The following is a 41,335-nucleotide window of genomic DNA, read 5'->3' on the forward strand; positions in this document are numbered from 1 at the left end:
ACGCCCGGTTACATTCCGAACCCGGAAGCTAAGCCTTTCAGCGCCGATGGTACTGCAGGGGGGACCCTGTGGGAGAGTAGGACGCCGCCGAACAACCCGCCCTTTTAGCTCAGTCGGTAGAGCGTCTCCATGGTAAGGAGAAGGTCAACGGTTCGATTCCGTTAAAGGGCTCCAAAAGAAAAGGCCCCCGCCTCATGGCGGGGGCCTTTTTGCGTTTCCGGTGTGGCGGGAGGAAGAGAGCCGGCCCGGGCAGCTGCCCGGGCCGGAGGGGGTGAAGTGAGGCGAGGGGGCGGTTACGCGCCCTCGCGGGGGTGGGGGACGCGGAAGGCCAGGATCGCCATGTCGTCCGAGGCGGGCTCCGCCGCGAAGCGTTCGACCGCGCGCAGGACGCGCGCGGCGACGGCGCCGGCCGTGAGGCCCGTACAGGTGGTCAGGACGTCGGCCAGGCCGTCGTCGCCGAGCATGCGGGTGCCCTCACGGCGCTCCGTCACACCGTCCGTGACGCAGAGGAGGACGTCACCCGGGTCCAGGGACAGCGTCTGTTCGTAGAGTTCCAGGTCGTCCATCACGCCGAGCAGGGGCTGCGGTTCCGCCGCCGCGCTGACCCGGCCGTCCGGGCGCAGGCGCAGCGGGAGGGGATGGCCGGCGCAGACCACCTTCATCAGGGCGCCGCCGTCCGGCTGCGGATGGAGCTCCCCGTAGAGCAGGGTCAGGAAGCGGCTGCGGGCGCCCTCGTCGAGGATGGCCGCGTTCAGCCGCTCCAGGACCGCCGGGCCGCCCAGTCCCTCGCGGGCGAGCAGGCGTAGCGCGTGCCGGGCCAGACCGGTGACCGCGGCCGCCTCCGGGCCCGTACCGCAGACGTCGCCGATGGCGAAGCCGTACGCGCCGTCGCGGATCGGGAAGACGTCGTAGAAGTCGCCGCCCACCTCGTTGCCCTCGCCGGCCGCACGGTAGATGACCTCGACCTCCATGCCGGGGATCGCGGGGGAGCCGGGCGGCAGCAGGCTGCGCTGGAGGGAGCGGCTGATGGCCGTGCGCTCCGAGTAGAGGCGGGCGTTGTCCAGGGCCAGGGCGGCCCGGCGCGACAGGTCGTCGGCCAGTTCGAGGATCTCCCGGCGGAAGTGCTCCTCGCTGGGCTTGCCCAGGGTGAGCATGCCGATCACCCGGTTGCGGGCCAGGAGGGGCAGGACGACCGTCTCCCCGCCGACCGCGGCGGCCGTCGCCGGCCAGGGGCGGGCGCCGGCCTCGCGGACCGGCTCGGGCGGGGCGACCCGCGACAGCAGCTCCTTGAGGCCGTCGATGCGCTCCTCGTCCTCGTGCAGGACGTAGGCGAGGTAGGGGTCGGAGGTCTGGTCCGCGATGGTGTAGACGGCGCACCACGTGGCCAGCGTCGGGACCGTCATCTGGGCCATCAGGGCCAGGGTCTGGTCCCGGTCGAGGGTGCCGGCCAACAGGTCGGAGGCCTCGACGAGGAAGGACAGGGAGCCGCGGCGCAGCCGTTCCAGCTCGCCGAGGCGGGCGGACTCCACGGCCAGGGCGATGCGGTCCGCGGCGAACTGGAGGCGCAGCGCCTCCTCGTTCGAGTAGCGGCCGGGGATCTCGGCGGCGACGCCCAGCGAGCCGGTGAGCCGGCCCTCCACCTTGAGGGGGACGGTGACGACGGAGCGCATGCCGGTGGACTCCAGGAGCGGTACGGCCCCGGGGACGGCGGAGAGGTCGTCGTGGACGGCGGGCAGGCGGGCGGACCCGTAGCGGCTGGTGCCGGCCTCGACGGGGACGCGGGCGAAGCGCTGCCGGGTGGAGGGCAGGCCCGTGGTGGCGCGGACCTCCAGCTCGGTCTCGTCGTCGGTGGCCAGCAGCAGGAACGCGGCGTCGGCGTCGAGCATGTCGCGGGCCCGCTCGACGGTGCGCTGGAGCAGACCGTCCAGGTCGTCGGGGGCGGGGGAGCCGATGAACACCTCGAACGGGTCCGCGGGGCGGGGCTCGGAGAGCTGGCCGTCGGACGCGGTGGCCCGTACCGGGGTCTGGAGGAGGGCGCGCTCGTCGTCGTGGACGAGGAGGCAGACGATGGACGGTTCGCCGTGGGCGTCGCGCACGCGCAGGTGGGAGGCGTAGACGGGGATGACGCGGCCGTCGGCGCCGCGGATGCCGTAGCTGCCCTCCCAGCGGGACAGGCGCAGGGCCTCGGCGATGCCGGTGCCGGTGCCGGGGGTCTGGGGCCAGGCGGCGAGCTCGGCGAGGGGGCGGCCGAGGACCTTCTCGGCGGCGTAGCCGAAGACGTGCTCGGCGTCCTCGTTCCAAGCGGAGATCGAGTCGGCGGCGTCGATCTGGATGACGGCGACGCGGACCCGGCTGTCGGTCAGGGGCAGGAACTGGTCCGGGACGACCGGGCCCGCCGAGCGGGTACCGACCGGACGGTCCGGGAGGTCGAGGCGGAACCAGACGTGCTTGTGGGTGGTGGTGTACTCGACGCCCCAGCGGGTGGCGAGGGCGGCGCAGAGCATCAGGCCGCGGCCGTTCTCGCGGTCCGGGTCCGCGTACGGGCGCTCGTCGGGATGGCGCAGGGGGAGCTCGCGCTCGGGGTAGCGGTCGGCGATCTCGACGCGTACGCCGCCCTCGGCGCGCAGGCACAGGACCTCGGCCTGGGTTCCGGCGTGGACGACGGCGTTGGTGACGAGCTCGCTGGTCAGCACCACCGCGTCGTCGACGATGTCCGCGAAGCCCCAGCCTTGGAGGGTGTCGCGGACGAACGCGCGGGCAGCGGCGACCGACCGCCCTTGCGGGGTGAAACTGGCAGCCGCCCGTGCCGTGATCACGAGACTCCTTCGACGCGGTGGGACATCGGATGCCAGGTTACTTACCTTCGCGGTCGGCGTGAGGCGGTCGTCCGGGATTCCCTCCGCAGGGTGTGGAGGGTGTGCGAAGGTGCCGAAGTGTTATGGCCGGGTTCGGCCGGGGTGAAACACTGGGCAGGCTTGGAGAGCCGGCTCTTGGACGGTCGGGGATCCGGTGGAACAGAGGTCGACCCTTTCGGGAGGGACACGGTGGAGTCTGGCGCAGCGGTGCGGCGTACGGGAACGCGCCCCAAGGGGGGCAGGTCCCGGCGGAGCGGGACGACGGAAGTCGACACCGCCGCACTGAACCGGCTGCTCACGGCCCTGGTGTCGATGCGGGACGGGAATTTCCGCAAGCGGCTGACGGTGTCCGGCGAGGGCGTGATGGCGGAGATCGCCGCCGTCTACAACGAGGTCGCCGACCGCAACCTGCACCTGACCGGGGAGCTGTCGCGGGTCCGGCGCATGGTGGGCCGCGAGGGCAAGCTGAGCGAGCGGCTGGAGACGGGCGCCTGCGAGGGCTCCTGGGCGGCGGCCATCGACGCCTCCAACCAGCTGGTGGACGATCTGGCCCGGCCGGTGTCCGAGGTGGGCCGGGTGCTGTCGGCGGTGGCCGAGGGCGACCTGGACCAGCGGATGGACCTGCGGACGCAGGCCCCGGACGGGAGCGGGCACCCGCTGCGCGGGGAGTTCCTGAAGGTCGGGCGGACGGTCAACAACCTGGTCGACCAGCTGTCGGCGTTCACCGACGAGGTGACGCGGGTGGCGCTGGAGGTCGGTACCGAGGGCAAGCTGGGCGGTCAGGCCCAGGTGCGCGGGATGTCGGGTTCCTGGAAGGACCTGACCGACTCGGTCAACACCATGGCCTACCGGCTCACCGCCCAGGTGCGGGACATCGCGCTCGTCACGACGGCGGTGGCCAAGGGCGACCTGTCGCGCAAGGTCACGGTGCACGTGGCCGGCGAGATGCTCCAGCTGAAGAACACCGTGAACACCATGGTGGACCAGCTGTCCTCCTTCTCCTCGGAGGTGACCCGGGTTGCCCGCGAGGTGGGTACCGAGGGCGAGCTGGGCGGTCAGGCGAAGGTGCCCGGGGTCGCGGGCGTCTGGAAGGACCTGACCGACTCCGTCAACACGATGGCGGGCAACCTGACGGCCCAGGTGCGCGGGATCGCGCAGGTCACGACGGCCGTGGCGAACGGCGACCTGTCGCAGAAGGTACGGGTCAGCGCGCGCGGCGAGGTGGCGCAGCTGGCCGAAACGATCAACCAGATGACGGAGACCCTGCGGACCTTCGCCGACGAGGTCACGCGCGTGGCCAGCGAGGTCGGCGCCAAGGGCCTGCTGGGCGGCCAGGCCCAGGTGCCGGGCGCGGCGGGCACTTGGAAGGACCTCACCGACTCGGTGAACACGGTCTTCCGGAACCTGACCACGCAGGTGCGGGACATCGCGCAGGTGACCACCGCGGTGGCCAACGGCGACCTGTCGCAGAAGGTCACCGTGGACGTGGCCGGCGAGATGCTGGAGCTGAAGAACACCGTCAACACGATGGTGGACCAGCTCCAGTCCTTCGGTTCGGAAGTGACGCGGGTGGCCCGTGAGGTCGGCGTCGAGGGCGAGCTGGGCGGTCAGGCGCAGGTGCCGGGCGCGGCCGGTACGTGGAAGGACCTCACCGACTCGGTGAACACCGCCTTCCGCAACCTCACCGGGCAGGTGCGCAACATCGCGCAGGTGACGACGGCGGTGGCCAACGGCGACCTGTCGCAGAAGGTCACCGTGGACGTCTCGGGCGAGATGCTCCAGCTGAAGAACACCGTGAACACGATGGTGGACCAGCTGTCGTCCTTCGCCGACCAGGTCACGCGGATGGCGCGGGACGTGGGCACGGAGGGCCGGCTCGGCGGCCAGGCCCGGGTCGAGGGGGTGTCCGGGACCTGGAAGGAGCTGACCGACTCCGTCAACTTCATGGCCGGGAACCTGACCTCCCAGGTGCGCCAGATCGCCCAGGTGACGACGGCGGTGGCGCGCGGTGACCTGTCGCAGAAGATCGACGTGGACGCGCGGGGCGAGATCCTGGAGCTGAAGAACACCATCAACACGATGGTCGACCAGCTCTCGGCTTTCGCGGAGCAGGTGACCCGGGTGGCCCGGGACGTGGGTACGGAGGGCCGGCTCGGCGGTCAGGCGCAGGTGCCCGGCGTGGCCGGCGTGTGGCGCGACCTGACGGACTCGGTGAACGGCATGGCCGGGAACCTGACCTCGCAGGTCCGCAACATCGCCCAGGTCGCGACGGCGGTGGCGCGCGGTGACCTGTCGCAGAAGATCGACGTGGACGCGCGCGGGGAGATCCTGGAGCTGAAGAACACCATCAACACGATGGTCGACCAGCTCTCGAACTTCGCGGAGCAGGTGACCCGGGTGGCCCGTGAGGTGGGCACCGAGGGCATCCTGGGCGGCCAGGCGGAGGTGAAGGGGGTCTCCGGCACCTGGAAGGACCTCACCCAGTCCGTCAACTTCATGGCGAACAACCTGACCTCCCAGGTCCGCAACATCGCCGAGGTGACCACGGCGGTCGCCATGGGCGACCTCTCCAAGAAGATCACCGTCGACGCCAAGGGGGAGATCCTCGAACTGGTCACCACGGTGAACACCATGGTCGACCAGCTGTCCTCCTTCGCCGAGCAGGTGACGCGGGTGGCCCGCGAGGTGGGCACCGAGGGCATCCTCGGCGGCCAGGCCCGGGTGCGCGGGGTGACGGGCATCTGGAAGGACCTGTCGGACAACGTCAACACGATGGCCGGGAACCTGACGGCCCAGGTGCGCGGGATCGCCCAGGTGTCCGCGGCCGTCGCCAACGGCGACCTGACGAAGAAGGTCACCGTCGAGGCGCGCGGCGAGGTCGCGCAGCTCGCCGACACGGTGAACACGATGGTCAAGACCCTGTCCTCGTTCGCGGACGAGGTCACGCGCGTGGCCCGCGAGGTGGGTACGGAGGGCCGCCTGGGCGGCCAGGCGCACGTCCCGGGGGTCTCGGGCACGTGGAAGGACCTCACCGACTCGGTGAACTTCATGGCCTCCAACCTCACCGGCCAGGTGCGGCAGATCGCCATGGTCACGACCGCCATCGCCAAGGGCGACATGACCAAGAAGATCGACATCGACGCGCGCGGGGAGATCCTGGAGCTGAAGACGACCATCAACACGATGGTCGACCAGCTGTCCTCCTTCGCCGACCAGGTGACCCGGGTGGCCCGTGAGGTGGGCACCGAGGGCATCCTGGGCGGCCAGGCCCGGGTGCGCGACGTGGACGGCACCTGGCGGGACCTGACCGAGTCCGTGAACGAGATGGCCGGCAACCTCACCCGGCAGGTCCGGGCCATCGCGGCCGTGGCCACCGCGGTGACCCGCGGGGACCTGAGCCTGAAGGTCGACGTGGACGCGGCGGGCGAGATCCAGGCCCTCCAGGACAACATCAACACGATGATCGCCAACCTGCGCGACACCACCCTGGCCAACAAGGAGCAGGACTGGCTCAAGGGCAACCTCGCCCGGATCTCGGCCCTGATGCAGGGCCGCCGGGACCTGGACGACGTGGCCGGGCTGATCATGAGCGAGCTGACGCCGGTGGTCGCCGCCCAGCACGGCGCGTTCTTCCTGGCGGTGCCCACCGGCGGAAGTCCCGAGATCGGGACGGACGGCGGCGCGGAGGGCTCGTACGAGCTGCGGATGCGCGGCAGCTACGCGTACGCGGGCGGGCAGATGCCGATCTCCTTCCGGCCCGGGGAGGGGCTGATCGGGACGGTCGCGGAGGAGAAGCGGACCATCCTGGTGGAGAACACCCCGCCGGGCTACCTGAAGATCTCCTCCGGGCTCGGTGAGGCGCCGCCGGCGCACGTGATCGTGCTGCCGGTGCTGTTCGAGGGCAAGGTGCTCGGCGTCATCGAGCTGGCCGGCTTCCAGCCGTTCACGCAGATCCAGAAGGACTTCCTGAGCCAGATCGCCGAGATGATCGGGACGAGCGTCAACACCATCTCCGTGAACTCCAAGACGGAGATGCTGCTCAAGCAGTCCCAGGAGATGACCGAGCAGCTGCGCGAGCGCTCCGACGAGCTGGAGAACCGGCAGAAGGCGCTCCAGGCCGCGAACGCGGAGCTGGAGGAGAAGGCGGAGCTGCTGGCCCAGCAGAACCGGGACATCGAGGTGAAGAACACCGAGATCGAGGAGGCCCGGCAGGTCCTGGAGGAGCGCGCCGAGCAGCTCGCGGTCTCGATGCGCTACAAGAGCGAGTTCCTCGCGAACATGTCGCACGAGCTGCGCACCCCGCTGAACTCGCTGCTGATCCTGGCGAAGCTGCTCGCGGACAACGCGGACGAGAACCTCTCGCCGAAGCAGGTGGAGTTCGCGGAGACCATCCACGGCGCGGGTTCCGACCTGCTCCAGCTGATCAACGACATCCTCGACCTGTCGAAGGTCGAGGCCGGGAAGATGGACGTCTCGCCGACCCGGATCGCGCTGGTCCAGCTCGTGGACTACGTGGAGGCCACCTTCCGGCCGCTGACCGCGGAGAAGGGCCTGGACTTCTCGGTCCGGGTCTCCCCGGAGCTGCCCGCGACGCTGCACACCGACGAGCAGCGCCTGCTCCAGGTGCTGCGCAACCTGCTGTCGAACGCGGTGAAGTTCACCGACACCGGGGCGGTGGAGCTGGTGATCCGGCCGGCCGGTTCGGACGTGCCGACGGCGATCCGGGAGCAGTTGCTGGAGGCCGGTTCACTGCGGGAGGCGGACGCGGACCTGATCGCGTTCTCGGTGACGGACACCGGCATCGGGATCGCGGCGAGCAAGATGCTGGTGATCTTCGAGGCGTTCAAGCAGGCGGACGGGACGACGAGCCGCAAGTACGGCGGTACGGGGCTCGGCCTGTCCATCAGCCGGGAGATCGCCCGGCTGCTGGGCGGGGAGATCCACGCGGCCAGCGAGCCCGGGCGCGGGTCGACGTTCACGCTGTACCTGCCGCTGCACCCGAGCGAGCTGCCCCCGCAGGGGTACGCGCCGCCCACGCCGGGCGGGGCGCGGGGCGAGTACCGCAGGGCGGTGGAGGAGGCGCTGCCGGTGCCGCAGCCGGCCCCGGCGGCCGCGCTTCCCCCGGCCCCGAAGCAAGCGGTCCCGGTGCGGCAGGCGTTGCCGGTGGCGGAGCCTGCCGGGCAGGGTTCCTCCGCGCTGTTCCGGCGCCGGCGCAAGCCGCTGGCCGGTCCGCCGCCGCGCACCGAGGTGCCGGGGCAGCCGGACGGGGTGGCGTGGGAGGAGCCGGAGGCGCTGCCGGCGCCGCCGCGCACGTACGACTTCCACGGCGAGCGGGTGCTCATCGTCGACGACGACGTGCGCAACGTCTTCGCCCTGACGAGCGTGCTGGAGCAGCACGGGCTGGCGGTGCTCTACGCCGAGAACGGCAGGGAGGGCATCGAGGTCCTGGAGCAGCACGACGACGTGGCGGTGGTGCTGATGGACATCATGATGCCGGAGATGGACGGGTACGCGACGACGTCGGCGATCCGGCGGATGCCGCAGTTCGAAGGGCTGCCGATCATCGCGCTGACGGCGAAGGCGATGAAGGGGGACCGGGAGAAGGCCATCGATTCCGGGGCTTCCGACTACGTCACCAAGCCGGTCGAACCCGACTACCTCCTGTCGGTCATGGAGCAGCACATGCGCGGGGACTGACCCGGCGGCCGGGGCGTGACGGGAGGCCGCGGGGGGAACCTTCCGGCCTCCCGCCACGTTTCCGCTTCGTGCGCAGTGACATCTTGGTGACAGGGTGTGGCGATCTCAGGACTGGGGCTACGATGACCGGCACAAGGACGGACGGCTCGAAGACGCCGTCCTCTGGGGCGGGCCCCGGCACACGGGCCGGTGTCCGGAGCCGGGGAGGCCCCATGCCGGGGCGAGGAGGACAGGGCATGGTGCAGAAGGCCAAGATCCTCCTGGTCGACGACAGGCCGGAGAATCTGCTGGCGCTGGAGGCCATCCTCTCCGCGCTCGATCAGACACTGGTCCGGGCGTCGTCGGGGGAGGAAGCGCTCAAAGCGCTGCTGACGGACGATTTCGCGGTCATCCTGCTGGATGTCCAGATGCCGGGCATGGACGGGTTCGAAACCGCCGCGCACATCAAGCGCCGCGAACGGACCCGGGACATCCCGATCATCTTCCTCACCGCGATCAACCACGGTCCGCACCACACCTTCCGCGGCTACGCGGCGGGCGCGGTGGACTACATCTCGAAGCCGTTCGATCCCTGGGTGCTGCGCGCCAAGGTCTCGGTCTTCGTCGAGCTGTACACCAAGAACTGCCAGCTGCGGGAGCAGGCGGCCCTGCTGCGCCTCCAGCTGGAGGGCGGCGGGTCCAACGGCGACGGCAGCAAGGAGGCGGCCGGTCTGCTGGCCGAGCTGTCCGCGCGGCTCGCGGCGGTCGAGGAGCAGGCCGAGGCGCTGACCAAGCAGCTCGGCGAGGACTCCGCCGACGCCGCCGTGGTGGCCACGGCGGCGCACCTGGAGCGCAAGCTGACGGGACTGCGCCGGGCCCTGGACGCACTGGAGCCGGGGGCCGGCGGCACCGCTCCGGTCCTGCCCGCCCAGGGCTGACGGCCCCGCCGACGGGCCGTCAGGTCTGTCGGGGCGTCAAGAGGCGTACGGACGGCGCGACACGAACGGGTGAAGGGGTGGGCACGCGCGTCCACCGGCGCGCGCACCGGTAACCTCGGGCCCATGGCCTCACGTACGTCCGGCAAGGGTTCCCAGAGCACCGCGGGCGCCGCGAAGGGCCGCCCCGGCCGTACGACGGCGCCGGCCGGGAAGGCGGCCCCGGCGCGCAAGCCTCCCGCGAAGAAGGCCGCGGCGGCCCGGCGCGCCCCGGTGAAGAAGACCGCCGCCAAAGCGGCGCCGTCGCCGACCGGGGGCGTGGTGTGGCTCGTCCGCGGCTGCTGGCTCGGGCTCGCGCACCTCGTCGGCAAGGCCTTCCGGGGCATCGGCCGGGGCGCGAAGAACCTCGACCCCGCCCATCGCAAGGACGGCCTCGCGCTGCTGCTGCTCGCCTTGGCGCTGATCGTCGCCGCCGGGACCTGGTCCAACCTGAGCGGGCCCGTCGGGGACCTGGTCACCATGCTGGTCACCGGGGCCTTCGGGCGCCTGGACCTGCTCGTGCCGATCCTGCTCGGGATCATGGCGGTACGTTTCATCCGCCACCCCGAGCAGAGCGACGCCAACGGGCGCATCGGCATCGGCCTGTCCGCCCTGGTCATCGGCGTCCTCGGGCTGGTGCACATCGCCTGCGGGGCCCCCGGCCGCGACGAGGGCACCACCGCCATGCAGAACGCGGGCGGACTCGTCGGCTGGGCGGCCTCCAAGCCGCTGATCTTCACCATGGGCGCCCCGCTGGCCGTGCCCATGCTGGTGCTGCTCACCGTCTTCGGCCTGCTGGTCGTCACCGCGACCCCGGTCAACGCGATCCCGCAGCGGCTGCGCCGGCTGGGGATCCGGCTGGGGATCATCGCCCCGAACGCGTACGACGAGGGGTACGGCGAGGCCGGCGCCGGCCTCCCCGACCGGCACGACGCCGAGCAGTGGCGGGCCCGGGAGGAGGCCGCGGCGGGGCCGGGCGGTCCCGCCGACGCCGCCGAGGAGGCGGCCCTGGCCAAGCGGCGCCGCCCGCGGCGGGCCGCGTCGCGGCCGGGGGAGCGGGAGATGGACGCCGTCGACGTGGCCGCGGCGGCCGCCGCCGCGCTGGACGGGGCGGTCTACGGAGGGCTGCCGCCGAACCCGCTGGTCGCCGACCTCACCCAGGGGATCACCCCGCAGCGGGACGGCGTGGAGATCACCACTCCGGTGCCGCCCGCCCGCGAGGAGCGGCCCGCCGCCCCGGCGGCGCCCGCCGCGCCGGCGGCCCGGCCGGATGCCGCCGGCTCCCCGCACGAGCGCACCGCCGCGGCTTCGGGGACCCTGTCGGTGCCGGACCTGACGAAGGCCCCGCCCGAGCCCCAGCCGCTGCCGCCCCGCGCCGAGCAGCTCCAGCTGCGCGGCGACATCACGTACTCCCTGCCCTCGCTGGACCTGCTGGAGAAGGGCGGCCCCGGCAAGACCCGCAGCGCGGCCAACGACTCGGTGGTGGCGTCGCTGACCAACGTGTTCACCGAGTTCAAGGTGGACGCGCAGGTCACCGGCTTCACCCGGGGCCCGACGGTCACCCGCTACGAGGTGACGCTCGGCGCCGCGGTGAAGGTCGAGCGGATCACGGCGCTGGCGAAGAACATCGCCTACGCCGTGGCCTCCCCGGACGTGCGGATCATCAGCCCGATCCCGGGCAAGTCGGCCGTCGGCATCGAGATCCCGAACACCGACCGGGAGATGGTCAACCTGGGCGACGTCCTGCGGCTCGCGGACGCCGCCGAGGACGACCACCCGATGCTGGTCGCGCTCGGCAAGGACGTCGAGGGCGGCTACGTCATGGCCAACCTGGCGAAGATGCCGCACGTGCTGGTCGCCGGAGCCACCGGTTCCGGCAAGTCCTCCTGCATCAACTGCCTGATCACCTCGATCATGGTCCGGGCCACCCCGGAGGACGTGCGCATGGTGCTCGTCGACCCCAAGCGGGTCGAGCTGACCGCCTACGAGGGCATCCCGCACCTGATCACGCCGATCATCACCAACCCCAAGCGGGCCGCCGAGGCCCTCCAGTGGGTGGTGCGCGAGATGGACCTGCGCTACGACGACCTCGCCGCCTTCGGCTACCGGCACATCGACGACTTCAACCAGGCGATCCGGGACGGCAAGATCAAGCTGCCGCCCGGCAGCGAGCGGGAGCTGAGCCCGTACCCGTACCTGCTGGTGATCGTCGACGAGCTCGCGGACCTGATGATGGTGGCCCCGCGCGACGTCGAGGACTCCATCGTGCGGATCACCCAGCTGGCCCGCGCCGCCGGCATCCACCTGGTGCTCGCCACCCAGCGGCCCTCGGTGGACGTGGTGACCGGTCTGATCAAGGCGAACGTGCCCTCGCGGCTGGCCTTCGCCACCTCCTCGCTCGCCGACAGCCGGGTCATCCTGGACCAGCCGGGCGCCGAGAAGCTGATCGGCAAGGGTGACGGACTGTTCCTGCCGATGGGCGCGAACAAGCCGGTGCGCCTCCAGGGCGCCTTCGTCACCGAGGACGAGATCGCCGGGATCGTCCAGCACTGCAAGGACCAGATGGCCCCCGTCTTCCGGGACGACGTCACGGTCGGGCAGAAGCAGAAGAAGGAGATCGACGAGGAGATCGGCGACGACCTGGACCTGCTGTGCCAGGCGGCGGAACTGGTGGTCTCCACCCAGTTCGGCTCCACCTCGATGCTCCAGCGCAAGCTGCGCGTGGGCTTCGCCAAGGCGGGGCGGCTGATGGACCTGATGGAGTCCCGGGGGGTCGTCGGTCCCAGCGAGGGGTCCAAGGCACGCGACGTCCTGATCAAACCCGACGAACTGGACGGGGTGCTCGCCGTCATCCGGGGAGAGGCCCCCTAGAACGGGGGTCCGCCCGGCTCACCCGAGAGCAGGGGGTTCGGAGGGCAACCGTTTCCCTTGGGCGTGCGTCAAGTTGAGGGAGGCAGCTGCGGGCGGCGCCCTCGCCATACGGATGGCGTAGGAAGCGGACCCTCCGGTTGCCCCACCCTTTCGTCACCCCCCTAGACTGGACATCCAGCAGGTGGCTACACGCTCGAAAGGCGCCCTTGTGTCCATCGGCAACTCCAACTCCCCCGAAGAAGAGCGGCCTTCGACCGACGAACGGTCCGAGGACCGGCTCGTCGAACGCTCCGTCGAAGGCCCGTCCATCGGGACGGCCCTCAAGAAGGCCCGGATCGCCGCCGGGCTCACAGTCGACGAGGTCTCCTCCACGACGCGCGTGCGCATTCCGATCGTGCACGCGATCGAGGAGGACGACTTCACGCGGTGCGGCGGTGACGTGTACGCCCGCGGCCACATCCGTACGCTCGCCCGCGCCGTTCACCTCGACCCGGTCCCCCTGGTCGAGATGTACGACGCGGCCCACGGCGGCCGGCCGGCCCCCACCCCCGCCGCGCCGATGTTCGACGCCGAGCGCATCCGCCCCGAACGGCAGCGGCCCAACTGGACCGCGGCCATGGTCGCCGCCATCGTCGCCGTGATCGGCTTCGTCGGCTTCACCGCCTTCAGCGGCGGCGACGAGAAGGCCAAGCACCCGGTGGCGGAAGGTTCCGTCTCCCCGCAGCCGGCGCCCAAGCAGTCGGCGGGCGGGCAGCAGCCCCCGGCCCAGACCCCGCGGCCCCAGGCTCCGAAGCCGGAGCCCTCGGACAGCGCCATCGCGGCCGCCCCCAAGGACCTCGTCACCGTGGTCCTGACCGCCGACGTCGGCGAGAGCTGGATCTCGGCCAAGGACCACAGCGGCCGGCTCCTCTTCGACGGCACCCTCGCGCAGGGCGAGTCGAAGACCTTCACCGACAAGGAGTCCGTGGACCTCGTCCTGGGCGACGCCGGCGCCGTCAAGCTGTTCGTGAACGGCAAGGAGATCAAGGACAGGTTCGAGTCGGGTCAGGTCGAACGGCTCACCTACACCCGGAACGACCCCCGCCAGGGCCAGGCCCAGGCGGGCTGACCGGCCCTGAGCAGCGCCCACCGGCGCGGAATAAAAAATTCCGGATCCCCGGGACCCGTGCGGCACCTGCCGCCGGCTCCCGGGGATCTTGTCGTGGGGGGACACGGGGCGGGGGCCGGCGCCGGGACGAAGTAGTCTTGAGTCCATGCCCGAACGCCGTACCGTCGCCCTTGTCACTCTTGGCTGCGCCCGTAACGAGGTGGACTCGGAGGAGCTCGCAGGCCGCTTGGCGGCGGATGGCTGGGAGCTCGTCGAGGACGCCGCCGACGCGGACGTAGCCGTCGTCAACACCTGTGGCTTCGTCGAAGCCGCCAAGAAGGACTCCGTAGACGCCCTGCTGGAAGCCAACGATCTCAAGGATCACGGCCGGACCCAGGCCGTCGTCGCCGTCGGCTGTATGGCCGAGCGCTACGGCAAAGAACTCGCCGAAGCGCTCCCCGAGGCCGACGGGGTCCTCGGCTTCGACGACTACGCCGACATCTCCAGCCGCCTGCAGACCATCCTCAACGGCGGCAGCGTCGAAGCCCACGCCCCGCGCGACCGGCGCCAGCTGCTGCCGATCAGCCCGGCCGAGCGCCAGAACGCCTCCGTGGCCCTGCCCGGACACGCCCAGGACGGCGCCGAGGAGCCCGCGCAGGCCCCCGCCGACCTCCCCGAGGGCATCGCCCCCGCCTCCGGGCCGCGCGCCCCGCTGCGCCGCCGCCTGGACAAGAGCCCGGTCGCCTCGGTGAAGCTGGCCTCCGGCTGCGACCGCCGCTGCTCCTTCTGCGCGATCCCGTCCTTCCGCGGCTCCTTCATCTCCCGCCGCCCCTCCGACGTACTGGGCGAGACGCGCTGGCTCGCCGAGCAGGGCGTCAAGGAGATCATGCTGGTCTCCGAGAACAACACCTCGTACGGCAAGGACCTCGGCGACATCCGCCTGCTGGAGACCCTGCTGCCCGAGCTCGCCGCCGTCGAGGGCATCGAGCGCGTCCGCGTCAGCTACCTCCAGCCCGCCGAGATGCGGCCCGGGCTGATCGACGTGCTGACCTCGACCCCCAAGGTCGTGCCGTACTTCGACCTGTCCTTCCAGCACTCGGCCCCCGACGTGCTGCGCGCCATGCGCCGCTTCGGTGACACCGACCGCTTCCTGGAGCTGCTGGACACCATCCGCTCCAAGGCCCCGCAGGCCGGCGTCCGCTCCAACTTCATCGTCGGCTTCCCCGGCGAGACCGAGGAGGACTTCGCCGAGCTGGAGCGTTTCCTCACCCACGCCCGCCTCGACGCCATCGGCGTCTTCGGCTACTCCGACGAGGACGGCACCGAGGCCGCCACGTACGAGAACAAGCTGGACGAGGAGACCGTCGCCGAGCGCCTCGCGCACATGCAGCGGCTCGCCGAGGAGCTCACCTCCCAGCGTGCGGAGGAGCGGATCGGCGAGACCCTTGAGGTACTCGTCGAGACGGTCGTCCCGTTCGACGAGGCGGAGGAGGGCGAGGGCGCCTACGGACGCGCCGCCCACCAGGCCCCCGAGACCGACGGCCAGGTCGTCTTCACCGACGGCACCGGCCTGGTCCCCGGGACCATCGTCACCGCGAAGGTGGTCGGCACGCTGGGCGTGGACCTGGTGGCCGAGCCGCTGTTCACCGAGTTCTCGGAAATCCAGGAGGCGGCCGGATGAGCGGAGTCCCGGCATCCGCGGCGGGCGGGACCGGCCGCCGGCCCACGCCCGGCGCGAAGCTCGGGACCGCGGCCGTCAACCAGGCCAGCCTCTGGAACATCGCCAACATCCTGACGATGGTCCGGCTGGTCCTGGTGCCGGGATTCGTCCTGCTGCTGCTCGCCGACGGGGGCTACGACCCCGTCTGGCGGGCGTTCGCCTGGGCGGCCTTCGCCGTCGCCATGATCACGGACATCTTCGACGGGCACCTCGCCAGGACGTACAACCTCGTCACGGACTTCGGGAAGATCGCCGACCCCATCGCCGACAAGGCGATCATGGGGTCGGCGCTCGTGTGTCTCTCCTGGCTCGGCGACCTGCCCTGGTGGGTGACCGGGGTGATCCTGGGACGCGAGCTCGGGATCACGCTGCTGCGCTTCTGGGTGATCCGCTACGGCGTGATCCCCGCCAGCCGGGGCGGCAAGCTCAAGACCCTGGCCCAGGGCACGGCGGTGGGCATGTACGTGCTCGCGCTGACCGGACCGCTGGCGACCTTGCGCTTCTGGGTGATGGCGGTGGCCGTCGTGCTGACCGTGGTCACCGGTCTGGACTACGTCCGCCAGGCCGTGGTGCTGCGCCGGGCGGGACTGGCCGCGGAGCGGGCCGCGAAGTGACGGACGGGGCGGGGGAGGCGTCGGAATCCGTGGGAGCGGGGGAAGGTGCTGCGGGAGTGGCCGAAGACGTACTGCGGCTGCTTGCGGAGAGTGACCAGACCCTCGCCGTGGCGGAGTCGCTCACCGGGGGGATGGTGGCCGCCGAGCTGACGGCGGTGCCGGGCGCCTCACGCTCCTTCCGCGGGTCGGTCACGGCGTACGCCACGGAACTCAAGCACCGGGTCCTCGGGGTGGACGCCGCGCTGCTGGCCGCCGAAGGCGCCGTGAACGCCCAGGTCGCGGCCGAGATGGCGGGCGGGGTGCGGCGCGTGATGGGCGCTTCGTGGGGGATCGCGACGACCGGAGTGGCCGGTCCGGAGCCCCAGGACGGGCAGCCGGTGGGCACCGTCTTCATCGCCGTGGCGGGTCCGGGGGGCAGGAAAACGGCCCGGCTGCGGTTGAACGGCTCCCGTACGGAAATCCGTAGGGAGAGTGCACGCACAGTGCTCGAACTGCTCTCAAGCGAACTCCGCGAGAATCGGCGGGGGCAGGATACGGAACAGAACGGGGGGATTTGATGTTTGCAGCCCTGAGTGAACACGACATCGCTCCCCGCACGGCCGCGGCGCGAGGCGGTACGGTGGGGCGTGAAGGTTACGGCTACACGGTCAGAGGAGGGAGCCACCGATGATTCTGCTCCGTCGCCTGCTGGGTGACGTGCTGCGTCGGCAGCGCCAGCGCCAGGGCCGTACTCTGCGCGAAGTCTCCTCGTCCGCCCGAGTTTCGCTCGGCTATCTCTCCGAGGTGGAGCGGGGGCAGAAGGAGGCATCCTCCGAGCTGCTCTCCGCGATCTGCGACGCGTTGGACGTACGGATGTCCGAGCTGATGCGCGAAGTCAGTGACGAGCTGTCGCTGGCCGAGCTCGCGCAGTCGGCAGCCGCAAGCGAACCGGTGCCGGCACCGGTGCGCCCGATGCTCAATTCGGTCTCCGTGGCCTCGGTCACGGGTGGACCCGAACGGGTGACCATCAAGGCACCCGTGGAAGCGGTGAACGTCGTAGCCGCTTGAGTACCGCGAGCTGGACACGTGGGTGTGGCGGAGCCCCGGGTGGTGCGTGAGGCACCGGCCGGGGCTCTTTGCCGTCCGCGGGCCCCCGTCGTGCGGCCGTGCGCCCGGTGTTCTGGGTGCGGGGGCCGGGGGCGTGGGGGAGGATGGGCGCGACCGGTACCCGGCCCTCTGGGAGGTGGCCGTGCGGCTGTTACTGCGCATACCCGTGGCTTTGCCCGTCGCCCTGGCCCTGCCCCTCCTGCTGGCCCTGGGCGCGCTGTGGTGGTGGGCCGTGGTGAGGCTGGCGGTGGTGCCGGCCGAGGCGGGGCCCGTGGAGGGCGCGATAGCGATAGGCGGCTGGGGGCTGGGGCTGTTGCCCGTGCACTGCGTACCGGGCCCCGTGCGCAGGGTTCGGGCCGGGTGTCGCGGCGGCCCTCCGGAGCCCCCGGGCGGTGGTGCGGGCGCGGTGGGGGTCACCAGGGCATCGACACCCCTCCGTTCGGCCGAAGGATCTGGCCGGTCATGAAGGACGAGGCGTCCGATGCCAGGTAGAGCACGGCGTGGGCGATGTCCTCGCTCTCGCCGACCCGGCGCAGCGGGGACATCCGGACCATGGCGGCCTCGGTCTGTTCCTGGGCCTCGGGGCTGTGGCGGGCGGTCATGGGGGTGCGGATCCATCCCGGGGCGACGGCGTTGACGCGGATGCCGTGCGGGCCGCTCTCGGTGGCCAGGGTCCTGGTCAGCTGGACCACGGCGGCCTTGGCGGCGCTGTAGCAGAGCAGGCCGGGCTGGGCGGCGTCCACGGCGCCGGAGGCCATCGTGACGACCGAGCCGGGGCGACCGGCGGCGATCATGGCGCGGACGGCCTCCTGGCAGGTGCGCAGGACCCCCTTGAAGTTGATGTCCAGGACCCGGTCGAGGTCCTCGTCGGTGGTGTCCAGGACGCTGCTGGTGTGCATGACCCCGGCGATGGCGGCGGCGATGTCGAGCGGCCCGGCCGCGGCGACGGCGGCCCGCAGGGCGGCGCGGTCGGTGACGTCGAGGGGGTGGGCGGTGGCGGTGCCGCCGGCCTTGGCGATCAGGGCCGTGGTCTCGGCCAGTCCCCGCTCGTCGCGGTCCGCGCCGTGCACGGACGCGCCCGCCGCGGCGAGCAGGAGCGCGGTGGCCCTGCCGATGCCGGCGGCGGCTCCGGTGACGAACGCGGTGCGGCCGGTGAGGTCGTACGCGGTGATGGGTGTGGGCATGCCAGGACGGTACGAGCGGATCTGACGGGCCGTCAATTGGTTGGCGCGTCCGGGGTGGGGCCGGACTGGCAGCGGGGGCACCAGTACGTGGGCCGGCCGTCCTGCGGGGCCTGGCGCACGGGGGTGCCGCAGCGCAGGCAGGGGCGGCGGGCGCGGCCGTAGACGAAGAGCTCCCGGCCGGGGCGGCGGCTGCCGGTCGTGTTGCGGGGGCCGCCGTGGCCGGTGTTCGCGGCGAGGAGGCGCTGGGCGGCGGCCGCGATGCGGGCGGCGGTGACGCCGGGGTCGGGGAGCGCGCCGACCGGGGTCCAGGGGGTGACGGCGGCCAGGAAGCAGAGTTCGGACTTGTAGATGTTCCCGATGCCCGCCAGGTTCCGCTGGTCGAGCAGGGCCTCGCCGAGGGGGCGGCCGGGGGTGGCGAGGAGGTTGGCGGCGGCCCGGTCCTGGTCCCAGTCGGGTCCCAGGAGGTCGGGGCCCAGATGTCCGACGGCCCGTCCCTCGTCGGCGGTCCGCAGCAGTTCGAGGACGGGGAGGCGGTAGCCGACGGCCGTGGCGTCCGCTGTGCCCAGCACGGCCCGGATCTCGTAGTGGGGGCCGCCGCGCCACTTCTCGTCGGGGGCGAAGACGTACCAGGCGCCGTCCATGCCGAGGTGGCTGTGGAGGGTGAGGCCGCCTTCGAGGCGGGCGAGGAGGTGCTTGCCGCGCGGGGTGACGTCCAGGGTGGTGCGGCCGGCGAGGTCGGCGGTGGCGAAGCGGGGGACGCGGAGGTCGGCATGGGTGAGGGGCTTGCCCGCGAGGGCGGCGTGCAGGCGGGCCGCGACGCGGTGGACGCTGTCTCCTTCGGGCATGGCGCCATTGTCGCGCCGCCGGGGGGCCGGGAGCCGCTGCGCCGCCCGGACGGGGGCATCACGCCGCCCGGCGGGGAACGCGGAACCCCCCGGGCGGGGTGGCCGCCGCAGGGGGTTCGCGCGATCAGGAGGGGTGAGGGCCCGGGGGGCCGCTCATCACTTCCAGGTGAGGCCCTTCTGGGCCGGCTTGTTCAGGTTGTTGTACGGGTCGCCCCAGTACTCGGCGCCGGTGACCTTGGCGCCGGTCGGCGCGAGGGCGACGGCGCAGGAGGCCTGGGTCTTGCCGTTGGTGAAGCCCGACGGCAGGGACTCGTTCGGGCACTTGTCGAACTTGCCGGCGATCAGCAGGACGCCGGACTCGGCGCCGCCGTCGAGCACACCCTTCATGTGGCCGACGGAGGCGAAGGACAGGTCCGTCGTGCCGGTGTTCTTGGCCGTGTAGTGGATGTAGAAGGGCGTCTGGCCCTTCACCTTGTCGCCGACGTTCAGGGACGCCAGGTCCGCCGGGTTCCCCGGCTCGATGCTGGTGACCGTGAGGGCGAGCTGGCCGCTCTTGCTGCCGGAGGTGAACGGGACGGTCGCGGCCTGGCCGATCTTGAAGGACTGGCCGGACGTGGCCACCGCGCCGCCGCCGCCGGCGGGGGCGCCGGAGGCGCCGTCGTAGCCGCCCGCGGCCGGGGAGCTCGGGGCGCCGGCCGGCGGGGTGGCGTAGCCGCCGGACTGGGAGGGCTGGGAGGCCGGGGCGGACGGAGTCGCCGGGAGGGCCTCCTCGTTGCCGTCCTTGCAGCCCGTCAGGACCAGGGTTCCGGCCACGGCGAGGCCGGCCGCGGCCAGGGTGGTCTTGCGCATGCTGATGCTGCTCACTTCTCTTCTCCCCCATGACTGTGCACCGCCCATGCAGTGCCTGTGATCACCTTTGATAAGGCATGGATAAGCGCCAGTGCCAGCCCAGGAGCGGCTGGCAGCGGTTTCGTGACATGGCCAAGACATACGTGTCTGAGTCGAGACCGGACCGGGTTCCGGCCGCTTCCCCGGCCGGGAACCGCTAGTTGCGCAGGCGCAGGCCCCTCGGGGTGGCGTGGAAGCCGGCTGTCTCCAGGGCCTGGCCGAACGGGGAGGTGAGGGCCGCGGTGGCGTTGACGCGCTCCACCGTCAGGTCCGGGAGGGTGCCCGCGCGGGAAGCGGCCACCAGGGCGTCCGTGGCCGCCGCGAGGCGCGGGTCGCCCGGATCCGGCCAGGCCAGCAGGGTCTTGCCGCCGCGTTCCAGGTAGAGGGTGAGCTCACCGTCGACCAGCACCACCAGCGAACCCGCCTTGCGGCCCGGCTTGTGGGTGGCCCCGGCCGGGGGCTCCGGCCAGGGCAGGGCGGCCCCATACGCGTTCGCCGGATCGGCGGCGGCCAGGACCACCGCCGCCAGCGGGGGCGGGGTCCGCTCGGCCGCGCGGAGCCGGTCCACCGCACCGTCCATCGCGAACTGGGCCGCGCCGAGCCCTTCCACCACGTAGCCCCGGCGGGCCTGCCCGCTGTCCTCGAAGGCCGACAGGATCCGGTACACCGCGCTGAAGCCGCCCTCGACGCCCTCGGCCGCCACCGCCCCCCGCGTGACCACCCCGTGCCGGTCGAGCAGGGTGCGGGCCAGGGCGTGGGCGCGGTGGGTGGGATCCGGGGCCTGCTCCGGCAGGAGCGACCAGCGGCCCGAGACCGTGGGCGGCCCCGTACGGGAGACGGTCGCGCTCAGGCTGCCGTACCGGCCGCGCGGGACCGTGCGGCGGGCCCGGTGGGCGGTGGCGCCCGCCGTACGGCCCGAGCCCAGCAGGGAACGCAGCGGGGCCAGGGTGTCGTTGGTGAGGCGGCCCGACCAGGCCAGGTCCCACAGGGCCGAGGACAGCTCCAGGTCCGTGGCCTCCGGATGGCGGGCCCGGACGGCCTGGGTGAGCTGGCGGAAGAACAGGCCGTACCCGCCCGAGAGGGCCTCCAGCACCGCCTGGTGCAGCGGACCCGGCTCCAGCGGGTGCGGCTCCGGCAGCAGCATGGGGGCCGCGTCCGCCAGGTACAGGGAGATCCAGCCGTCCTTGCCCGGCAGGGCCCCCGCACCGGCCCACACCACCTCGCCGGTGGTGGTCAGTTCGTCCAGCAGGGCCGGGGTGTACCCGGCGACCCGCGACGGCAGGATCAGCCGCTCCAGCGCCGAGGCCGGCACCGGGGCGCCCTGGAGCTGCTCCACGGCGCGCGCCAGGCCGTCGATCCCGCGCAGCCCGCCGCCCAGGTGCTGCCACTGGGGCAGGAAGGTGGCCAGCGACGCCGGCGGCACGGGCTCCAGCTCCTGGCGCAGGGCCGCCAGCGAGCGGCGGCGCAGCCGGCGCAGCACCGCCGCGTCGCACCACTCCTGGCCGATGCCCGCCGGATGGAACTCGCCCTGCACGACCCGGCCGGCCGCCGCGAGCCGGTGCAGGGCGCCCTCGGTCACCGCCGCGCCCAGGCCGAAGCGGGCGGCGACGGCGGTCGTGGTGAACGGGCCGTGGGTACGCGCGTAGCGGGCCAGCAGATCGCCGAGCGGATCCTTGACCGGCTCGGTGAACGCCTCCGGGACCCCCACCGGCAGCGCCGTGCCCAGGGCGTCCCGCAGCCGCCCCGCGTCCTCGACCGCCGCCCAGTGCTCCACGCCGCCGATCCGCACCCGGATCGCCCGGCGGGCGGCTCCCAGGGAGGCGGCCCAGCCCGGCTCCGCGCCCCGCTCCGCCAGCTCCGCCTCCGTCAACGGGCCCAGCAGGCGCAGCAGATCGGCCACCGACTCGGCGTCCTTGGCGCGCCGGTCCTCCGTCAGCCACTGGAGCTCCCGCTCCAGTTCCTCCAGCACCTCGGCGTCGAGGAGCTCGCGCAGCTCGGCCTGGCCCAGCAGCTCCGCCAGCAGCCGCGAGTCCAGCGACAGCGCGGCCGCCCGCCGCTCGGCCAGCGGCGAGTCCCCCTCGTACAGGAACTGGGCCACGTACCCGAACAGCAGGGAGCGGGCGAACGGCGAGGGCTCGGGGGTGGTGACCTCCACCAGCCGGACCCGGCGCGCCTCCACGTCCCCCATCAGCTCGGTCAGGCCCGGCACGTCGAACACGTCCTGGAGGCACTCGCGCACGGCCTCCAGCACGATCGGGAAGGAGCCGAACTCGGAGGCCACCTGGAGCAGTTGCGAGGCCCGCTGGCGCTGCTGCCACAGCGGGGTGCGCTTGCCGGGGCTGCGGCGCGGCAGCAGCAGGGCCCGCGCCGCGCACTCGCGGAACCGGGAGGCGAACAGGGCCGAGCCGCCCACCTGGTCCGTGACGATCTGCGCGACGTCCCCCCGGTCGAACGCGACGTCGGCCGCGCCCAGCGGCGCCTGTTCGTCGTCGAACTCGAACGACGGGGGCCGGGCGGGATCGTGGTCGAGGAGGTCCAGGTCCATGGAGAGCAGGTCGGCGTCCGGCAGGCGCAGCACGATGCCGTCGTCGGCATGCATCACCTGGGCGTCCATGCCGTACTTCTCCGCCAGCCGGGCGCTCAGCGCCAGCGCCCACGGGGCGTGCACCTGGGCGCCGAAGGGGGAGTGCACGACGACCCGCCAGTCGCCCAGCTCGTCGCGGAACCGCTCCACCACGATGGTCCGGTCGTCCGGCACGTGCCCGCAGGCCTCCCGCTGCTCCGCCAGGTACGCCAGGACGTTGCCGGCGGCCCACGCGTCCAGCCCGGCCGCCAGCAGCCGCAGCCGGGCGTCCTCGTCGGAGAGCGCGCCGAGCTCGCGCAGGAACGCGCCGACCGCGCGGCCCAGTTCCAGGGGGCGGCCCAACTGGTCGCCCTTCCAGAACGGCAGCCGGCCCGGCACCCCGGGCGCCGGGGTGACCAGGACCCGGTCGCGGGTGATGTCCTCGATCCGCCAGGAGGTCGTGCCCAGGGTGAACACGTCACCCACGCGGGACTCGTAGACCATCTCCTCGTCGAGCTCGCCGACCCGGCCGCCGCCCTTCTTCGGGTCGGCGCCCGCGAGGAAGACCCCGAAGAGCCCGCGGTCGGGGATGGTGCCGCCGGAGGTCACCGCCAGGCGCTGCGCGCCCGGCCGGCCGGTGATCGTCCCGGCGACCCGGTCCCACACCACCCGCGGTCTGAGCTCGGCGAACGCGTCCGACGGGTAACGGCCCGCCAGCATGTCCAGCACCGAGGTGAACGCCGACTCCGGCAGCGCCGCGAAGGGCGCCGCCCGCCGCACCAGCGCGAGCAGGTCGTCCAGCTGCCAGGTGTCCATGGCCGTCATCGCGACCAGCTGCTGGGCGAGCACGTCGAGCGGGTTGGACGGGATCCGCAGGGACTCGATCGCCCCCGACCGCATCCGCTCCGTGACCACCGCGGCCTGCACCAGGTCCCCCCGGTACTTGGGGAAGACCACCCCGGTCGAGACCGCGCCCACCTGGTGCCCCGCCCGGCCCACGCGCTGGAGCCCCGACGCCACCGACGGCGGCGACTCCACCTGTACCACCAGGTCCACGGCGCCCATGTCGATGCCCAGCTCCAGGCTGGAGGTCGCGACCACGGCGGGCAGCCGGCCCGCCTTGAGGTCCTCCTCCACCAGCGCCCGCTGTTCCTTCGACACCGAGCCGTGGTGCGCCCGCGCCAGCAGCGGCGGCGCGCCCTGCGCCGCGCCCGACTGGGCCATGACCTCGGCCGGCGGCGGCGCGCCCTCGCCGAGCAGCTCGCCGGTGGCGCGCTCGTAGGCGATCTCGTTGAGCCGGTTGCACAACCGCTCCGCGAGACGGCGGGAGTTGGCGAACACGATCGTGGAGCGGTGGGCCTGCACCAGGTCCGCGATCCGCTCCTCCACATGCGGCCAGATCGACGGCTTGTCCCCGCCCTCGCGGCCCTCGGTGGCGGGGGAGCCGCCCAGCTCGCCCATGTCCTCCACCGGGACGACCACCGACAGGTCGAACTCCTTGGCCGACGGCGGCTGCACGATCTCCACCCGGCCGCGCGGCGCGAGGTAGCGGGCCACCTCCTCCACCGGCCGGACCGTCGCCGACAGCCCGATCCGGCGGGCCGGGCGCGGCAGCAGCTCGTCCAGCCGCTCCAGGGAGAGGGCCAGATGCGCGCCGCGCTTGGTCCCCGCGACCGCGTGCACCTCGTCCAGGATCACGGTCTCGACCCCGGACAGCGCCTCCCGGGCCGCCGACGTCAGCATCAGGAACAGCGACTCCGGCGTGGTGATCAGGATGTCCGGCGGACGCAGCGACAGCGCCCGGCGCTCGGCGGCCGGGGTGTCCCCGGAGCGGATCCCCACCCGGACGTCCGGCTCGGGCAGCCCCAGGCGGGCCGACTCCTGCCGGATTCCCGTCAGCGGGCTGCGCAGATTGCGCTCCACGTCCACCGCGAGGGCCTTCAGCGGCGACACGTACAGCACCCGGCAGCGCTTCTTCGGCTCGGCCGGCGGCGGCTGGGAGGCCAGCCGGTCCAGGGCGGCGAGGAAGGCGGCGAGCGTCTTGCCGGAACCGGTGGGCGCCACGACCAGGACGTCCGACCCCTCCCCGATGGCCCGCCAGGCGCCCTCCTGCGCGGACGTGGGCGTACGGAAGGCCCCCGTGAACCACGAGCGGGTCGCGGGGGAGAACGAGTCGAGCGCAGCGCCTGCCATGCCCCCATCGTGCACCCGGCCACTGACAGCGGGCCGGACCTGCGCAAACGCGCGGTGGCGCGGGGGCGCGGGGGCGCAGAATGAGGGGATGGGGAAGGACGACGCGGGCCGCGAGTGGGCCCGGCACTGGCGCTACCCGCAGCTGCCCGGACTGGACCTGCTGCGCGCCCACTACGTGCGCCACACCTTCCCGCGCCACGCGCACGACGGGTACGTCATCGCCGCCGTCACCGGCGGCATCGAGGAGATCGGCATGCCCGGCGGCACCCTGCGGGCCGGTGCGGGCAGCGTGGTGCTGATCAATCCCGAGGTCCCGCACACCGCCCGGGCCGGGGAGCCCGAGGGCTGGGCGTACTCCACGCTCTACCCCTCCCGCGAGCTGATCACCGAGGTGGCCGACGAGATCGGCACCCTGCGCGGCACCCCCGGTTTCACCGCGGAGATGGTCCTCGACGCGCAGGGCGCGCGGCTGATCACCGAGGTGCACCGGGCCGCCGAGGCCGGCAACGCGCTGGCCGCCGACACGCTGCTGCGGTCCGTGGTGGCCCGGATGCTCAGCCGGCACGCCGCGCCGCTGCCGGTCCGTGCGGTGGCGCGCGCGGGCGGCTCCGACGCGGAGCGGGCGCGGGCGGTGCTGGAGGAGCGGATGGCCGAGCCGCCCTCGCTGGAGCAGCTCGCGGCGGAGCTGGGGACCGGCCCGTTCGCGCTGCTGCGGGCCTTCCGGGAGCGGTACGGGATGCCGCCGCACACCTGGCTGACCGATGCGCGGGTGCGGCGGGCGCGGCGGCTGCTCGACGCGGGGCGCGCACCGGCGGAGGTGGCCGTCGCCGTCGGCTTCACCGACCAGCCGCACCTGAACCGGCACTTCACCCGCATCGTCGGCGTCCCGCCCGGCGCCTACCGGCGGGGGCGGGCGGGATAGGGGCGCGGCGCGCAAGAACGTACAAGACCCGGCCCGGCCCGTACCCCTACCTTCGCGGGGTGGGAACAGAACAGGTGGTCATACGAGAGGCCCCCGACGGGGTCGGAGGGCGGCCGCGGGCCGCCGTCGTGCGGGACGCGCTGGGCGTCGGGGTGGCGGTCGGGCTGTCCGGGTTCGCGTTCGGGGTGACCGCCGCGGGCGCCGGGATCAGCGTGCTCCAGGCCTGTGTGCTGAGCCTGCTCGTCTTCACCGGGGCCTCCCAGTTCGCGCTGGTCGGGGCACTGGCCGCGGGCGGGAACCCGTTCACCGCCGCCGCCGGGGCCTTCTTCCTCGGCACCCGCAACGCCTTCTACGGGCTGCGGCTCTCCCAGCTCCTCGCCCTCCCCGCGGCCGTCCGGCCCCTCGCCGCGCACTGGGTCATCGACGAGACCACCGCCGTGGCCCTCGCCCAGCCCGACCGCAGGTCGGCCCGGCTCGGGTTCACCGTCACCGGGCTCAGCCTCTACCTGCTGTGGAACCTCACCACCCTGCTCGGCGCGCTCGGCGCCGAGGCCATCGGGGACACCGCCGCCTGGGGGCTGGACGCCGCCGGTCCCGCCGTCTTCCTCGCCCTCCTCGCCCCCATGCTCAAGACCACCACCGAACGGGCCGTCGCCGGGCTCGCGCTCGTCCTCGGGCTGGGCTTCCTGCCCGTGCTGCCCGCCGGGGTGCCCGTGCTGATCGCCGCGCTGGCCGCACCCGCCGTGCTGTGGCTGAAGGGACGCCGCTCGTGAACGTCTGGATCGCCATCGGGCTCACCGTCGCCGGATGCTACGCCGTCAAGCTCGCCGGGCTCCTCGTCCCCGCCGGGGCCCTGGAACGGCCGGCGGTGCGCCGGCTCTCCGCCCTGCTCCCGGTCGCGCTGCTCGCGGCGCTCACCGCCCAGCAGACCTTCAGCACCGGCCACGACCTGGTCCTCGACGCCCGCGCCGCCGGGCTGGCGGCCGCCGCCGTGGCGCTGCTGCTGCGCGCCCCGTTCCTGGTGGTGGTCGCCGCGGCGGTGGTCGTCACCGCCGGAGTGCGCGCCCTCGGCGGCTGAGCCGCCCCTATGCCAGGGGCCGCCCGTACGCCCTCAGGGTCAGCAGCGCCTCGATGGTGACGATCGGCCGCCGCTCCAGGGTGCCGCCCGGGGCCCAGGCGCGGCGGCGCACCGGCCAGCCGCCGTCCGGCTGCTGCTCCGCCGCCAGGAAGTCCAGCGCGCGGCTCATCTCCTCGTCGGTGAACCAGCCCCGGGCCAGCGACTCCGGCCGCCGCGCGTAGTCGTACGGGAAGAGCGGCTCGCCCGGGGCGTAGCCGGGGGAGTGGGGGTACTCCTCGCGGCGGGCCGGGTCGAGCACCGCCAGGCGCCGCTCGCGCACCAGCCGGCCCAGCCGGTCCGCGGCCGCCGCGGCGCGGGGCCGGTCGGGGACCCCGTCGAGGAAGGCCACCGCGCCCTGGACCTCGTACGGGTGCGCCTGCCGCAGCGTCTCGACCCGCTCCCAGCAGAACTCCGTGGCCCGGAAGAGCCAGGCGTCCCAGATCCGGTTGCGGTGCAGCACCCCCACGACCGGCCCCGTCGTCACCAGCTCGCCCGGCGGGTCGTCGGCCGTCGGGTGCCAGGGGGCGGCCGGGTGCCCGCGCGGGACCGGGACGGCCAGCGGGAGCGCGCCCTCCGGGGTGGAGATCCGGGTCAGGTGGCGGCAGAGCCGCTCGATGCGCCGCCCGGCGCAGCGGCCGAGGCCGTCGAGGACCCGCAGGGCGTGCGCGGTGTGCAGGGGCTGGCTCAGCGGGCCGCGCAGATCGGGGTCCAGGGCGTGGCCGTAGCCGCCGTCGGCGCCCAGGTAGGAACCGAGGGCGGTGTCGACCGGGTCGGCGTCCCCGCCGAGGAAGTGGTACGCGAACCGGTGCTGCTCCAGCACCCGGGCCGTGAGCCAGATGAACTGCTCGGCGCGCGCCAGCGGGGCGGGTGCGGCCGCCGGGGAGGGCGCGGAACCTTCGTCTCCAGGCATGCGAGCCACCGTAGGGCGCGGGGACCCCGGCCGAGGGCGGCAACGGGGACGGTGCACTCTCCGGGGCGGGATACTGGGGTCATGCGGTTGACGATTTTCTGGGAGCGGATGGCGGAGCACTTCGGCGCGGCCTACGCCGACTCCTTCGCGCGGGACCACGTCCTGTCCGAGCTGGGCGGGCGCACGGTCCACCAGGCGCTGGACGCGGGCTGGGAGACGAAGGACGTGTGGCGGGCGGTCTGTTCGGCGATGGACGTGCCGGCCTCGCTGCGCTGACCCCCGCGGCCTCGCGGTCCGGGCGGCTTGGTCCGGGCGGCTTCGTGGTCCGGGCCGCGTGTGGGACAGACTGGGCGGCGTGGCAGCGACAGACGAGACGACCGAACGGCCCGAAGACCCGCAGGACGCACAGGACCCGCAGGACGCGCGGAGCCGAGTACCCGCCGGGGCGGCCCGCTCGGGGGGCAGCCCCGACGCACCTCCCCCCGGCCCCGCCCCCGCGCAGGGCCCGGGCGGCGGGCCCGAGGGGCCGGCGCCCGCTGCCGCCCCGGCCGGGGGAGACGCGCGGATGCCACGCTGGCTGCCCCGCGCGGTGGTCCTCGTACTGGCGCTCGTCGCGTGCTTCCAGCTCGGCAGCTGGGCCTTCCACCAGCTGATCGGGCTGCTCGTCAACGTCCTGATCGCGTTCTTCCTGGCCCTGGCGGTCGAACCCGCCGTGGCCGGGATGGCGGCCCGCGGCATGCGCCGGGGGCTCGCCACCTTCCTGGTGTTCCTGGGCGTGTTCGTCGCGGCCGCCGGGTTCCTCGCGCTGCTCGGCTCGATGCTCGCCGGGCAGATCGTCGACATGGTGGAGGGGTTCCCCCGCTACCTCGACCAGGTGATCGACTGGATCAACCGCACCTTCCGCACCGAGCTGTCCCGCCTGGAGATCCAGGACAGCCTGGTGCACTCCGACTGGCTCCGGAAGTACGTGCAGAACAGCGCCAGCGGGGTGCTCGACGTCTCCACCACCGTGCTCGGCGGGCTCTTCAGGCTGCTGACGGTCGGCCTGTTCTCCTTCTACTTCGCCGCCGACGGGCCCAGGCTGCGGCGCGCCCTGTGCTCCGTACTGCCGCCCGCGAAGCAGTCGGAGGTGCTGCGGGCCTGGGAGATCGCCGTCGCGAAGACCGGCGGCTACCTGTACTCGCGCGGGCTGATGGCACTGGTCTCCGGTATCGCCCACTACGTGGTCTTCGCGGTCCTCGGGGTGCCGTACGCGCCCGCCCTCGCGGTGTGGGTGGGGCTGGTCTCCCAGTTCATCCCCACCATCGGCACCTACCTGGCGGGCGCGCTGCCGACGCTGATCGCCTTCACCCTCGATCCCTGGTACGCGGTGTACGTGCTGGGCTTCGTGGTGGTTTACCAGCAGTTCGAGAACTACGTCCTCCAGCCGAAGCTCACCGCCAGGACGGTGGACATCCACCCGGCGGTGGCCTTCGGCTCCGTCATCGCCGGCACCGCCCTGCTGGGCGCGGTCGGGGCGCTCATCGCGATCCCGGCCGTGGCCACCCTGCAGGCCTTCCTCGGCGCGTACGTGAAGCGGTACGAGGTGGCGGGCGAGGAACCTACCGCTGCCCGTCCGCGCCGAGTACGGCTGCCAGGGCTTCGGTGACGGCCGCCTCGGCGGTGGCCTTGTCCAGGCCGAGCCCGCTGAGCGTGCCCTCGCCGTTCTCCAGCTCCAGCAGGGCGAGCAGGATGTGCTCGGTGCCCACGTAGCCGTGGCCCAGGCGCAGGGCCTCGCGGAAGGTGAGCTCCAGGGCCTTCTTGGCGTTGGCGTCGAAGGGGACGAGGGCGGGCATCTCCTGCGCCGCCGGGGGGAGGGTGGCGGTCGCGGCGGCGCGCAGGGCCTCCGCCGAGACGCCCTGGGCGGCGAGGACGAGTCCGGCCAGGCCGTCGGCCTCGGCCAGCAGGCCCAGCGCCAGGTGCTCGGTGCGGATCTCGGCGTTGCCGGCGGCGCGGGCCTCGTTCTGCGAGGCGATGACGACGTTGCGGGCGCGGGGCGTGAAGCGGGCGAAGCCCGCTTCGGGGTCGAGGCCGGGGTCGCCCTCCTTGTCGGCCTTGGGGACGAAGCGCTTCTGGGCGGCCTGGCGGGTGACGCCCATGCTGCGGCCGATGTCGGTCCAGGAGGCGCCGGAGCGGCGGGCCTGGTCGACGAAGTGGCCGATGAGGTGGTCCGCCACGTCCCCGAGGTGCTCGGCCGCGACGACGGCGCCGCTGAGCTGCTCCAGGGTGTCGGCGTGGGAGTTCTTGATGGCCTCGATCAGGTCGTCGAGGCGGACGGGATTGGTGATCCGGACGGGTTCCACGGAAGGGTTCGTCATAGGTGCAACCGTAGGTTGACACCTGAGGGGTGTCAACCATGGGTTGTCACTCGGGGGGTGGAGGGGGCTGGGGACGTGTCCCCTCCACCCCGCCGGCTCGCGCGGGGCCGGGCGAGCGTCAGGCGGCCGGCTGGTTCTGGCCCGCCAGCAGGCCCAGCAGCTGGTCCATCTCGTTCCGCCAGATGCGGTGCACGTTCATGCGGGTCGAGGTCGCCTGGCCGGGGAGCTGCATGCGGAACGAGCTCCAGATGGCGTTGCGCTTGACCTCGGTGATGGTCCCGACGGCCTCGTGGGGCGGTATCGCGAAGACGATCTCCTGCGGGCGGTTGCTCATCCGGCTGGCCCGGTGGAGCACCACGGCCTGCTCGGTCACGGTGACGAAGTAGTAGCTGAGGAACGCCTGGCCGATGAGGCCGAGCATGCTCATCAGCCACACGCTCGGGCCCGCGATGGCCTGGATCGTGACGAGGGGGCGGTCGCCGGGGTTGGCCTGGGCGAGGGCTTCTGCGACCTGCTGCTGGATCGTGGCCTTCTTGACGGCCATGGGTCCTCCTGAGCGGAATTTCACGGCCCCCGTCGTCGGGGGCACCGCAGAGTACCGGCCATCCGCGCGCCGCTCCGCGCCAGCCCGGAGGTGTGGGTCATGCGCCCTGAATTGGGTTCCCCCGCCCGCCTCGCGGGGTGTTGGAGCGATTGATTCCGTTTGCTGTCGGGGTCCTTGGGGTGCCCTGGCCTCCAACTCCCCACGCCCTATTGTGCGTTGACCCCGCTGGGCCAAGAATGCAGTGCACATGTCAACCGAAGGATCTTCGGTCGCATTCGTCACCAGAGGGGAACCCCCACATGAACAAGCCTCTCGCCGGCGCCGTGCTGTCCCTGCTCCTGACCGGAGCGGCGGCGACACCGGCCGTGGCCCAGGCCCCCGCCCCCCAGCGGGCCGCCGCGGTCACCTACGCGGGCACGGTCGCGCTCAGCAACTGCTCCGGCTCCGTGGTCCGCACGCCCGGCTCGCAGCCGGACGACCCCGCGCTCGTCCTCTCCAACGGCCACTGCCTGGAGACCGGCTTCCCGGCGGCCGGCGAGGTCCTCGTCAACCGCGCGTCCAGCCGTACCTTCTCCCTGCTCAACGCCGCGGGCTCCAGGGTCGCGACCCTGCGCGCGAGCAAGATCGCGTACGGGACGATGACGGACACCGACGTCTCGCTCTACCAGCTGACCAAGACCTACGCGCAGATCCAGAGCCAGTACGGCATCGCCGCGCTCACCCTCAACGACACCCACCCGGTGCAGGGTTCCTCGATCAAGGTGGTCTCCGGCTACTGGAAGCGCACCTACAGCTGCAGCGTCGACGGCTTCGTGTACCGCCTCAAGGAGGGCGACTGGACCTGGAAGGACTCGGTCCGCTACACCTCGTCCTGCAACACCATCGGCGGCACCTCCGGTTCGCCGGTGATCGACACGGCGACCGGCAGGGTCGTCGCCGTCAACAACACCGGCAACGAGGACGGCCAGCGCTGCACGGAGAACAACCCGTGCGAGGTGGACGAGGCGGGCAACGTGACGGTCCGCCAGGGCATCAACTACGCCGAGGAGACCTACGTCCTCGTCCCGTGCATCGGCCCCGGCAACCAGATCGACCTGAACCGCCCCGGCTGCACCCTGCCGAAGCCGTAGCCCCGCCCTGACGCAACCGTCCCCGCGGCCCCGCCGCCTCCGGCCGACCGGAGGCGGCGGGGCCGCGGCGCGTCCGCTCCCCCCGGGCCGGTCACCCGCGGGGCCGGCCGCCGGGGGCGGTGAGGGCGGTGGCGGCGGCGTCCAGGATGCTGCCGAAGGCCCGGGTGACCAGCGGGTGCACGAGCAGGCGGGTGGCCCGGGCGCCGAGGAGGGGGACGCGGACCTCGGCGCGGGTGGTCCAGCGGACGAGGGTGCCGCCGTCGGTCTCCGAGAAGGTCATCCGGCCCAGCTCGTGCCGGGACGGCGGCCAGCTGCGCGTGACGGTGTACTCGGTGGCGTACGGGGGGTCGTAGCGGGTGATGCGCTCCTCGAACCAGCCGATGAGCCAGAGGTGGCGGCGGACGGCGCCGACCCCGTACGGCGCCCCGGCGCCGCGTCGGGTCAGACGGCAGCGCAGCACCAGGGGCGAGGCCTCGTAGTGGGTGGTCGTGGTCAGCCAGCCGAACACCTCGTGGACGGGTGCGGCGATGAAGCGCTCGACGGTCACGGTCTCCATGGCGGGTGCCCTCCTCGGTCGGGGATCGTCATGGGGACAGGCCGGGCCGGCGGAACGTGACGGCCGGGCGGTGTGACGCGCACCACAGGGCGGAGCCCTCGCAGGGGCCCCGTCGTTGGTCCCCGGGGAAGCCCCCGCCGGGGGCGGCGGAGGGCGTTCCGCCTTCGGTGCGAAGGCGTTGGCGGGGGCGGCGCGCCCGGCTTGACAGGGAAATCGAACATCCATTCTGATGAGTTATCCACAGCCGCAACGGGCGTGGAAGCGCATTGTCAGTGGCAGGCGTTAGCGTCAATGGCGTGAAGCGATCGACTCAAGCAAACCGGGTGGAACCCATGGCAGGCACCGACCGCGAGAAGGCTCTCGACGCCGCGCTCGCACAGATTGAACGGCAATTCGGCAAGGGTGCGGTCATGCGCCTCGGCGACAAGCCGAACGACCCCATCGAGGTCATCCCCACCGGGTCGACCGCGCTGGACATCGCCCTCGGCGTCGGCGGGCTGCCGCGCGGCCGTGTGGTCGAGATCTACGGCCCGGAGTCCTCCGGTAAGACGACCCTGACGCTGCACGCCGTGGCCAACGCGCAGAAGGCCGGCGGCACCGTCGCCTTCGTCGACGCGGAGCACGCGCTCGACCCGGAGTACGCCAAGGCCCTCGGCGTCGACACCGACAACCTCATCCTGTCCCAGCCGGACACCGGTGAGCAGGCCCTTGAGATCGTCGACATGCTGGTCCGCTCCGGCGCCCTCGACCTGATCGTCATCGACTCCGTCGCGGCCCTCGTGCCGAAGGCGGAGATCGAGGGCGAGATGGGCGACTCGCACGTCGGTCTCCAGGCCCGTCTGATGAGCCAGGCGCTCCGCAAGATCACGGGTGCGCTCAACCAGTCCAAGACCACCGCGATCTTCATCAACCAGCTCCGCGAGAAGATCGGCGTGATGTTCGGCTCCCCGGAGACCACGACGGGTGGCCGCGCGCTGAAGTTCTACGCCTCGGTGCGCATCGACATCCGCCGCATCGAGACCCTCAAGGACGGCACGGAGGCGGTCGGCAACCGCACCCGCTGCAAGGTCGTGAAGAACAAGGTCGCGCCCCCCTTCAAGCAGGCCGAGTTCGACATCCTCTACGGCCAGGGCATCAGCCGCGAGGGCGGCCTGATCGACATGGGCGTGGAGCACGGCTTCATCCGCAAGGCGGGCGCCTGGTACACGTACGAGGGCGACCAGCTCGGCCAGGGCAAGGAGAACGCCCGCAACTTCCTGAAGGACAACCCCGACCTCGCCAACGAGATCGAGCGGAAGATCAAGGAGAAGCTGGGCGTCGGCGTGCGCAAGGCCGCCGAGGGCGGCGAGGCGGCCGCGGCCACCGAACCGGCCGACGCCTCCGTACCCGCCCCGGCGTCGAAGGCCAAGCCGGCGGCCAAGGCCGCCGTCGCCAAGAGCTGACCGTGCGGGAAGAGCAGGAGCGGGGCGGCAGAGCGAGGGGCGGCCGTGAGGGCCGCCAGGAGCTGCCGCCCCAGAGTCCCGAGGAGCAGGCCCGGGCGATCTGCCTGCGCCTGCTCACCGGGATGCCGCGCACCCGGCGGCAGCTCGCGGACGCCCTGGCGAAGCGGGGCATCCCCGAGGAGGTCTCCGAAGCGGTCCTCTCCCGGTACGAGGAAGTGGGCCTGATCGACGACGCCGCGTTCGCCGGGGCCTGGGTCGAGTCCCGGCACCGCGGCCGGGGCCTGGCCCGCCGGGCGCTGGCGCAGGAGCTGCGGACCAAGGGGGTGCACACCACCCTGGTCCAGGAGGCCCTGGAGCAGCTGGACTCCGAGCAGGAGGAGCAGACCGCCCGGGAGCTCGTGGAGCGCAAGCTCCGCTCGACCCGGGGGCTGGAGCGTGACAAGCGGATCCGGCGCCTGGCCGGGATGCTCGCGCGCAAGGGCTACCCGGAGGGCATGGCCCTGCGGGTGGTGCGCCGCGCCCTGGAGGCGGAGGGCGAGGACGCCGACGAGCTGGGGTACCCCGGCGACTGACCCCCGCGCGGGCGGTGGGGGTAGCCCCCGGCGGGGAGGCCGGGGCGCTCCAGTGCCGGGAGCGGTGCCCGCCGACAGAGTGGACGCATGATGCTGCGTTACGCCCTTCGGACCGTCCGGCACCGCACAGCCGGTTTTCTCGGAGCCTTCGTCGCGCTCCTGTGCGCGGCGGCCCTGATCACCGCCTGCGGCACCCTCCTGGAGACCGGGCTCCGGGGGAGGATCGCCACCGAGCGCTACGCGGGCACTCCGGTGCTCGTCTCCGCCGACCAGAACGTCCACGCGACCACGGTCACGGAGAAGAAGGGCAAGACCAAGACGAAGCACAAGGCCAAGCCCGTCGCCGAACGGGCCTGGCTGCCGGCCTCCGCCGTGGACACCGTCCGCTCCGTCCCCGGGGTCGAACGGGCCGTCCCCGAGCTCACCTTCCAGGCCGTTCCGCTGGCCGGACCGGCGGCCAGCGCGAAGCCCTCGTACGGGCACGCCTGGACCTCCGCCTCCCTCACCCCCTTCACCCTCGCCGAGGGCCGTGCCCCCGGGAACGGCGACGAGATCGTCATCGACCGCGACCTGGCTGCGCGGACGGGCCTCGCGACCGGCGCCCGGCTCACCGTGCAGGCCACCGGCGACCCGAAGACCTACACCGTCAGCGGCGTGGCCCGCACCACCGCCGGCGGACTCGGCCACCAGAGCGCCCTCTTCTTCTCCGACGCCGAAGCCCAACGGCTCGCCGCCCGCACCGGCAGGGTCTCGGCCATCGGCGTCCTGCCCGGCGCCGGGGTCAACGCCGAGCAGCTCGCCGCCCGGGTCGCACGGGCCCTCGAAGGCACCACCGCGCGGGTCTCCACCGGTGACGACCGCGGCCCGGTCGAGTTCCTCGACGCGGCCGGCGCGCGCACCAAGCTGGTCTCCATGGGCGGAGCGATGGGTGGCACCTCCCTCCTCGTCGCGATCCTCGTGGTCACCGGCACCTTCGCCCTCACGGTCCGCCAGCGCCACCGCGAACTCGCCCTGCTGCGGGCCGTCGCCGCCACGCCCCGGCAGCTGCGGGGCATGCTCGGCCGCGAAGCACTCCTCGTCGGGTTGGCCGCCGGAATCGCCGGCGCCGTCGCCGGACTGCCGCTGTCCGCCTGGCTGCACGGCCGCTTCGTCGCCACCGGGGCCGTCCCCGCCACCCTGGAACGCACCGCCGGGATCTTCCCGATGCTCGCCGCCGTCGCCGCCACCCTGCTGGGCGGCTGGGCCGCGGCCCGGATCAGCGGGCGGCGCGTCACCCGGATCCGCCCCGCCGAAGCCCTGGCCGAAGCCGCCGTCGAGCCGCCCCGTCCCGGCTGGACCCGTACGGTCACCGGACTGCTCCTGCTGGCCGGCGGCGCCGCACTCGTCGTCGTCCTCGGCTCGCTGCGCACCGAACCGGCGTCGACGCCGGTCACCTTCCTGGCCGTGGTCGTGCTGGCCGGCGCCGTCTCGCTGCTCGGCCCGCTCCTGGTACGGGGCGCGGCCGCGCTGCTCGCCGGACCGCTGGCACTGACCGGTCCCGGCGGCCGCCTGGCCACCGCCAACCTGCGGGGCAACGCCACCCGCATGGCGTCCGCCGTCACCCCGCTCACCCTGCTGGTCGCGATGACCTGCACCGTGCTGTTCCTCACCCCCACCCTCGGCGACGCGGCCCGGACGCAGGCCCGCGAGGGCGTACGGGCGGCGTGGGTGCTCGGCGCCCAGGGGCCGGGGGTCGGCCCGCAGGCGGCCGAACGCGTCCGCCGCACGCCCGGGGTCACGGCCGCGACCGAGATCGTGCGCACCTCGGTACGGGTCGGCCTGGCGAAGTACGCGGCCCAGGGCGTGACCCCGGCCGGACTGACCCGCACCTGGGACCCCGGGGTCACCGCCGGCAGCCTGGAGGGCTTCGGCGAGGGCCGGGCGGCGGTCAGCGAACTCGCCGCCGAGCAGCTGGGACTGCGGCCGGGCAGCCCGCTGCGGCTGACCCTGGGCGACGGCACCCCCGTGACGCTGACCGTCTCCGCCGTGTACGCGCGGAGGCTGGGCTTCGGCGACGTGACGCTGCCGCACGCGCTGGTCGCCGCGCACGTCGACAACCCGCTGGCGAGCAGCGTGCTGGTGGCGGCGGAGCCGGGCGTCGGCCGGGAGCGGCTGGCCGCCGCGGCGGGGGCGCAGGGGGCACCGGGGGCGGTGTCGGTGCTGTCGGCGGCGCAGGCCGACGCGGCGCGGGCCCGCCGGGACGCGGCCGGGGCGGAGGTCGACCTGCTGGCCATGGGCCTGGTCCTGGCCTTCACCGCCATCGCGGTGGTCAACACCCTGGCCATGTCCACGGCCGAGCGGTACCGGGAGTACGCGCTGCTGCGGCTGGCGGGGGCGCAGCGGCGGCAGGTGCTGCGGATGCTGCGGGCCGAGGCGGTGGGGGTGCTGCTGATGGGGGTGGTGCTGGGGTCGGGGATCGCGGCGGCGGTGCTGACGGCTTTCAGCGTCGGGATGACGGGGGCGGCCGCGCCGGTGGTCCTGCCGGTGGTGTGGGCGGCGGTGGCCGGTGCGGCCGCGCTCCTGGCCCTCCCCGCCGTCGCCCTCCCGGGCCGCCGGGCCCTGCGGCTCCGCCCGGTGGACGCGGCGACGTCGTCCTGAGCGGGGGCGGGCAGGGGATCCCCGCCCCGCTCAGCGGCGGTCCCTACGCCGGGGTCGTGGGGAGGCCCGCGGCGCGCCAGGCCTGGAAGCCGCCCGTGAGGTCCGTCGCCCGGTGGAGTCCCAGCGCCCGGAGCGATGCCACCGCCAGCGAGGACGCGTAGCCCTCGTTGCAGATCACCACCGCCCGCACCTCGTGCGAGACGGCCTCCGTCAGGCGGTGCGACCCCTGGGGGTCCAGCCGCCACTCCAGTTCGTTGCGCTCCACGACCACCGCCCCCGGGATCACTCCGTCCCGCTCGCGCAGCGCCTGGTAGCGGATGTCCACCAGCAGGGCGTCCCCGTCGCGCCACGCCGCGTACGCGGCCTGCGGCTCCACCCGCGTGTACGCCGCGCGGACCCGCTCCAGGAGCTCGTCGATGCCCACAGGGCCCTGGGCGCTCACTGCCAGTCCGCCGGGCGCTCGACGTGCTCCAGGCGGAGGACGGCCCCGCTGCGGCTGTAGCGGCGGATCAGGGGAAGCGGCGGGTAGTAGGCGTGGACCGAGATCGCGTGCTCGGAGTCCGACGGGTTGAGCACCTCGTGGACGTGGTGCTCGCCGAAGGCCCGCCCGGTCTGCGCACCGAGGCTGCGGGTGCGGTCCACGTCCGGGGCCAGCTCCAAGGTCCGCCAGCCCTCCGAGGGCAGCCGCACCGTCAGGGAGTGCTCGGTGAGCCGGCCCCGCGCGGTCGCGAACGCGCCCCGCGACTCGGCGTGGTCGTGCCAGCCGGTGCCGGTGCCCGGCGGCCATCCGATCAGCCAGGCCTCGCTCCCGCCCGGGCCGTCGAGCCGGATCCAGGTCCGGCCCTCCGGATCGAGGGGCAGCGAGTCGACGACGCCGGGGTCGGCGGCGGTGCGCAGGGCGAAGGCGAGGAGTTCCGCCGCGGTGGGGGCGGTGGAGCGGGTAGGGGCGTGCGTGGACACGGAAGCAGACATCGGGGCGTGACCGTCCTGGGGTTCGCGAAAGGGGCGCGCGGGCCCGGAAGGGCAGCGGGGCGCGCGGGTAGGTGGCGAATCAGCAGGAGGGGCGACACACGCAGCCCGCGTAGCGGAGCAGGTCCATGTGAACCCTCCGCCACAGGCGTACGTCGTTGCCGGTCATTCGGCGAGTGAACCACGAGTGCCCGAGGGCGGTCAATCGATCACAGGGGCGGGTGTGGCGGGGGCACCCGCCGGAGCGCCCGCGCGTACCGCGTCCGCCGCCGCGTACAGCTCGGCCGGGCGGACCCCCGCGAAGGTCGCCGCGAGGTGCCCGTCGGGCCGCACCAGCAGGACGGTGTGCGCCGGAGCCCCCGGGTAGCCGTCCGCCACCAGCAGCTCGGCCGGGACCGGCAGGGCGGTCACGGCCGCGGCGAGCCGGGGCATCAGCCCGGCCCCCGCCCAGTGCCGCCGGTCCCACACCCCGGTACCCGGTGCGACCAGCAGCACCAGGAGCTTCCCCCGGCCCAGCAGGTCCCGCAGCGGGACGGTGGACCCGTCGGGTGCGCAGACCGGTACGTTCGCCACGGGGCCGCCCGGGTCCGTGTCCGTGGGGACCTCGCGCACGGCCACCGGCGGCGCGTACACCGGCCGGCCGCCCAGCGGGCCCCGGCCCAGGTGCCCGTCGGTGAGCAGGGATTCGGCGGACCGCCCCGACCCCGGCAGGAGGCTGCGCAGTCCGGCTCCGCCGCGCAGGACGGGCATGGTCTGGTCGGCGGCGCGCAGCCGGGCGGCGACGGCCGTGCGCCGCTCGCCCTCGTAGCTGTCGAGCAGGGCGGCGGAGGCCCCCTGGTGCCAGTCCAGGGCCAGCTTCCAGGCGAGGTTCTCCGCGTCGCGCAGTCCCTCCTCGACGCTCTGGGTGCCGAGCGCGCCCAGCAGGTGCGCGGCGTCGCCGGCCAGGAAGGCCCGGCCGTCGCGCCAGCGCCGGGCGAGGCGGTGGTGCTGGATGTGCACCCCGGTGTCGATGAGGTCGTACGGGGGAGTGCTGCCCCCGCACCACAGCGCCAGGGTGTCGCGGATCAGGGTGACGAGGGCGTCCGGGGTGACGAGGTCCCCGCGCGGGGGCAGCAGCCAGTCCAGCCGCCAGATTCCGTCGGACAGCGGCCGGGCGGTGATCTCCTCGGGCCCGGCCGGCGGGTTGCGGTGCAGCAACGCCTCTCCGGGCCAGGGCAGTTCGGCGCGCAGCGCGGCCACGGCGTGGCGCTCGACGGCGGTCCGGCCCGGGAAGCGGATGCCGAGCAGCTTGCGCACGGTGGAGCGGGCCCCGTCGCAGCCGACCAGGTGGCTGCCGCGCCACCAGGTGCTCTCCCCGCCCCGGGTGCGCGCGGTGACCCCGCGGTCGTCCTGCTCCAGGGAGTCCAGCTTGGTGTCGGTGACCAGTTGGACGAGGGGATGGGCGCCGGCGGCGGCGCGCAGACCGCGCGTGAGGGCGTGCTGCGGGACGTGCAGGGGGCCGGGGCGGTCCTCGAAGGTGATCCGCCGGACTTCCTGACGACGCCTCATGGTGCGCCAGGCCGCGTACCGGGCGCCCTCGTCGCCCAGGGTGGTGCAGCCCAGCCGGTGCACCATGGCCGTGGTGTCGGAGTGCAGCACGACGCTGCGGGCGGGCCGGGGCTCGTCCTTGCCGGGCCCTTCGTCGAGGAGGACGGAGGGCACGCCGTGGCCGGCCAGGGCGAGGGACAGGGAGAGTCCGACGGGGCCCGAGCCGACGACGATCACCGGGTCCATGATGCGGCTCCCGATGTCCGGTATGTGATCACAGAACGTATGCAACCCACTGGAGGTTCCGGCGTCAAGTGACCCCGGTCCGGACAAAGCAGTGTGGTGCGGCGGAGAGTTCCGCCGCACCACACAGGCTACGCATCATGCGGGACTGACCGGACGTCAGCCCCCTACGCCGCGGCCCCCGAGTTGGCCCCGGTGGCCAGGTCGTCCACCTCGGCCACGGCGAGCACCGCACCGGTGCTCTTCTTCGACTTCCTCAGCCGGCCTTCCATCCAGGAGGCGAAGGAGGTGAGGGCGAAGTTCACCGCGATGTAGATCAGCGCGACCACCACGAGCGTGGCGATGGTGTTGCTGTAGTTCGCCGAGATCTGTCGGTTCGCGGCCAGCAGGTCGGTGAGGCCGAGCAGCGAACCGCCGAGCGCGGTGTCCTTGAGGATCACCACGAGCTGGCTGACCAGGGCGGGCAGCATCGCCGTGACGGCCTGCGGGATCAGTACGTGGACCATGGTCTGGCCCTTGCGCATGCCGATCGCCTTGGCGGCGTCCGTCTGGCCGCGGGGCAGCGACAGCACGCCCGCGCGGACGATCTCGGCGATGACCGCCGCGTTGTACAGCACCAGGCCGGTGACCACCGCGTACAGCGGGCGGAAGTCGGAGGCCACGGCGGGCACGAACTTCACGAAGAACGCGTAGCCGAACATCATCAGCATCAGCACCGGGATGGCGCGGAAGAACTCGACGACGACACCGACCGGGACGCGCACCCAGGCGTGGTCGGAGAGCCGGCCGATGCCCAGCAGGGCGCCCAGGGGCAGGGCGATCACCATGGCGATCGCGCCCGACTTCAGGGTCTCGCCGAGGCCGGGGAGCAGATAGGTGCTCCAGACCCGCCCGTCGGTGACGAAGGGGCTCCACTTGTCGGCGTCGAGCTGGTGCTTCTCCGCCATGACGGACAGGATCCACCAAGCGGCGAGCGCGAACAGGACCAGGAAGACGGCCGTGTAGATCCAGTTGCGGGCCTTGGCCTTGGGGCCGGGGACGTCGTACAGCACCGAGGTCATCGCTTCACCGCCGCTCGCTTGGCCACCCAGCCCAGCAGCAGACCGGTGGGAAGGGTCAGCAGGCAGAAGCCGAGGGCGAAGATCCCGAAGACGGCGAAGAGCGCGTCCGCCTCGTTCTCGATCATTTCCTTCATCAGCAGGGCCGCTTCGGCCACGCCGATGGCCGCCGCCACCGTGGTGTTCTTGGTGAGGGCGATCAGTACGTTGGCGAGCGGAGCGATGACCGCCCGGAAGGCCTGGGGGAGCACGATCAGGGTGAGCACCTGGAAGAAGCTCAGCCCCAGCGCGCGGGCGGCCTCGGCCTGGCCCACGGGCACGGTGTTGATGCCCGAGCGCAGCGCCTCGCAGACGAAGGTACCGGTGTAAGCGGTCAGCGCGAGGACGGCCAGTCGGAACCCGGTCTCCTTGGAGGTGTCTCCGCCCAGGTTGATCGTGAGGGTCTGGTAGAGGCCCAGCGAGCTGCCGATGATCAGCAGGGTCAGCGGGGTGTTGCGGACCAGATTCACGTACGCGGTGCCGAAGGCCCGCATCAGCGGGACGGGGCTGACCCGCATCCCGGCCAGGACGGTGCCCCAGACCAGGGACCCCACCGCCGAGTAGAGGGTGAGCTGAACCGTCACCCAGAAGGCTCCGAGCAGGTCGTACTGCCCGGAATCAAGAAAGTCGAACACGATGCCCTGCGCTCTCCCCAGGATGGCCGGCGAGGTGGGGGGGGGGGGGGGGGAGAGGGGGGGGGGGGGGGGGGGGGAGAAAAAGAAAGCGAAATCGCTGGGTGGTGGGGGTGGGGGGGGT

Annotated in this window: 31 protein-coding genes, 1 tRNA gene, 1 rRNA gene and 1 pseudogene; 19 read left to right on the top strand and 15 right to left on the bottom strand. The window is 73.3% G+C overall.

The window, feature by feature from the left end:
* Both rrf and ACZ5NJ_RS19145 read left to right on the top strand, forming a co-directional pair.
* Positions 1-93: ribosomal RNA gene (rrf, locus tag ACZ5NJ_RS19140) — 5S ribosomal RNA — on the top strand; the annotation flags it as partial.
* Positions 94-98: 5 nt separating this feature from the next.
* A tRNA-Thr gene (locus ACZ5NJ_RS19145) sits at positions 99-174 on the top strand.
* 119 nt (positions 175-293) lie between these two features.
* On the opposite strand, the gene ACZ5NJ_RS19150 is transcribed toward ACZ5NJ_RS19145, so the two are convergent.
* Positions 294-2,852 carry a SpoIIE family protein phosphatase gene (locus ACZ5NJ_RS19150; RefSeq protein WP_468766370.1) on the bottom strand — a complete coding sequence of 853 codons (2,559 nt, stop codon included), beginning with the start codon at positions 2,850-2,852 and terminating at the stop codon, positions 294-296.
* A 192-nt stretch (positions 2,853-3,044) separates the two neighbouring features.
* Here ACZ5NJ_RS19150 and ACZ5NJ_RS19155 point away from each other — a divergent pair, with 192 nt between their 5' ends.
* From ACZ5NJ_RS19155 to ACZ5NJ_RS19190, 8 genes are all read left to right on the top strand, one after another.
* The gene (locus tag ACZ5NJ_RS19155) at positions 3,045-8,552 is read left to right on the top strand and encodes a HAMP domain-containing protein (RefSeq protein ID WP_468766213.1); all 5,508 of its coding nucleotides are present in this window, start codon (positions 3,045-3,047) and stop codon (positions 8,550-8,552) included.
* Between the two features lie 236 nt (positions 8,553-8,788).
* Positions 8,789-9,469 (top strand): response regulator, encoded by a 681-nt coding sequence (locus ACZ5NJ_RS19160; protein ID WP_045949494.1) that lies wholly within the window; start codon positions 8,789-8,791, stop codon positions 9,467-9,469.
* A 123-nt stretch (positions 9,470-9,592) separates the two neighbouring features.
* The gene (locus ACZ5NJ_RS19165) at positions 9,593-12,376 is read left to right on the top strand and encodes a DNA translocase FtsK (protein WP_468766214.1); all 2,784 of its coding nucleotides are present in this window, start codon (positions 9,593-9,595) and stop codon (positions 12,374-12,376) included.
* A 208-nt stretch (positions 12,377-12,584) separates the two neighbouring features.
* Positions 12,585-13,484 carry a helix-turn-helix domain-containing protein gene (locus tag ACZ5NJ_RS19170; RefSeq protein WP_468766215.1) on the top strand — a complete coding sequence of 300 codons (900 nt, stop codon included), beginning with the start codon at positions 12,585-12,587 and terminating at the stop codon, positions 13,482-13,484.
* Positions 13,485-13,629: 145 nt separating this feature from the next.
* Positions 13,630-15,144, top strand: a complete 1,515-nt coding sequence (rimO, locus tag ACZ5NJ_RS19175; protein WP_468766216.1) for a 30S ribosomal protein S12 methylthiotransferase RimO — start codon at positions 13,630-13,632, stop codon at positions 15,142-15,144.
* Positions 15,141-15,797 carry a CDP-diacylglycerol--glycerol-3-phosphate 3-phosphatidyltransferase gene (pgsA, locus tag ACZ5NJ_RS19180; RefSeq protein WP_468766217.1) on the top strand — a complete coding sequence of 219 codons (657 nt, stop codon included), beginning with the start codon at positions 15,141-15,143 and terminating at the stop codon, positions 15,795-15,797. Before rimO ends, pgsA begins: the two co-directional genes overlap by 4 nt.
* A gap of 56 nt (positions 15,798-15,853) precedes the next feature.
* Positions 15,854-16,354, top strand: a complete 501-nt coding sequence (locus ACZ5NJ_RS19185; protein WP_468766218.1) for a CinA family protein — start codon at positions 15,854-15,856, stop codon at positions 16,352-16,354.
* Between the two features lie 109 nt (positions 16,355-16,463).
* The gene (locus ACZ5NJ_RS19190) at positions 16,464-16,844 is read left to right on the top strand and encodes a helix-turn-helix domain-containing protein (RefSeq protein ID WP_007266936.1); all 381 of its coding nucleotides are present in this window, start codon (positions 16,464-16,466) and stop codon (positions 16,842-16,844) included.
* Positions 16,845-17,296: 452 nt separating this feature from the next.
* On the opposite strand, the gene ACZ5NJ_RS19195 is transcribed toward ACZ5NJ_RS19190, so the two are convergent.
* The 4 genes from ACZ5NJ_RS19195 to ACZ5NJ_RS19210 all read right to left on the bottom strand — a co-directional run bounded on the left by ACZ5NJ_RS19195 (position 17,297) and on the right by ACZ5NJ_RS19210 (position 24,556).
* Complete coding sequence (locus ACZ5NJ_RS19195) at positions 17,297-18,067, bottom strand: SDR family NAD(P)-dependent oxidoreductase (protein WP_468766219.1); 771 nt, start codon at positions 18,065-18,067, stop codon at positions 17,297-17,299.
* Positions 18,068-18,099: 32 nt separating this feature from the next.
* Positions 18,100-18,912: an Fpg/Nei family DNA glycosylase gene (locus ACZ5NJ_RS19200; protein WP_468766220.1), complete on the bottom strand. Its 813-nt coding sequence runs from the start codon at positions 18,910-18,912 to the stop codon at positions 18,100-18,102.
* 156 nt (positions 18,913-19,068) lie between these two features.
* The gene (locus ACZ5NJ_RS19205; RefSeq protein WP_468766221.1) at positions 19,069-19,776 is read right to left on the bottom strand and encodes a hypothetical protein; all 708 of its coding nucleotides are present in this window, start codon (positions 19,774-19,776) and stop codon (positions 19,069-19,071) included.
* A 181-nt stretch (positions 19,777-19,957) separates the two neighbouring features.
* Positions 19,958-24,556, bottom strand: a complete 4,599-nt coding sequence (locus ACZ5NJ_RS19210) for an ATP-dependent helicase (RefSeq protein ID WP_468766222.1) — start codon at positions 24,554-24,556, stop codon at positions 19,958-19,960.
* An 88-nt stretch (positions 24,557-24,644) separates the two neighbouring features.
* Between ACZ5NJ_RS19210 and ACZ5NJ_RS19215 the strand changes: the two genes are divergently transcribed.
* Genes ACZ5NJ_RS19215 through ACZ5NJ_RS19225 form a run of 3 tightly spaced genes read left to right on the top strand, consistent with a single transcriptional unit; the run spans position 24,645 to position 26,556 of the window.
* Positions 24,645-25,478 (top strand): AraC family transcriptional regulator, encoded by an 834-nt coding sequence (locus ACZ5NJ_RS19215; protein WP_468766223.1) that lies wholly within the window; start codon positions 24,645-24,647, stop codon positions 25,476-25,478.
* Between the two features lie 59 nt (positions 25,479-25,537).
* The gene (locus tag ACZ5NJ_RS19220; protein WP_468766224.1) at positions 25,538-26,251 is read left to right on the top strand and encodes an AzlC family ABC transporter permease; all 714 of its coding nucleotides are present in this window, start codon (positions 25,538-25,540) and stop codon (positions 26,249-26,251) included.
* Positions 26,248-26,556: an AzlD domain-containing protein gene (locus tag ACZ5NJ_RS19225; protein WP_079430087.1), complete on the top strand. Its 309-nt coding sequence runs from the start codon at positions 26,248-26,250 to the stop codon at positions 26,554-26,556. The genes ACZ5NJ_RS19220 and ACZ5NJ_RS19225 overlap by 4 nt, the downstream gene beginning before the upstream one ends.
* Before the next feature lie 7 nt (positions 26,557-26,563).
* On the opposite strand, the gene ACZ5NJ_RS19230 is transcribed toward ACZ5NJ_RS19225, so the two are convergent.
* Positions 26,564-27,505, bottom strand: a complete 942-nt coding sequence (locus ACZ5NJ_RS19230) for a hypothetical protein (protein WP_468766225.1) — start codon at positions 27,503-27,505, stop codon at positions 26,564-26,566.
* 81 nt (positions 27,506-27,586) lie between these two features.
* On the opposite strand from ACZ5NJ_RS19230, the gene ACZ5NJ_RS19235 reads away from it, so the two are divergent.
* Both ACZ5NJ_RS19235 and ACZ5NJ_RS19240 read left to right on the top strand, forming a co-directional pair.
* Entirely contained in the window at positions 27,587-27,781 is a 195-nt protein-coding gene (locus ACZ5NJ_RS19235) for a DUF3046 domain-containing protein (RefSeq protein WP_468766226.1), read from the top strand.
* 289 nt (positions 27,782-28,070) lie between these two features.
* Entirely contained in the window at positions 28,071-29,153 is a 1,083-nt protein-coding gene (locus tag ACZ5NJ_RS19240) for an AI-2E family transporter (protein WP_468766371.1), read from the top strand.
* Here ACZ5NJ_RS19240 and ACZ5NJ_RS19245 read toward each other — a convergent pair.
* On the bottom strand, positions 29,107-29,862 hold the full coding sequence (locus ACZ5NJ_RS19245) for a Clp protease N-terminal domain-containing protein (protein WP_468766227.1): 756 nt from the start codon (positions 29,860-29,862) through the stop codon (positions 29,107-29,109). The two genes, ACZ5NJ_RS19240 and ACZ5NJ_RS19245, sit on opposite strands and share 47 nt — an antisense overlap.
* A 118-nt stretch (positions 29,863-29,980) precedes the next feature.
* Positions 29,981-30,406: a hypothetical protein gene (locus ACZ5NJ_RS19250; RefSeq protein WP_468766228.1), complete on the bottom strand. Its 426-nt coding sequence runs from the start codon at positions 30,404-30,406 to the stop codon at positions 29,981-29,983.
* A 299-nt stretch (positions 30,407-30,705) separates the two neighbouring features.
* Here ACZ5NJ_RS19250 and ACZ5NJ_RS19255 point away from each other — a divergent pair, with 299 nt between their 5' ends.
* Entirely contained in the window at positions 30,706-31,536 is an 831-nt protein-coding gene (locus ACZ5NJ_RS19255) for a S1 family peptidase (protein ID WP_468766229.1), read from the top strand.
* Positions 31,537-31,627: 91 nt separating this feature from the next.
* Here ACZ5NJ_RS19255 and ACZ5NJ_RS19260 read toward each other — a convergent pair whose 3' ends face one another.
* Positions 31,628-32,092 (bottom strand): SRPBCC family protein, encoded by a 465-nt coding sequence (locus tag ACZ5NJ_RS19260; protein WP_468766230.1) that lies wholly within the window; start codon positions 32,090-32,092, stop codon positions 31,628-31,630.
* A gap of 332 nt (positions 32,093-32,424) precedes the next feature.
* On the opposite strand from ACZ5NJ_RS19260, the gene recA reads away from it, so the two are divergent.
* The 3 genes and pseudogenes from recA (at position 32,425) to ACZ5NJ_RS19275 (ending at position 36,743) form a co-directional block, all read left to right on the top strand.
* Positions 32,425-33,534 carry a recombinase RecA gene (gene recA / locus ACZ5NJ_RS19265; RefSeq protein ID WP_468766231.1) on the top strand — a complete coding sequence of 370 codons (1,110 nt, stop codon included), beginning with the start codon at positions 32,425-32,427 and terminating at the stop codon, positions 33,532-33,534.
* Positions 33,444-34,106, top strand: a pseudogene (recX, locus tag ACZ5NJ_RS19270) (recombination regulator RecX); the annotation flags it as partial. The gene recA and the pseudogene recX, both read left to right, overlap by 91 nt.
* 87 nt (positions 34,107-34,193) lie before the next feature.
* Positions 34,194-36,743 (top strand): ABC transporter permease, encoded by a 2,550-nt coding sequence (locus tag ACZ5NJ_RS19275; RefSeq protein ID WP_468766232.1) that lies wholly within the window; start codon positions 34,194-34,196, stop codon positions 36,741-36,743.
* 43 nt (positions 36,744-36,786) lie between these two features.
* On the opposite strand, the gene ACZ5NJ_RS19280 is transcribed toward ACZ5NJ_RS19275, so the two are convergent.
* From ACZ5NJ_RS19280 to ACZ5NJ_RS19305, 6 genes are all read right to left on the bottom strand, one after another.
* Entirely contained in the window at positions 36,787-37,191 is a 405-nt protein-coding gene (locus ACZ5NJ_RS19280; RefSeq protein ID WP_468766372.1) for a rhodanese-like domain-containing protein, read from the bottom strand.
* On the bottom strand, positions 37,182-37,715 hold the full coding sequence (locus tag ACZ5NJ_RS19285; RefSeq protein ID WP_468766233.1) for a cupin domain-containing protein: 534 nt from the start codon (positions 37,713-37,715) through the stop codon (positions 37,182-37,184). Before ACZ5NJ_RS19285 ends, ACZ5NJ_RS19280 begins: the two co-directional genes overlap by 10 nt.
* A gap of 79 nt (positions 37,716-37,794) precedes the next feature.
* Positions 37,795-37,881 carry a putative leader peptide gene (locus ACZ5NJ_RS19290; protein ID WP_311318651.1) on the bottom strand — a complete coding sequence of 29 codons (87 nt, stop codon included), beginning with the start codon at positions 37,879-37,881 and terminating at the stop codon, positions 37,795-37,797.
* Positions 37,882-37,913: 32 nt separating this feature from the next.
* A complete protein-coding gene (locus tag ACZ5NJ_RS19295; protein WP_468766234.1) occupies positions 37,914-39,485 on the bottom strand; it encodes an FAD-dependent monooxygenase in 1,572 nt (523 codons plus the stop codon).
* Between the two features lie 164 nt (positions 39,486-39,649).
* Positions 39,650-40,543 carry an amino acid ABC transporter permease gene (locus tag ACZ5NJ_RS19300; RefSeq protein WP_468766235.1) on the bottom strand — a complete coding sequence of 298 codons (894 nt, stop codon included), beginning with the start codon at positions 40,541-40,543 and terminating at the stop codon, positions 39,650-39,652.
* Positions 40,540-41,214, bottom strand: a complete 675-nt coding sequence (locus tag ACZ5NJ_RS19305) for an amino acid ABC transporter permease (RefSeq protein WP_468766236.1) — start codon at positions 41,212-41,214, stop codon at positions 40,540-40,542. The genes ACZ5NJ_RS19300 and ACZ5NJ_RS19305 overlap by 4 nt, the downstream gene beginning before the upstream one ends.
* Positions 41,215-41,335: the final 121 nt, after the last annotated feature.

The sequence above is a fragment of the Streptomyces sp. NPDC032091 genome (genome assembly GCF_055580265.1).

Coding starts and splice junctions, on each gene's coding strand:
- ACZ5NJ_RS19160 (WP_045949494.1), top strand. CDS start 8,789: ATGGTGCAGAAGGCCAAGATCCTCCTGGTCGACGACAGGCCGGAGAAT.
- ACZ5NJ_RS19165 (WP_468766214.1), top strand. CDS start 9,593: ATGGCCTCACGTACGTCCGGCAAGGGTTCCCAGAGCACCGCGGGCGCC.
- rimO (WP_468766216.1), top strand. CDS start 13,630: ATGCCCGAACGCCGTACCGTCGCCCTTGTCACTCTTGGCTGCGCCCGT.
- pgsA (WP_468766217.1), top strand. CDS start 15,141: ATGAGCGGAGTCCCGGCATCCGCGGCGGGCGGGACCGGCCGCCGGCCC.
- ACZ5NJ_RS19190 (WP_007266936.1), top strand. CDS start 16,464: ATGATTCTGCTCCGTCGCCTGCTGGGTGACGTGCTGCGTCGGCAGCGC.
- ACZ5NJ_RS19195 (WP_468766219.1), bottom strand. CDS start 18,067: ATGCCCACACCCATCACCGCGTACGACCTCACCGGCCGCACCGCGTTC.
- ACZ5NJ_RS19200 (WP_468766220.1), bottom strand. CDS start 18,912: ATGCCCGAAGGAGACAGCGTCCACCGCGTCGCGGCCCGCCTGCACGCC.
- ACZ5NJ_RS19210 (WP_468766222.1), bottom strand. CDS start 24,556: ATGGCAGGCGCTGCGCTCGACTCGTTCTCCCCCGCGACCCGCTCGTGG.
- ACZ5NJ_RS19215 (WP_468766223.1), top strand. CDS start 24,645: ATGGGGAAGGACGACGCGGGCCGCGAGTGGGCCCGGCACTGGCGCTAC.
- ACZ5NJ_RS19230 (WP_468766225.1), bottom strand. CDS start 27,505: ATGCCTGGAGACGAAGGTTCCGCGCCCTCCCCGGCGGCCGCACCCGCC.
- ACZ5NJ_RS19235 (WP_468766226.1), top strand. CDS start 27,587: ATGCGGTTGACGATTTTCTGGGAGCGGATGGCGGAGCACTTCGGCGCG.
- ACZ5NJ_RS19240 (WP_468766371.1), top strand. CDS start 28,071: ATGCCACGCTGGCTGCCCCGCGCGGTGGTCCTCGTACTGGCGCTCGTC.
- ACZ5NJ_RS19245 (WP_468766227.1), bottom strand. CDS start 29,862: ATGACGAACCCTTCCGTGGAACCCGTCCGGATCACCAATCCCGTCCGC.
- ACZ5NJ_RS19250 (WP_468766228.1), bottom strand. CDS start 30,406: ATGGCCGTCAAGAAGGCCACGATCCAGCAGCAGGTCGCAGAAGCCCTC.
- ACZ5NJ_RS19255 (WP_468766229.1), top strand. CDS start 30,706: ATGAACAAGCCTCTCGCCGGCGCCGTGCTGTCCCTGCTCCTGACCGGA.
- ACZ5NJ_RS19260 (WP_468766230.1), bottom strand. CDS start 32,092: ATGGAGACCGTGACCGTCGAGCGCTTCATCGCCGCACCCGTCCACGAG.
- recA (WP_468766231.1), top strand. CDS start 32,425: ATGGCAGGCACCGACCGCGAGAAGGCTCTCGACGCCGCGCTCGCACAG.
- ACZ5NJ_RS19275 (WP_468766232.1), top strand. CDS start 34,194: ATGATGCTGCGTTACGCCCTTCGGACCGTCCGGCACCGCACAGCCGGT.
- ACZ5NJ_RS19285 (WP_468766233.1), bottom strand. CDS start 37,715: ATGTCTGCTTCCGTGTCCACGCACGCCCCTACCCGCTCCACCGCCCCC.
- ACZ5NJ_RS19290 (WP_311318651.1), bottom strand. CDS start 37,881: ATGACCGGCAACGACGTACGCCTGTGGCGGAGGGTTCACATGGACCTG.
- ACZ5NJ_RS19295 (WP_468766234.1), bottom strand. CDS start 39,485: ATGGACCCGGTGATCGTCGTCGGCTCGGGCCCCGTCGGACTCTCCCTG.
- ACZ5NJ_RS19300 (WP_468766235.1), bottom strand. CDS start 40,543: ATGACCTCGGTGCTGTACGACGTCCCCGGCCCCAAGGCCAAGGCCCGC.